This is a genomic window from Streptomyces sp. NPDC057002, from assembly GCF_042673825.1.
In the GTDB taxonomy this organism is placed as follows: domain Bacteria; phylum Actinomycetota; class Actinomycetes; order Streptomycetales; family Streptomycetaceae; genus Streptomyces.
In genome coordinates, this window is record NZ_JBHURZ010000004.1 from 224,021 (window position 1) to 279,961 (window position 55,941).

General features: G+C 70.9%; 53 protein-coding genes (2 of these 53 only partly in view). 15 read left to right on the plus strand and 38 right to left on the minus strand.

From position 1 onward, the window contains the following. A protein-coding gene (locus tag ACFT32_RS20985) for a hypothetical protein (protein WP_382491257.1) crosses the window boundary here: on the plus strand, window positions 1–434 show its 3' portion. The gene continues 133 nt to the left of window position 1, outside the view; only the last 434 of its 567 coding nucleotides appear in the window; the start codon falls outside the window, past its left edge; it ends in the stop codon at window positions 432–434. A 61-nt stretch (window positions 435–495) separates the two neighbouring features. Here the strand turns inward: ACFT32_RS20985 and ACFT32_RS20990 are convergent, their stop codons facing one another. Then, window positions 496–1,779, minus strand: coding sequence for an adenylosuccinate synthase (locus ACFT32_RS20990; protein WP_189725730.1), 1,284 nt, complete (start codon window positions 1,777–1,779; stop codon window positions 496–498). Between the two features lie 185 nt (window positions 1,780–1,964). Between ACFT32_RS20990 and ACFT32_RS20995 the strand changes: the two genes are divergently transcribed. Further along, entirely contained in the window at window positions 1,965–2,846 is an 882-nt protein-coding gene (locus tag ACFT32_RS20995; RefSeq protein WP_382491260.1) for a diacylglycerol kinase, read from the plus strand. Window position 2,847: 1 nt separating this feature from the next. Here the strand turns inward: ACFT32_RS20995 and ACFT32_RS21000 are convergent, their stop codons facing one another. Both ACFT32_RS21000 and ACFT32_RS21005 read right to left on the minus strand, forming a co-directional pair. Beyond that, entirely contained in the window at window positions 2,848–3,447 is a 600-nt protein-coding gene (locus ACFT32_RS21000; protein WP_382491263.1) for a Uma2 family endonuclease, read from the minus strand. Window positions 3,448–3,500: 53 nt separating this feature from the next. Then, complete coding sequence (locus ACFT32_RS21005; RefSeq protein ID WP_382491266.1) at window positions 3,501–3,998, minus strand: GbsR/MarR family transcriptional regulator; 498 nt, start codon at window positions 3,996–3,998, stop codon at window positions 3,501–3,503. A gap of 74 nt (window positions 3,999–4,072) precedes the next feature. On the opposite strand from ACFT32_RS21005, the gene ACFT32_RS21010 reads away from it, so the two are divergent. Genes ACFT32_RS21010 through ACFT32_RS21020 form a run of 3 tightly spaced genes read left to right on the plus strand, consistent with a single transcriptional unit; the run spans window position 4,073 to window position 6,844 of the window. After that, a complete protein-coding gene (locus tag ACFT32_RS21010) occupies window positions 4,073–4,978 on the plus strand; it encodes an ATP-binding cassette domain-containing protein (RefSeq protein ID WP_382491269.1) in 906 nt (301 codons plus the stop codon). Then, window positions 4,975–6,573, plus strand: a complete 1,599-nt coding sequence (locus tag ACFT32_RS21015) for an ABC transporter permease (protein WP_382491271.1) — start codon at window positions 4,975–4,977, stop codon at window positions 6,571–6,573. Before ACFT32_RS21010 ends, ACFT32_RS21015 begins: the two co-directional genes overlap by 4 nt. 46 nt (window positions 6,574–6,619) lie before the next feature. Beyond that, the gene (locus ACFT32_RS21020) at window positions 6,620–6,844 is read left to right on the plus strand and encodes a hypothetical protein (protein WP_382491273.1); all 225 of its coding nucleotides are present in this window, start codon (window positions 6,620–6,622) and stop codon (window positions 6,842–6,844) included. Here the strand turns inward: ACFT32_RS21020 and ACFT32_RS21025 are convergent. After that, window positions 6,828–8,030, minus strand: a complete 1,203-nt coding sequence (locus ACFT32_RS21025) for a cytochrome P450 (protein ID WP_382491275.1) — start codon at window positions 8,028–8,030, stop codon at window positions 6,828–6,830. The genes ACFT32_RS21020 and ACFT32_RS21025 overlap by 17 nt on opposite strands. A gap of 146 nt (window positions 8,031–8,176) precedes the next feature. Here ACFT32_RS21025 and ACFT32_RS21030 point away from each other — a divergent pair, with 146 nt between their 5' ends. Further along, window positions 8,177–8,554 carry an SH3 domain-containing protein gene (locus ACFT32_RS21030; protein WP_382491278.1) on the plus strand — a complete coding sequence of 126 codons (378 nt, stop codon included), beginning with the start codon at window positions 8,177–8,179 and terminating at the stop codon, window positions 8,552–8,554. 59 nt (window positions 8,555–8,613) lie between these two features. On the opposite strand, the gene ACFT32_RS21035 is transcribed toward ACFT32_RS21030, so the two are convergent. The 19 genes from ACFT32_RS21035 to ACFT32_RS21125 all read right to left on the minus strand — a co-directional run bounded on the left by ACFT32_RS21035 (window position 8,614) and on the right by ACFT32_RS21125 (window position 28,300). Further along, window positions 8,614–9,279: a response regulator gene (locus ACFT32_RS21035; protein ID WP_382491281.1), complete on the minus strand. Its 666-nt coding sequence runs from the start codon at window positions 9,277–9,279 to the stop codon at window positions 8,614–8,616. Next, window positions 9,276–10,616 carry a sensor histidine kinase gene (locus ACFT32_RS21040; protein WP_382491284.1) on the minus strand — a complete coding sequence of 447 codons (1,341 nt, stop codon included), beginning with the start codon at window positions 10,614–10,616 and terminating at the stop codon, window positions 9,276–9,278. Before ACFT32_RS21040 ends, ACFT32_RS21035 begins: the two co-directional genes overlap by 4 nt. A 99-nt stretch (window positions 10,617–10,715) precedes the next feature. Next, complete coding sequence (locus ACFT32_RS21045) at window positions 10,716–11,399, minus strand: response regulator (RefSeq protein WP_382491286.1); 684 nt, start codon at window positions 11,397–11,399, stop codon at window positions 10,716–10,718. Further along, window positions 11,396–12,793 (minus strand): sensor histidine kinase, encoded by a 1,398-nt coding sequence (locus ACFT32_RS21050; protein WP_382491289.1) that lies wholly within the window; start codon window positions 12,791–12,793, stop codon window positions 11,396–11,398. Before ACFT32_RS21050 ends, ACFT32_RS21045 begins: the two co-directional genes overlap by 4 nt. Continuing rightward, on the minus strand, window positions 12,786–14,027 hold the full coding sequence (locus tag ACFT32_RS21055; protein ID WP_382492706.1) for an acyltransferase: 1,242 nt from the start codon (window positions 14,025–14,027) through the stop codon (window positions 12,786–12,788). Before ACFT32_RS21055 ends, ACFT32_RS21050 begins: the two co-directional genes overlap by 8 nt. Window positions 14,028–14,040: 13 nt before the next feature. After that, a complete protein-coding gene (locus tag ACFT32_RS21060; protein ID WP_382491292.1) occupies window positions 14,041–15,090 on the minus strand; it encodes an alpha/beta hydrolase in 1,050 nt (349 codons plus the stop codon). A gap of 164 nt (window positions 15,091–15,254) precedes the next feature. Further along, the gene (locus ACFT32_RS21065) at window positions 15,255–16,121 is read right to left on the minus strand and encodes an alpha/beta hydrolase (protein WP_382491294.1); all 867 of its coding nucleotides are present in this window, start codon (window positions 16,119–16,121) and stop codon (window positions 15,255–15,257) included. 247 nt (window positions 16,122–16,368) lie between these two features. Continuing rightward, entirely contained in the window at window positions 16,369–17,559 is a 1,191-nt protein-coding gene (kynU, locus tag ACFT32_RS21070) for a kynureninase (RefSeq protein ID WP_382491296.1), read from the minus strand. Next, window positions 17,552–18,382: a tryptophan 2,3-dioxygenase family protein gene (locus ACFT32_RS21075; RefSeq protein WP_382491298.1), complete on the minus strand. Its 831-nt coding sequence runs from the start codon at window positions 18,380–18,382 to the stop codon at window positions 17,552–17,554. Before ACFT32_RS21075 ends, kynU begins: the two co-directional genes overlap by 8 nt. Window positions 18,383–18,536: 154 nt before the next feature. Then, window positions 18,537–18,950: a DUF3151 domain-containing protein gene (locus ACFT32_RS21080; protein ID WP_382491301.1), complete on the minus strand. Its 414-nt coding sequence runs from the start codon at window positions 18,948–18,950 to the stop codon at window positions 18,537–18,539. 123 nt (window positions 18,951–19,073) lie between these two features. After that, window positions 19,074–20,540, minus strand: coding sequence for an MFS transporter (locus tag ACFT32_RS21085; protein ID WP_382491304.1), 1,467 nt, complete (start codon window positions 20,538–20,540; stop codon window positions 19,074–19,076). 65 nt (window positions 20,541–20,605) lie between these two features. Next, a complete protein-coding gene (gene fbaA, locus ACFT32_RS21090; protein ID WP_215119995.1) occupies window positions 20,606–21,637 on the minus strand; it encodes a class II fructose-bisphosphate aldolase in 1,032 nt (343 codons plus the stop codon). A 143-nt stretch (window positions 21,638–21,780) separates the two neighbouring features. Then, a complete protein-coding gene (gene pyrE / locus ACFT32_RS21095; RefSeq protein WP_030245666.1) occupies window positions 21,781–22,329 on the minus strand; it encodes an orotate phosphoribosyltransferase in 549 nt (182 codons plus the stop codon). Between the two features lie 10 nt (window positions 22,330–22,339). Further along, window positions 22,340–23,137, minus strand: a complete 798-nt coding sequence (locus tag ACFT32_RS21100) for an aldose 1-epimerase (protein ID WP_382491307.1) — start codon at window positions 23,135–23,137, stop codon at window positions 22,340–22,342. A gap of 51 nt (window positions 23,138–23,188) precedes the next feature. Then, window positions 23,189–24,244: an SRPBCC domain-containing protein gene (locus ACFT32_RS21105; protein WP_382491310.1), complete on the minus strand. Its 1,056-nt coding sequence runs from the start codon at window positions 24,242–24,244 to the stop codon at window positions 23,189–23,191. A gap of 102 nt (window positions 24,245–24,346) precedes the next feature. Beyond that, complete coding sequence (locus tag ACFT32_RS21110) at window positions 24,347–26,002, minus strand: polyamine aminopropyltransferase (protein WP_382491313.1); 1,656 nt, start codon at window positions 26,000–26,002, stop codon at window positions 24,347–24,349. A gap of 136 nt (window positions 26,003–26,138) precedes the next feature. Further along, window positions 26,139–26,666 carry a DUF2617 family protein gene (locus tag ACFT32_RS21115; protein ID WP_382491316.1) on the minus strand — a complete coding sequence of 176 codons (528 nt, stop codon included), beginning with the start codon at window positions 26,664–26,666 and terminating at the stop codon, window positions 26,139–26,141. Window positions 26,667–27,301: 635 nt separating this feature from the next. Next, window positions 27,302–27,574, minus strand: a complete 273-nt coding sequence (locus ACFT32_RS21120) for a hypothetical protein (protein ID WP_382491319.1) — start codon at window positions 27,572–27,574, stop codon at window positions 27,302–27,304. A gap of 159 nt (window positions 27,575–27,733) precedes the next feature. Continuing rightward, window positions 27,734–28,300, minus strand: coding sequence for a hypothetical protein (locus ACFT32_RS21125; RefSeq protein WP_382491322.1), 567 nt, complete (start codon window positions 28,298–28,300; stop codon window positions 27,734–27,736). Window positions 28,301–28,485: 185 nt separating this feature from the next. On the opposite strand from ACFT32_RS21125, the gene ACFT32_RS21130 reads away from it, so the two are divergent. Then, window positions 28,486–29,679, plus strand: coding sequence for a pyridoxal phosphate-dependent aminotransferase (locus ACFT32_RS21130; protein ID WP_382491324.1), 1,194 nt, complete (start codon window positions 28,486–28,488; stop codon window positions 29,677–29,679). Between the two features lie 29 nt (window positions 29,680–29,708). On the opposite strand, the gene ACFT32_RS21135 is transcribed toward ACFT32_RS21130, so the two are convergent. From ACFT32_RS21135 to clpB, 5 genes are all read right to left on the minus strand, one after another. Further along, entirely contained in the window at window positions 29,709–31,007 is a 1,299-nt protein-coding gene (locus ACFT32_RS21135) for an NlpC/P60 family protein (RefSeq protein ID WP_382491326.1), read from the minus strand. Window positions 31,008–31,281: 274 nt separating this feature from the next. Beyond that, the gene (locus tag ACFT32_RS21140; protein WP_031142427.1) at window positions 31,282–31,809 is read right to left on the minus strand and encodes a YbjN domain-containing protein; all 528 of its coding nucleotides are present in this window, start codon (window positions 31,807–31,809) and stop codon (window positions 31,282–31,284) included. 148 nt (window positions 31,810–31,957) lie between these two features. Continuing rightward, window positions 31,958–32,614 carry a peptidase inhibitor family I36 protein gene (locus tag ACFT32_RS21145; protein WP_382491329.1) on the minus strand — a complete coding sequence of 219 codons (657 nt, stop codon included), beginning with the start codon at window positions 32,612–32,614 and terminating at the stop codon, window positions 31,958–31,960. Between the two features lie 77 nt (window positions 32,615–32,691). Beyond that, entirely contained in the window at window positions 32,692–33,219 is a 528-nt protein-coding gene (locus ACFT32_RS21150) for a hypothetical protein (protein ID WP_382491332.1), read from the minus strand. A gap of 535 nt (window positions 33,220–33,754) precedes the next feature. Next, window positions 33,755–36,352: an ATP-dependent chaperone ClpB gene (clpB, locus tag ACFT32_RS21155; RefSeq protein WP_382491335.1), complete on the minus strand. Its 2,598-nt coding sequence runs from the start codon at window positions 36,350–36,352 to the stop codon at window positions 33,755–33,757. A gap of 124 nt (window positions 36,353–36,476) precedes the next feature. On the opposite strand from clpB, the gene ACFT32_RS21160 reads away from it, so the two are divergent. Further along, on the plus strand, window positions 36,477–36,893 hold the full coding sequence (locus ACFT32_RS21160; protein ID WP_382491338.1) for a pyridoxamine 5'-phosphate oxidase family protein: 417 nt from the start codon (window positions 36,477–36,479) through the stop codon (window positions 36,891–36,893). Between the two features lie 177 nt (window positions 36,894–37,070). On the opposite strand, the gene ACFT32_RS21165 is transcribed toward ACFT32_RS21160, so the two are convergent. Continuing rightward, window positions 37,071–37,406, minus strand: a complete 336-nt coding sequence (locus ACFT32_RS21165; protein ID WP_184594372.1) for a hypothetical protein — start codon at window positions 37,404–37,406, stop codon at window positions 37,071–37,073. 367 nt (window positions 37,407–37,773) lie between these two features. Here ACFT32_RS21165 and ACFT32_RS21170 point away from each other — a divergent pair, with 367 nt between their 5' ends. Next, the gene (locus tag ACFT32_RS21170) at window positions 37,774–38,718 is read left to right on the plus strand and encodes a helix-turn-helix transcriptional regulator (RefSeq protein WP_382491340.1); all 945 of its coding nucleotides are present in this window, start codon (window positions 37,774–37,776) and stop codon (window positions 38,716–38,718) included. Window positions 38,719–38,730: 12 nt separating this feature from the next. Here the strand turns inward: ACFT32_RS21170 and ACFT32_RS21175 are convergent, their stop codons facing one another. From ACFT32_RS21175 to ACFT32_RS21205, 7 genes are all read right to left on the minus strand, one after another. After that, window positions 38,731–39,768: a LuxR C-terminal-related transcriptional regulator gene (locus ACFT32_RS21175; RefSeq protein ID WP_382491342.1), complete on the minus strand. Its 1,038-nt coding sequence runs from the start codon at window positions 39,766–39,768 to the stop codon at window positions 38,731–38,733. 236 nt (window positions 39,769–40,004) lie between these two features. Further along, window positions 40,005–41,114: a substrate-binding domain-containing protein gene (locus ACFT32_RS21180; RefSeq protein ID WP_382491344.1), complete on the minus strand. Its 1,110-nt coding sequence runs from the start codon at window positions 41,112–41,114 to the stop codon at window positions 40,005–40,007. Window positions 41,115–41,391: 277 nt separating this feature from the next. Beyond that, entirely contained in the window at window positions 41,392–41,844 is a 453-nt protein-coding gene (locus ACFT32_RS21185) for a heat shock protein transcriptional repressor HspR (RefSeq protein WP_382492708.1), read from the minus strand. A 5-nt stretch (window positions 41,845–41,849) separates the two neighbouring features. Then, entirely contained in the window at window positions 41,850–43,034 is a 1,185-nt protein-coding gene (dnaJ, locus tag ACFT32_RS21190) for a molecular chaperone DnaJ (RefSeq protein WP_382491347.1), read from the minus strand. A gap of 36 nt (window positions 43,035–43,070) precedes the next feature. Further along, window positions 43,071–43,718 (minus strand): nucleotide exchange factor GrpE, encoded by a 648-nt coding sequence (grpE, locus tag ACFT32_RS21195; protein WP_382491349.1) that lies wholly within the window; start codon window positions 43,716–43,718, stop codon window positions 43,071–43,073. Next, the gene (dnaK, locus tag ACFT32_RS21200) at window positions 43,715–45,574 is read right to left on the minus strand and encodes a molecular chaperone DnaK (RefSeq protein WP_233878706.1); all 1,860 of its coding nucleotides are present in this window, start codon (window positions 45,572–45,574) and stop codon (window positions 43,715–43,717) included. The genes grpE and dnaK overlap by 4 nt, the downstream gene beginning before the upstream one ends. A gap of 94 nt (window positions 45,575–45,668) precedes the next feature. Further along, on the minus strand, window positions 45,669–46,706 hold the full coding sequence (locus tag ACFT32_RS21205) for an MraY family glycosyltransferase (RefSeq protein ID WP_382491352.1): 1,038 nt from the start codon (window positions 46,704–46,706) through the stop codon (window positions 45,669–45,671). A gap of 278 nt (window positions 46,707–46,984) precedes the next feature. Here ACFT32_RS21205 and ACFT32_RS21210 point away from each other — a divergent pair, with 278 nt between their 5' ends. Both ACFT32_RS21210 and ACFT32_RS21215 read left to right on the plus strand, forming a co-directional pair. Beyond that, window positions 46,985–49,321, plus strand: coding sequence for a (Fe-S)-binding protein (locus ACFT32_RS21210; protein ID WP_382491355.1), 2,337 nt, complete (start codon window positions 46,985–46,987; stop codon window positions 49,319–49,321). Between the two features lie 272 nt (window positions 49,322–49,593). Then, window positions 49,594–50,271 carry an HNH endonuclease family protein gene (locus ACFT32_RS21215; protein ID WP_382491356.1) on the plus strand — a complete coding sequence of 226 codons (678 nt, stop codon included), beginning with the start codon at window positions 49,594–49,596 and terminating at the stop codon, window positions 50,269–50,271. 68 nt (window positions 50,272–50,339) lie between these two features. On the opposite strand, the gene ACFT32_RS21220 is transcribed toward ACFT32_RS21215, so the two are convergent. Next, window positions 50,340–51,422 (minus strand): CPBP family intramembrane glutamic endopeptidase, encoded by a 1,083-nt coding sequence (locus ACFT32_RS21220; RefSeq protein WP_382491359.1) that lies wholly within the window; start codon window positions 51,420–51,422, stop codon window positions 50,340–50,342. Between the two features lie 126 nt (window positions 51,423–51,548). Next, window positions 51,549–52,106: a TetR/AcrR family transcriptional regulator gene (locus tag ACFT32_RS21225; RefSeq protein WP_382491362.1), complete on the minus strand. Its 558-nt coding sequence runs from the start codon at window positions 52,104–52,106 to the stop codon at window positions 51,549–51,551. Between the two features lie 97 nt (window positions 52,107–52,203). On the opposite strand from ACFT32_RS21225, the gene ACFT32_RS21230 reads away from it, so the two are divergent. From ACFT32_RS21230 to ACFT32_RS21245, 4 genes are all read left to right on the plus strand, one after another. Next, complete coding sequence (locus ACFT32_RS21230) at window positions 52,204–52,812, plus strand: DUF2867 domain-containing protein (RefSeq protein WP_382491365.1); 609 nt, start codon at window positions 52,204–52,206, stop codon at window positions 52,810–52,812. A gap of 656 nt (window positions 52,813–53,468) precedes the next feature. Next, window positions 53,469–54,734, plus strand: a complete 1,266-nt coding sequence (locus ACFT32_RS21235; RefSeq protein WP_382491368.1) for a nucleotide sugar dehydrogenase — start codon at window positions 53,469–53,471, stop codon at window positions 54,732–54,734. A 41-nt stretch (window positions 54,735–54,775) separates the two neighbouring features. Then, window positions 54,776–54,949 (plus strand): hypothetical protein, encoded by a 174-nt coding sequence (locus ACFT32_RS21240; protein WP_382491370.1) that lies wholly within the window; start codon window positions 54,776–54,778, stop codon window positions 54,947–54,949. A 41-nt stretch (window positions 54,950–54,990) separates the two neighbouring features. After that, window positions 54,991–55,941: the 5' portion of a glycosyltransferase gene (locus tag ACFT32_RS21245; protein ID WP_382491373.1), read on the plus strand. Its footprint extends 336 nt past the window's final position; the window shows 951 of its 1,287 coding nt (coding positions 1–951); it begins with the start codon at window positions 54,991–54,993; its stop codon lies off the right edge, out of view.

A 55,941-nucleotide genomic window follows, 5' to 3' on the forward strand; every position in this document is an offset into this window, starting at 1 on the left:
TCGGCTGGCTGCGAACCGTATCGGAAGCAGGTGACTGGCGCCGGTTCGAACGGCTGGCGGGCGTAGCGGTCCACCTGCACCCCGACGGCCTCGCCCCTGTGCTGGCTTCCGCACTAGCCTCGCACGCCGCCGGGCTGAACAGCGAGGACCTGGTCGACATGCTCGGTGAGCTGCGGGCCCCGGAGGGGGTGGAGCCGATCTCCGCACTCGTTCAGGAGAAGAGGGACGTGGACGGGCCCTTCTTCTCCTTCTGCGTCAAGGGCATCCAGGCGCTCGGGGAGATCGGTGGTGCCGACGCCGAGCGGTTCCTGAGGAGCATCGCCACGAACGAGCCGGGCTCATGGCCCGACGCCCTGCGCTGGCACGCGGCGGAAGAACTGGGCATCGAGGACGAACTGGGTTTCGACGAGGACGACATGCTCGGCGGTGCGTAGGACAGCGGCGGCCGGCTCTCACAGGAGAGCCGGCCGCCGCTGGATGTGAGTCGGGGCCGGGCTAGAGGAACGAGTTGATCTCGATCGTCTCGTCCCGGCCCGGGCCCACGCCGATCGCGGAGATCGGGGCGCCCGACATCTCCTCCAGCGCCTTGACGTACGCCTGGGCGTTCTTCGGCAGGTCGGAGAAGGACTTGGCCTTGCTGATGTCCTCGCTCCAGCCCGGCAGCATCTCGTAGACCGGCTTCGCGTGGTGGAAGTCGGTCTGGGAGTACGGGAGCTCCTCGACGCGCTTGCCGTCGATCTCGTAGGCCACGCAGACCGGGATCTGCTCCCAGCCGGTGAGGACGTCGAGCTTGGTGAGGAAGAAGTCCGTCAGGCCGTTGACGCGGGTGGCGTACCGGGCGATGACGGCGTCGAACCAGCCGCAGCGCCGGTCACGGCCCGTCGTCACACCGCGCTCGCCGCCGATGCGGCGCAGCGCCTCGCCGTCCTCGTCGAAGAGCTCCGTCGGGAACGGGCCCGCGCCGACACGGGTCGTGTAGGCCTTGAGGATGCCGATGACCCGGCTGATCTTCGTCGGGCCCACACCGGCGCCGGTGCAGGCGCCGCCCGCGGTCGGGTTCGAGGAGGTGACGAAGGGGTACGTGCCGTGGTCGATGTCGAGGAGCGTGCCCTGGCCGCCCTCGAAGAGGACCACCTTGTCCTCCTCCAGGGCCTGGTTCAGGACCAGGACCGTGTCGGCGACGTACGGGCGGAGCTTCTCGGCGTAGGCCAGCAGCTCCTCGACCACCTGGTCCACGGCGATCGCGCGCCGGTTGTAGAGCTTGGTGAGGACCTGGTTCTTGATGTCGAGGGCCGCCTCGACCTTCTGCGTGAGGATCGACTCGTCGTAGAGGTCCTGCACACGGATACCGACACGGTTGATCTTGTCCGCGTAGGTCGGGCCGATGCCGCGCCCGGTCGTGCCGATCTTGCGCTTTCCGAGGAAGCGCTCCGTCACCTTGTCGACGGTGACGTTGTACGGCGTGATGATGTGCGCGTTGCCGCTGAGGAGGAGCTTGGAGGTGTCGACACCACGCTCGTTCAGACCGCTCAGCTCGGAGAGCAGGACCGACGGGTCGACTACGACACCGTTACCGATGACCGGCGTGCAGCCGGGAGACAGGATTCCGGAAGGGAGGAGGTGCAGTGCATACTTCTGGTCACCCACGACCACCGTGTGGCCGGCGTTGTTGCCGCCCTGGTAGCGCACTACATAGTCCACAGATCCACCGAGCAGGTCGGTGGCCTTTCCCTTGCCTTCGTCACCCCACTGAGCACCGAGCAGCACAAGTGCGGGCACGCGCGTACACCCCTTCCGGGCGGGGCATGTCCATGGTCGAGGGCGAACGCGGCGGTGTACCACCGTGTGCACCGCGACCACCGTTGGCCGCCAACCGTCGGACCGGATGCCCCGGAATAGACGAAGCCCCTGGCGCAATAGCGCAAGGGGCTCTTGCACAAAGATGCTACCCGAGGAAGCGAGGCATGGCCGAGGTGGCGACTTCCGCGACGTCCGAGCAGCTGCTGGTGGTCATCGACCATGTCGCCCGTCGGTCGGACGGCGAGTCCGTCCGGATCGCGAAAGACGTGCTCAGCGCGGGTGCCTCCATGAAGGTGTGCCTGCCGGAGGGGCCGGACGAGTTCGCCCGGGCGCTGGCCCGGCGGGGCTCCCGGCGCCCCGTGGTGGTGGGCGACGACCGGGCGCTGATCCGCGCGGTGTCGCTGCTGCACCGGCATCGGGAGCTGGCCGGATGTGCGCTGTCGGTGGTGCCGGTCGGTGGTGTGCTGTCCCTCGCGAGCTCACTGGGGGTGCCGACGGGGACGGTGGCGGCGGCGCGGGCGGTGCTCGACGGGGTCGAGCGGCGGATGGACCTGATGGTCGACGACAGCGACGGGGTGGTGCTCGGCGCGCTGCGCATACCGCCCCTCTCGCCCTTCCCGGCGGCCGAGGACGAGAGTTCTCAGACCGAGGATCCGGAGGCGGCGGGCCACGCCTGGCTGCGGACCTGCCAGTCCCTGGTACGGACCCTGGTGCCGGCCGGCCGCCCGTCCCGGCTCACGGCCTCGCCGGAGCCCGGCCCGTCCCGGCTGCGGGTCGAGGTGGACGGGGAGACCCTCGTCGACCTGAACCAGCCGGTGGAGGCGGTGTCGGTGGCACCCGGCCCTGCGGGGATCGCGTCGGTGGAGGTCCGGCCGGTGTCGGTCGGCGCCGAGGCCTCTCCCCTGCTCGCGGAGGGCCGCACGGTGACCGTCTCGGGCGCCCACTTCCGCTACCGCGCGGACACGGTGGTGTCGGGGCCGGTGCGGACCCGGACGTGGAGGGTGCGGGAAGGAGCCTGGGGGCTGACGGTGCCGGCGGTGTCGTGAGTCAGCTCTCGGGAGTCTGGAATCCGGCGGTGTCGAGGGTGCAGCCGAACGGGTCCGGGATGTCGAGCTTCTCACCGAAGGGCTTGGAGAGCCGGAGCTCGTATCCCTTCACCGACGGGGACCCGTAGACGATGGCCTGCTGCTCCTGCATGTCGAGGACCAGGTAGACGGGGACCCCGGCCCTGCCGTAGACCTCGGCCTTGTCGGTGAGGTCGTCGGTCCGGGTGGAGGGGGAGGTCAGCTCGGCTACGAAGGACAGGCTCTCGCCGTCCAACTGGTTGCTCTCCGTCTCGAAGACGCGTTCATGGGCCGCATGGATGTCCGGCCCGAAGGCCCGCTCGTGCCCTGGAAAGACATACAGAAACGGCGAACGCTCGATCACGTGCCGCTCGGGCAGATGCGGCTCCAGTTGGCTGCACACCAGACGCATGACGCGCCAGTAGTACCCCTTCGACCACGGCGACACGACGATGCTCCCCCTGACGATCTCGGCCTTGAAGCCGTCGGGCACGTTCAGCTCGTCGAGGAGGTGCAAGAGCTCCTCGAAGCCGCTGTGGGGCCTGGTGCCGCTCATCACCGGTCGCTCTGCCATGAGTGTCATGATGCGCCCTCCCCTTTGATGCGGACCACCCGCCACTCAGTGCAGCCAGCCGGTCACCCCGGCCCGAACGTCTTCTCCCGGTGCTCCCGCCAGCGCTCCATCATCGCCGCGACCTCTCCCTCGACGAACTCGAAGAACGCGAGGGTCTCGGAGAGGCGTCGGCCGGCCGGGGTGGTGGGGCCGAGGCTGGTGACGCCCTCGCGCAGGGCGCCTTCCCAGCGCTTGAGGACGGCCTCGCGGTTGGTCAGGGCCTCGTACCACTGGTCGCCATGGACGCGGTAGCGCTCGCGGCGTGAGCCGGGCTCCCGTTCGCGGGAGACCATGTGCGTCTGGGCCAGATAGCGCACCGCCCCGGACACCGCAGCGGGGCTGATGCGCAGCTGGTCTCCCAGTTCGGCGGAGGTCAGCGAGCCCTCGTCGGAGGCGAGCAGCGCGGCGAAGACCCGGGCGGGCATCCGCGGCATCCCGGCCTCGGTGAGCTGCGCCGCGAAGGACTCCACGAACCTCGACACGGCCTCCGCGTCCCGCGTGTTCCCGGCTGATTCCGTCATGCGGTTCATCCTATCCATGATTCATACGGTTCCTTAACTTCACAAATTTCTGAAAGAAGCGTACGTTCTGAAGCATGACGAAGGCCATCACCGTCTCCGGACTGCACAAGTCCTTCGGACGGACGCACGCGCTCGACGGGCTCGATCTGGAGGTCGCCTCCGGCGAGGTCCACGGCTTCCTCGGCCCCAACGGCGCCGGGAAGTCCACCACCATCCGCGTCCTGCTCGGCCTGCTGCGCGCCGACTCGGGCGCCGCGCAGGTGCTCGGCCGCGACCCGTGGACGGACGCGGTCGAGGCGCACCGCCGTATCGCCTACGTTCCGGGGGACGTGACGCTGTGGCGCAACCTCTCCGGCGGCGAGGTCATCGACCTCTACGGCCGGCTGCGCGGAGGGCTGGATTCCCGGCGCCGGGCGGAACTGATCGAGCGCTTCGAACTCGACCCCACCAAGAAGGGCCGTACGTACTCCAAGGGCAACCGGCAGAAGGTCGCCCTGGTCGCCGCGTTCGCCTCGGACGTCGACCTGCTGATCCTGGACGAGCCGACCTCGGGCCTGGACCCGCTGATGGAGGAGGTCTTCCAGCGGTGCGTCGCCGAGGAGCGCGACCGGGGCCGCACGGTCCTGCTCTCCTCCCACATCCTCAGCGAGGTCGAGGAGCTGTGCGACCGGGTGAGCATCATCCGCAAGGGCCGTACGGTCGAGAGCGGTTCGCTCGCCGACCTGCGGCATCTGACCCGCACCAGCGTCCTCGCCGAACTCGCGGGCCCGCCCAACGGACTGGCGGGCCTGCCCGGCGTCCACGACCTCGACGTGCGGGGGCGCCGGGTGCGGCTCCAGGTCGACACCGACCGGCTGGACGGCGTACTGCGGTCGCTGAGCGAGTCGGGTGTGCGGTCGCTGACGTCGACGCCGCCGACGCTGGAGGAGCTCTTCCTGCGGCACTACCAGAACGAGGCGGACGAGGCGGCGGCCCGATGACGACCTTCGCGGTGCGGCCCGGCACCTCACGCCAACTGGCCGGCACGGGCACGCTGCTGCGGTTCGCGCTGCGCCGCGACCGGCTGATGATCCCGGTGTGGATCGGGGTCAACGCCCTGATGGTCCTCTCCATGCCGAACACGCTGGAGGGCCTGTACGGCACCCCGGCCGAGCGCGCCGACCTGATCCGGCAGATGACCGCCAACTCCTCGCTGCGCGCGATGATCGGCCCCGTCTTCGACGACTCGATCGGCGCCCTGACGGCCTGGCGGGTCGGCGTCTACGCGGGCGCCCTGGCCGCCGTGATGAGCCTGCTGGTCGTCGTACGGCACACCCGGGACGAGGAGGAGAGCGGCCGTCAGGAGCTGGTGGCGTCCGGGATGGTGGGGCGCCGGGCCTCCCTCACGTCGGCCCTGCTGGCGGCGGCGGTCGCGAACGCGGTCCTGGCGCTGCTGGTGACGGCCGGACTGGCCGGGCAGGGTACGGCCGGGGCGCTGGCCCTGGGCCTCGGGATCGCCGGAGTCGGGATGGTCTTCGCCACGATGGCGGCGATCGTCGCCCAGCTGACGGAGAGCGCCAGGCTGGCCCGTGGGCTGACGGCGGGGGTGCTGGGTGCCGCGTTCGTGCTGCGCGCGGCGGGCGACTCGGCGAGCGACGACGGTTCGTCGGTACTGACGTGGCTGTCACCGCTCGGGTGGCTGGAGAACCTGCGGCCGTACGCGGACGAACGCTGGTGGGTGCTGGCGCTGCTCGCCGGTGCGGTCCTGCTCCAGGGCGCGGTGGCCTACGGGCTCGCCGGCCGCCGGGACATCGGCATGAGCTTCCTGCCCACCCGCCCGGGGCCTGCGACCGGCCGCCTGGGCAGCGCGGGCGCACTGGCCTGGCGGTTGCAGCGGGGCGGTGTGCTGGGCTGGAGCATCGGCTTCCTCCTCGCCGGGGCCGTCTACGGCGGTATGACCGAGGGCGCGGCCGGCCTGGTCGGCGACAACGAGAACGCCCGGCGGATCTTCGAGCGGATGGGCGGCCAGTCCGGCCTGACGGACGCGTTCCTGGCGTCGATGGTCGGCATGCTCGGCCTGGTCGCGGCCCTGTACATCGTGGCGTCGGTGCTGCGGCTGCACGGCGAGGAGACCTCGGGCCGGGCGGAACCGGTCCTGGCGAACGCGGTCGGCCGCCTGCGCTGGGCCGCCGGGCATCTGGCGATCGCCTTCGGCGGTTCCGCGCTCCTCATGCTCCTGGCCGGCCTGGGCTTCGCCGTCGGCTACGGCAGGGAGACCGGCCCGATCCTGGGGGCATGCCTCGTGCAGCTCCCGGCGATCTGGGTGATCGGCGGCCTCGCGGTCCTGCTGACCGGCGTACTGCCCCGGGCGGCAGCGGCGGCCTGGGGCGTCGCCGGGGCGGTGCTGCTGATCGGCTGGGTCGGACCCGCGCTGGACGTGCCGCAGGCGGTGCTGGACGTGTCTCCCTTCGGCCATCTGCCCAAGCTGCCGGGCGGGGAGATGGAGTGGGGGCCGGTACTGGTCCTGCTGGGGCTGGCCGTGGTGCTGGTGGCCGCCGGCCTCGCGGGGTTGCGGCGCCGGGACATGACGACCTGAGCGGCGGCGGGAACTGCGAAGCGGCCCGCGTACGTCCATGCCGGGCATGGGACAACGTACGCAGGCCGCGGCCGGGTGTCTGACCGCGGCGGTCGGCGCGGGCGCGGGACTCGCGGTGTGGGCCGTCGACGTCCGGGAGCGGCTCTGGCGGTTCGAGGCCGCCCCGGACTGGAGCGTGCTCTACGCCGAACTGCCGCTGGCGCTCCTCGGCGGGGTCGCCGCCGCCCTGACGGCCTGGGCCCTGCTCCGGCGTCTCAGACCTCGACGCTGAGCCCCTCGAGACCCCGGATCACGAAGTTCGGCTTGCGCCGCGGCTCCTCGGCGAGACGGAGTGCCGGGGCCTTCTCCAGCAGGGCCGCCATCGAGGCCGCCAGTTCGATCCGGGCCAGCGGCGCGCCGATGCAGTAGTGGATGCCCGCGCTGAAGGAGATGTGCGGGTTGTCCGTGCGGGTCAGGTCGAGGCGGGCCGGGTCGGTGAAGACCGCCGGGTCGTGGTTGGCGGAGCCGAAGAGCAGGGCGATCTCCGCGCCGCGCGGGATCGTCGTGCCGGCGATCTCGATGTCGTCCAGGACCCAGCGTTCGAAGAGCTGGAGCGGGGTGTCGTAGCGCATCAGCTCTTCGACGGCGGAGGGGATGAGGGTGTGGTCGGCGCGCAGGGCCGCCAGTCGGGGCTCGTTGCGGAACAGGGCGTACCAGCCGTTGACCGTGGAGTTCACCGTGGCCTCGTGGCCGGCGTTGAGCAGGAGGACCGCCGTCGAGATCATCTCCTGCTCCGTGAGGCGGTCGCCCTCGTCGTGTGCCTCGATGAGGCCCGAGATGAGGTCGTCGCCCGGTTCCTTGCGGCGGGCCGCGATCAGTTCGCGCAGGTAGTCGGAGAACTCGACCGACGCCCTGACCGCCTTCGCCGCCGTCTCCTCGGACGGGTTCAGCTCGTACATCCCGCAGATGTCCGCCGACCAGGGGCGCAGCGGGGCCCGGTCGGACTCCGGGATGCCGAGCATCTCGGCGATCACCGCGACGGGGAGGGGTTCCGCCACGTCCTTGAGCAGATCTCCTCCGCCGGCCTCCGCCAGCGCCGCCGCCAGATCGTCGGCCAGGCCCCGCACATACGGCTTCAGCCGCTCCACCGTGCGCGGCGTGAACGCCTTCGACACCAGGCGCCTGATCCGGGTGTGGTCCGGCGGCTCCAGGTCGAGCATCCCGTGGTCGTTGAGCGTGTGGAACGGCTCCTGCCCGGTTGGCGGCGCGGTCCGGCCGAACTCCTCGTGGGTGAAGCGGTGCTGATACGTCCGGCCGAGGCGCCGGTCGCGCAGCAGGGCCGAGACGTCCGCGTGGTGCGGGACTAGCCACTGGTTCGTGGGCTCGTAGTAGTGCACGCGGCCCCGGGCACGCAGCTCGGCGTAGGCGGGGTACGGGTCGGCGAGGAACGCCGGGTCCCACGGGTCGAAGGCAGCCATGGCGGGACGCTAGCCCCACATCCCCTTCACTGACCAGGGGTGTTCCTTCACGAGGTCGAGCCGGTGCCGGGCCGGTTCGGCGAACCAAGATCGTTAAGCTGGATGTGCCGCCTGAGCGGCAACTGCCTGCGCACAGAGAGAAGTTCATGACACAGCAGCGAGCCAAGCTCCGCACCCGCGTCCCCGCCCGTCTGGCCGCCTCGGCCATGCTCGCCCTGTCGCTGACCGCCGGCGCGGTGGCGACCAGCGCCCCGGCCGCCACCGCCGCCGAGATGCCGTGCAAGCCGAACGTGTACTACTACGTCTACAAGGGCAGCGGGATCAACTTCCGCACGGGCGCCGGCACCGGCTACGCCTCCAAGGGCATCCTCCACAAGAACGACTGGGGCAAGAAGCTCGCCACCAAGGGCTCCTGGATCCAGCTGAAGCTCGGCCAGAAGTCCAAGAGCGGCATCGCCAAGGGCACCACCGGCTGGGTCTCCAAGTCGTACGTGAGCGACTGCACGCCGATGCAGCTGGACTGATCAGGTCCGTCGCCCCGGGACCCGAGGCCACCGGGGCGACGTCCCCCTGCTCACCCCGGCTATCCGGGCGTCACCAGACGCGCCTCGTACGCGAACACCGCCGCCTGGGTGCGGTCCCTGAGGCCCAGCTTCACCAGGATCCGGCTGACATGCGTCTTGATCGTCGACTCGGCGACCACCAGCCGCTCGGCGATCTCCGCGTTCGACAGCCCTTGCGCGATCAGGACCAGCACCTCCGTCTCCCGCTCGGTGAGGTCCCCGTACGCCGCCTGCGCGGAGGGCATGAGACGCGGGGTCTCGGAGAGCTTGGAGAACTCGGTGATCAGACGCCTGGTCACCGAAGGGGCGAGGAGAGCCTCCCCGGCGGCCACGATCCGCACCCCGTCGGCGAGCTGACGGGCCGAGGCGTCCTTGAGGAGGAAGCCGGAGGCTCCCGCGCGCAGCGCCTGGTACACATACTCGTCGAGGTCGAACGTGGTGAGCACCAGCACCTTCGCCTCGCCGTCGCCGGCGACGATCTCGCGGGTCGCCTCGATGCCGTTCAGCTCGGGCATGCGGATGTCCATCAGCACGACGTCCGGGGCGAGCTCGCGGACCTTGGCGACGGCCTCCCGGCCGTTCACCGCCTCGCCGACGACCTCGATCTCCGGCATCGCGTTCAGCAGGACCGAGAAGCCCTCGCGCACCATCATCTGGTCGTCCGCGATCAGCACGCGAATGGTCATGCGTCACCCTCGTCCGGCAGGGCGACCGGCAGGAACACCGCCACCTCATAGCCTCCGTCGTCCGTCGGGCCCGCCGTCATCTCGCCGTTGAGCATCGACACCCGCTCCCGCATGCCGGTGATGCCGTGCCCGGCGCCGGGCGAGGGTTTGATCAGGCTCGGGTTCGGCGGCGGGCCGTTGACTATGCGCAGCCCCAGCCCGCCGAGCACGTAGCCGATCTCGACGCGGGCGGTCGCGCCAGGCGCGTGCCGCAGGGTGTTGCTCAGCGCCTCCTGCACGATGCGGTACGCCGACAGCTCCACACCCTGGGGCAGTTCGCGCACCGCCCCGGTCACCGCCTTGTCCACGGTGAGCCCGGCGTCCCGCACATTGGCCAGCAGCCCGTCCAGCTCGGCGAGCGTGGGCTGCGGGGCGTCCGGGGCCTCGTAGTCCTCGGCGCGGACGACGCCCAGGACGCGGCGCAGTTCGGTCAGGGCCGCCACCGCGTTCTCCCGGATCGTGGCGAAGGCCTTCTCCAGCTCCGGCGGCGGGTTCTCCACCCGGTAGGGCGCGGCCTCCGCCTGGATGGCGACCACCGACATGTGGTGGGCGACGACGTCGTGCAGCTCGCGCGCGATCGTCGTGCGCTCCTCCAGCAGGGTGCGGCGGGAGCGCTCGTGCGCGGTGACCGTCTGCTGGGCGGTGACCTCCTGCACGGCGTCCCGGCGGATGTGCCGGACGGTGACGCAGAGCAGGATCAGCGCCGAGAGGATCAGCATGGCGCCGGAGTTGCTGCCGTACATGTAGGTCGGGCCGATGCCGCTGTCCGCGACGATGGCGTACAGCGCCGTCAGCACCCACATCCACCCGGCCGTGCGCGGCCTGGTGCGCATCGCCACCACCGTCATCACGGTCAGATGGCTGACGAAGCTGCCGGCCGCCCACGGCCACTCGAACCAGCGGCTGCCGACCACGGCCACGACCGGGGTGGAGACCATGGACGCCCAGAACGCCCCCACCGGCCGCACCATGGTCAGCAGCACCGGAACCGCGCAGAACAGGCCCATCAGCGCGGCGGGTCCGCCGGAGTCGACGGTGGCGAAGGCCACGGAGATCAGGGCCGCCGCGACGATCAGGGCGTGCGGCATCCAGGCCGCGTACTCCCGCAGGCGGCCGGGCAGCCGCCGGGCGAACCGCCCGTCGGTGCGCCGGGCCGGCAGCGGCCGGTAGGCGAAGGCGTCATGGATCAGGTCCTGCCGCAGCCCGCGCAGGGAGTCCACCGCCACCCGGTACTCCGGGCTGTGCGGCTTGGCCCCGTCCCCCGGCGGCATGGTCTGGATGTGAGTCGTCTCGGTCACGTACAGAAAGGTATGCGCACCCCCGGGTCCCGGTCGTCCCCAGTGAGAGGGGTTCCTCGGTCTCCCTCTCAGGTACTACGGGGACCCTGGAGTGGGGACTCAGTACCCCGACGGCCGTACCAGCCCCGACTCGTACGCGAACACCGCCGCCTGCGTCCGGTCCCTGAGGCCCAGCTTCACCAGGATCCGGCCCACGTGGGTCTTCACCGTCTGCTCGGCGACGAAGAGGTGCCGGGCGATCTCCCCGTTCGACAGGCCCTGTGCGATCAGGGCGAGCACCTCCGTCTCCCGCTCGGTCAGATCGCCGATGCGTTCCTTGAGCGGGGCGCGGGGCCGGTCGTCCAGCCGGGAGAACTCGGCGATCAGCTTGCGTGTGATGACCGGGGCGAGCAGCGCCTCCCCTGCCGCCACCACCCGGACCGCCTCGGCGAGCTGCTCCGACGACGCGTCCTTCAGCAGGAACCCGGAGGCCCCGGCGCGCAGCGCGTCGTACACGTACTCGTCGAGATCGAACGTGGTCAGCACCAGCACTCTGATGTCCGGGTGGGCGGCCGTGATCAGCTCGGTGGCCTCGATACCGCCGACCCCGGGCATGCGGATGTCCATCAGGACGACGTCCGGGGCGAGCTCGGCGGCCTTCGCGACGCCTTCCGCGCCCTCCTTCGCCTCGCCGACGACCTCTATGTCGGGCTGGGTGCCGAGCAGCACGGTGAAGCCCTGCCGGACCATCGCCTGGTCGTCGACGATGAGGACCCGGATGGGTTTGCCGCTGCCGCTCGTCATGGGGTTCCTGCCTCGGGGTCGGGGAAGTGGTAGGTGATCCGGTCGGTGCCCGGTGCCGGGTCGGCGGGCGGGGTGTCCGGGAGGAACGCGGTGACCTTGAAGCCGTCCCAGTGCCACGGGTGCGCGGTCATGGTGCCGCCGAGCATGGCGACCCGCTCCCGCATGCCGAGCAGTCCGTGCCCCGCTCCCGTCGAGGGCGACGCGGGCCCGGTCGGCCGGGAGTTGACTATCTCCACCTCCAGCCCGTCCGACTGATATGTGAGACGGACCTTGGCGCTGGCGCCGGGCGCGTGCCGCAGGACGTTGCTCAGGGCCTCCTGCACGATCCGGTACGCCGACAGCTCCACTCCGGGCGGCAGCGGACGCCGCTCGCCGTTGATCTCCGTGGTGACCTCGCGGCCGGCGGCCCGGGTGTTCTCCACCAGCGCGTCGAGCCGGTCGAGGGTGGGCTGCGGGGCGTGCTCGGCGGTGCCGGTGCCGCCCGGGCCGACGGGCGCCTCCCCCGGCCCGGGGTGCTCCGAGCGCAGCACGCCCAGCACCCGGCGCAGCTCGGTCAGCGCCTCCAGGGCGTTCTGCCGGATGCCCGCGAGGTTCTCCTTGAGCTCGTCGGGCGGGTTCTCGACGAGATGCGGGGCGACCTGTGCCTGGATGGAGATGACCGACATGTGGTGCGCCACCACGTCGTGCAGCTCCCGCGCGATACGGCTGCGCTCCTCCAGCAGGGTGCGCCGGGTGCGCTCCTCGGCGGTGAGCGTGGTCTGTTCGACGAGTTCCGCCCGGGCCTCGCGGCGCCCGCGCAGGGCGGTGCCGACGACCACGACGACGGCGGACAGCGGGATCGCGATCGCGCCGGTGGCGTCGTAGTTCACACCGGCCGACCACCAGCCCTGGAGGACGGAGGTGAGCACCACCGTCACGGCCAGCGCCTCCACCGCCGCGCGGGTGCGCACGCGCAGCGCGAGCAGCAGCAGCACGAACAGATGGGAGATGATCCCGGCCGCCGTCCAGGGCCAGGTGTAGGTCTCGGCATCGGCGCCCAGCCGGCTGTGCAGCAGGGCGGCGCCCAGCACCCAGCTCACCGTGGACAGCCACCACCCCGGGACCGGCCGCCACATCCCGAGGATCATGGCACCGGCCTGCCCGCCCGCGATCAGGAACGCCGCCCCGGAGTTCAGGTGGCCGTTGTCCACCATGTCGCCCATGGCCCCGACCAGGACGCCGAACGCGGCCAGGCACACCAGGCCGTGCGGCAGCCAGCGCAGCCAGGTGGAGGGCGGCAGCGGTTCGGCCCGGACCGTCCACAGGTCCTCGCGCAGCGCCCGCAGCCAGCCCCCTCCGCGCGTTCGCAGCGCGCGGCCCGCCCCCGTGTCCGTCACGCGGCCCAGCCTAGACATGGCGGGCCTCCGCCGCTGTCTCCCGGACGGACGGACGGTGCGCCCGGACGACCCGCGACCGCCGGCCGCGCAGGCCGCTTCGCACGCCCTGCCCGGCGCCCTGCTCGCCGCCCTGTTCGCAGAACCGGAAGGCCGCCCAGCAGACCGCCAGGGCCAGGGCGAACACGGGAAGCCAGAGGAGCCGGGCCCCCACCCAGTCGAGCCCGTCGGGCCGCGTGTGCAGCCCAGGGAGCCGGCCCGCGAGGAGGCCGGTGGCCGTCGTGGCCATCAGGGCCGTCTGATGCCACAGAAAGATGGTCATCGCGGAGAGGTTGACGAGCGCCACCGCCGCCCAGGCCACGGGCCGGCGCATCGCGTGCCGCAGCCGCTCGCGCAGCAGCAGGGCGAGACCGCACTGGGCCAGGCCGAAGGTGACGACGGCCAGCGTCGGCGGATCCAGGTTGGACATGCCCTCGCCCGGGACGCCGACCATCGACGCCGGGTAGCCGGCGAAGACGACGAGCACGGCCGTCGCCGCCGCGCCGCAGCCGAGCAGGACCCAGCCCGCGCGGCGGCCCTCCAGCTCGCCTCGGGTCCAGGCCGCGCCCAGGGTGTAGGGCACCATCCAGCCCGCCGCCACGTTCACCCAGCCCAGCCAGGAGGGGCCGCCCAGGCCGAACCGCACAAGGTCCACATGCAGTACGACGGCCAGCGGCCACAGCGGGTTCAGCCGGGTCAGCAACGGGGTCGCCGCCGTCAGCGCGGCGAACACCACCAGGAACCACAGCGGCGACAGCGCCAGTTTCACCAGCGTGCGGACCGTCCCGAACTCGGCGCCCGACAGCAGCAGGGCGAGCGCGGCGATCGTCCACAGGCCGAGGACGGCCGCGACCGGTTTGAACAACCGGGTCAGACGGCCGCTCAGCCAGAGGCGGTACGGGACGCCCCGGGCGCGGGCCGAGGTGTAGCCGCGCGTGGCGACATGGCCGCCGACCAGGAAGAACACGGCGAGTGTCTGGAACAGCCAGGAGACGGGCGTCAGCCAGGGCATGTCCTTGAGCGGGCTCGCCGTGCGCAGGGCGCTGCCGTCGGAGACCAGGGCGGTGACCAGCCAGTGGCCGAGGACGACGCCGAGCACCGCGACGGCGCGCAGGGCGTCCACGGCCCGGTCCCGGCCGGCCGGGGTGGCCGTACCGATGCGCTCGGCGCCGCGGAGCACCGCGTGCCGGACATTTCGTACGCCGATGCCGGTCATCCGTACACCGCTGTCAGCCATGGGTCACCGCCTTGGTCTCGCCCAGGACGATCCGGGTCAGGTTGGTCAGGGAGGCCGAGCCGGGCCTGAAGTAGTCGCTGTGGCCGCCGTCGCCGGCCGTGAAGACCCGGGCGCCGAAGGCCGGGGAGACGGGGTCGGTGCCGAAGCCGACGGTGGTGCCGAACAGGTTCGTGCTGACATGCGGGACGTTCGCCACCCAGTCGTCGCCCCCGAGGGCCGCCCAGACGCGGGCGCGGGTGCGCAGGCCGGCGGCGGAGGCCGCGCCGGTTCCGGGGCTGCCGACGAGCACGAGGTCGTCGACGGCGAGCCCCGCGGCGGCCCGCCCGCAGACGACCGAGCCGTACGAATGGCACAGCAGCGAGACGCGCGGTCCGTCGCCCGCAATGGCGCGGAGGTCGGAGACCAGGGCGCGCAGTTGCGGGGCCGCCTGTTCCGCCCTGCCGGTCGTGGTGACCGTCGTGCTGACCGTGCCCGGCGTCTCGTAGCCCAGCCAGGCCACCACCGCGGTGCGCGTGCCCGCCGGGGCCTGCCGGACGAGTTGCCCGTACAGCGCGGCGGCGGCCGCGTGGAAGCGGCCGTAGGTGTCGAGGCTCGTGTCGGAGCCGGGGACCAGGACGGCTATCCGGTCGGCCCGGCCGAGGTCGCCCAGGACCTCCGTCACCCGGCCCGAGCCGCGGCCGTCGAAGGCGAGAAGACGCCGGGCCGGGGCGGCCAGCGAACGGTCCGTCGCGGCCCGGGCACGGTCATGATGGCCCGCGGCCATCCGGGCCGCTTCGGCGGCGTTGGCACGGTTGGCCGCGTACGCCTCGTCCAGCGTCGACGCGCTGAGCGGAGCGAGAGTGGCGGGTGCGGGCGCGGGGATCTCCGGCCGCACCGCACCGGAAAGAGGGAGAACCACCGCACCCGTGACGAGAGCGGCGAGCGCGGCACGACGCCATCGGCCGACGCGGCGCCGCACACCACCGCCGTCGCGGCCTCCGTCGCGGTCGCCGTCGCCGTCGCCCCGGCCGTCACTACGGCGGTACCTCGATGCGGACCCCATGGTCGTCCCCCTCCAGCGCACCCGGCCATCGGGTCTGCACGGAAGGGAAGTTACGGAGCGGGACTCGTCGTCCGCGTCCCACCGAGGAACTCACCTGCGGAGTAGCTCTCAGGTACTACGGGTATGGCCAGGGACCCCTCTAGGGGTCCGGCCGGGAAGGCCTCTCACCAGGCCAACTGCTCGATCTCCTCCGCCACCACGGCACACGCGTCCGCCGCCGGATCGATGAGCGGGAAGTGCCCGACGCCCTCCAGCAGCGTCACCCCCACCATCTCCCCGGCCTTCGCAGCCGCCTCCGCGTACGACTCGGCGACCATCTGCGGCACATCGAGGTCCGCGCGGCCCTGGACGAGGGTGGTGGCGATGCCGGTGGGCAGCAGCAGCGCGGGGTCCGCGTACGGCTGCCGCTCGGCGAAGTGCTCGTCCCCGCCCAGGAGTTGGCGCACGGCACCCCCGCACACATCCAGCTTGTCGGCGACCGCGAAGTCCGCGATCGGAGCGAGGGCGACCACGCCCCGCAGGGCCACCGGGCCACCGGTGCGCCAGGGCGAGCCGGCCGGCAGGACGTGCCGGGCCGCACCCCACAGCGCGAGGTGCCCGCCCGCCGAGTGGCCGGTGAGGACCGTACGGCGCGGGTCGGCCTGCGGCAGCAGTTCCCGTACCAGCGCCGGAAGGGCGTCCAGCGCGGCGGCCACGTCGTCGAAGGTGTCGGGCCAGCGGCCCGCGAGGGAGTCGTCACCGCCACCGCACCGGTACTCGGCACTGGCCACGGCGAAGCCGCGACGGGCGAGGAAGTCCGCGAAGGGGCTGATGTGACGCCGGTCGTACGGCGCCCGCCAGGCACCGCCGTGCAGCACGAGCACGACCGGGGCGAGTCCGCCCGGGCCGGCCTGCCCGCGCGGGGCGTAGAAGTCGATCACCTGGTCGGGGTGGTCGCCGTAGGCGGCGGTGGCGTCGGGACCGACGGGCTCGTGGGAGAACGCCGACTTCTCCTCGGCAGCGGCCCGTGCTGCTGCGACGTCGTCCGTCATGCTCCAACCTTCCAGCGAAACGAGCGAGAACGTACGGGCGGACCAGGTCAGAAGTCGGCCGTTGGCCGGGACGGTACCAGGCACGTGACATGCGCGGACACCGTGGATGTCACGCTGGGTGAAGATCGGACGGTTCAGCCGTTTCCTTGCGTCTGCGGCGAGTTGGTGACGAACGGCGAGTCGGGAACGAACGGCCCCCGCGGCGGCAGGGGCCGTCCGTCACACGCGGCCGTCAGTCACGGACGGCTCACGCGAGGGACAGCGTCTCCGCCAGCACCCGCGCCGCCCGCTCCACGTCGGCGAAGCCCACATACAGCGGCGTGAACCCGAAGCGCAGCACGTCCGGCGCCCTGAAGTCGCCGACCACACCCCGCTCGATCAGCCGTTTCATCACCTCGCCGGCGTCGTCGCAGCGCAGGGCGATCTGGCTGCCCCGCTCCGCGTGCGCCACCGGCGTCAGGCACTCGACCCTGCCCTCGGGCACGTACTCAGCCAGGCACTCCAGGAAGAAGTCCGTCAGCGCGAGGGACTTGGCCCGCACCGTCTCGACCGGCACCCCGTCCCACACCTCCAGGGCCGCCTCCAGGGCGAGCATGGAGAGGATGTCCGGCGTACCGACCCGGCCGCGCGGCGCACCGGAGGCCGGTTCATAGGCAGGACGCATCCCGAACGGCTCGGCGTGGGAGTTCCAGCCGGGCAGCGGGGAGTCGAAGCGGTCCTGGAACTCCCGGCGCACATAGAGATACGCCGGTGAACCCGGCCCGCCGTTCAGGTACTTGTAGGTGCAGCCGACCGCCAGATCCACCCCGTGCTCGTCGAGCCCGACCGGCAGGGCGCCCGCGCTGTGGCACAGGTCCCACACGGCGAGCGCGCCCGCCTCGTGCACGGCGGCCGTCAGCGCCGGCAGGTCGTGCAGCCGGCCGGTGCGGTAGTCGACGTGGTTGAGGAGGACGGCGGCGGTACGGCCGGACAGCGCGCCCGGCACCTCCGCCGGTGTCACCGGCCGCAGCGTGCGGCCGGTCATCCGCGCCGCCGACTCCGCGATGTACCCGTCGGTGGGGAAGGTCGTGGCGTCGACGAGGATCTCGTCGCGGTCGTCCCCGGCGAGGCGCACCGCCCCCACAAGTGCCTTGAAAACATTGACACTTGTCGAGTCGCCGACCACGATCTGGCCCGCGGCCGCCCCGACCAGCGGGGCGATCCGGTCACCGATCCGCTCGGGCGCCGTCCACCAGCCGCTCTCCTCCCAGGACCGGATGCGCAGCTCGCCCCACTGGCGCCGTACGACGTCCTCGACCCGTCCGGGCACGACGGCCGGCAGCGCGCCGAGCGAGTTGCCGTCGAGGTAGACCACCTCGTCGAGGACGAACCCGTCTCGCTTGCCGCGCAGTTCGTCGGCGGCGTCCAGCTTCTCGGCCCTCATCGCCGGTTCAGACATAGGACCGCGCCGTCCACAGCTCGGGGAACACGTTCTTCTGCGCGCGCTTCTCCAGCCAGGCCACCCCGGCGGAGCCGCCCGTGCCGGTCTTGGAGCCCATCGCGCGGCGGGTGGCGACCAGATGGTCGTTGCGCCAGCGCCACACCAGCTCGGCGACATCGCTCAGCGCCTCGCCCAGCCGGGCGACTCCGTCGCTCTCGTCACCCGAGTAGACGGCCGTCCAGGCCGCCTCCACCTCCGGCGACGGCTCGTAGCGCTTCGCCACGTCACGCCGCAGCACGGCCTCCGGGACGTCGTACCCGCGCCGCGCGAGCAGCCGTACGACCTCGTCGTACAGGCTCGGCTCGTGCAGTGCCTTCTCCAGCTCGGCGTGCACGCGCGGCGCGCCCCGGTGCGGGACGAGCATGGACGCGGACTTCTCGCCGAGCAGGAACTCCATGCGCCGGTACATCGCCGACTGGAAGCCGGAGCCCTCGCCGAGGGCGCTGCGGTACGAGTTGAACTGGGCGGGCGTGAGCTGGGCGAGCGGCCTCCAGGAGGCGTTGAGCGCCTCCAGCTCGCGCACGGACCGCTTCAGCGCGGCGGTCGCGGTGGGGATGTCGTCGCCGCGCAGTGCCCGCGCGGCCGTCTCCCACTCGTGGACGATGACGGTGAACCACAGCTCCATCACCTGGGTCGTCACCAGGAAGACCATCTCTCCCGGGTCGTCCGAGAGGGTGTGCTGGAGGTGGGTGAGCACGTCCGCCTTGACGTAGTCCTCGTACGGCGTGGTGCCCTGGAAGTCGAGATGCGGGGTCTCGGGCTCGTGAGCCTCAAGGGACATCGCTGTCTCCTGCGTATAACTCCGGGTAGCGGTCCGCCCCTGCCGAATCCGACACGGGGGCCCCGGTCCCCACGGGCATCTTCCGCAATCGTCCCCCGGAACCGCAAGGCCCGCCCGCTGACCGGACGGGCCTCGCGTACACGGACCGCTGTCGTCAGCCCAGGACCTGCGCCGCCGTCGGCGAGGAGTCCTTGAGGAACTGGGAGCAGCGCTCGTACTCCTCCTGCTCGCCGATCGTCTGCGCGGCACGGGCGAGGGCGTGCAGGGCGCGCAGGAAGCCGCGGTTCGGCTCGTGCTCCCACGGCACCGGGCCGTGGCCCTTCCAGCCGCTGCGGCGCAGCGCGTCCAGACCGCGGTGGTAGCCCGTACGGGCGTACGCGTACGACTCCACGGCCGCGCCCCGCTCGAACGCCTCGTCGGCGAGCTGCGCCCAGGCGAGCGAGGAGGTCGGATGCGCGGCGGCGACGTCGACCGGCGAGGTACCCGACGCGAGCAGTTCCCGCGGCCCGGGGTCGTCGGGGAGATGGGTCGGGGGCGGACCCCCGAGAAGGTTCTCGTGAATGGACATGCCCCAAGTCTGCGCCATCCCGCTCAGCTGCGGGCAATCGTGCCTCCCCCAGCCTGGGAGGTGCCCCCAGGGCGGCACGGGTGGGCGCAACGGCACCAACGCCCAGCACCTACGACAACGCCTCTACCCCAACCGCTTCCGCACCGGCTCCCCCTCCAACGGCGGCGACACCACACCGCCGTGCCGCAGACACTCCGGCCGCTTGCATCCAGGGGGCGGCCTCCGCACCGTCGCCCCCGCGATCAACGCCCCCACCACCAGAGCCCCCGCACACCACCCCATCGCCCGCCCGAACGCCGCGTCGAAGGCGGCCGGCTCCCGGTACGCCTCCTCCCCCATCCCTGCCAGCAACGGCAGCGCCGCCACCGCCACAAGACCCGCCGCCCGGGCCGCCGCGTTGTTGATCCCGCTGGCCAGCCCCGCCCGCGCCACATCCACGGAACCCAGCACCGTCGCCGTCAGCGGCGCCACCAGCATGACCATGCCCAGCCCGAGCACCAGCAGCGCCGGCAGCACATCGGCCCAGTAGGACGCGCCCGGCCCCACCCGCAGCATCAGCAGCATCCCGACGGCACACAGCAGCGGCCCCACCGTGAGCGGCAGACGCGGCCCGATCCGGTCGGCCAGCTCCCCGGACCGCGCCGACAGCAGCAGCATCAGCACGGTCGTCGGCAGCAGCGCCGTACCGGCCCCGAGGGCGGAGTAGCCGACGACGACCTGGAGCTGAAGAGCCGCGAGGAAGAAGAAACCGCCGAGGGCCGCGTACACACACAGCGTGACGATGTTGATCACCGTGAACTGGCGGGAGGAGAAGATGTCCGGCGGCATCATCGGCTCGGGCCTGCGCCGCTCGACGACCACGAACGCGACGGCCGCGGCCACGCCGGCCACCGCCGTGACCGCCACCATCAGACCGCCGTCACCGGCCTCGATCAGCGCGTACGTCAACAGCGCAAGCGCCACCGCACCCAGCACCGCACCGAGCACGTCGAACCGCCCGTGCGCCTCACCGTCCCCCGACTCGGGCACATGCCGCAGTGCCACCGGCACGCACACCAGGGCCAGCGGCACATTCAGCAGGAACACCCACCGCCAGCCCGGCCCGTCCACCAGCCAGCCGCCGACGAACGGCCCGACCGCCGCGCCGACCCCGCCGAAGCCGGACCACAGTCCGACGGCCCGGCCCCGGTCGTCGGGGTGGAAGGACGCCTGGATCAGCGCCAGCGACCCGGGGGTGAGCAGCGCGCCGCCCACTCCCTGCAACGCCCGCGCGGCGATCAGCGTCCCCGCGTCCGGCGCGATCCCGCACAGCAGCGACGCCACCGCGAACCACACCACGCCGACGACGAACACCTTCCGGCGCCCGAAGCGGTCCCCCAGCGCCCCGCCCAGCAGGATCAGCCCGGCCAGCGTGACCATGTACGCGTTGACCGTCCACTGGAGGGCGGACAGATTCGCGTCGAGGTCACGGCCGATGCGCGGCAGCGCGACATTGACGACGGTCGAGTCCAGCATGGCCATGCTGGAACCGAGGACGGTGGTGAACAGGATCCATCGGCCCTGCGGGGAGGCCAGCCGGACATCGGGCATGCAGGGAGCATACGGAAGAGCCCGGCACCACAGGCGGTGCCGGGCTCAAGCCGTGCAAACGTGACTTACTTGATCTTGGTGCCGGTGGAGCGCAGGTTGCCGCAGGCCTCGAGGACACGCTTGGCCATGGACGCCTCGGCCAGCTTGCCCCAGGTGCGCGGGTCGTAGGTCTTCTTGGAGCCGACCTCGCCGTCGACCTTCAGGACACCGTCGTAGTTGCGGAGCATGTGGTCCGCGACGGGGCGGGTGAAGGCGTACTGGGTGTCCGTGTCGAGGTTCATCTTCACGACGCCGTTGTCCAGCGCGGTGGCGATCTCCTCGGCGGTGGAGCCGGAGCCGCCGTGGAAGACGAAGTCGAAGGGCCCCGGAGAACCAGCCTTGCCGAACTTGGCGGCGACGCCCTCGTTCAGCTCCTTCAGCAGCTCGGGACGGAGCACGACGTTGCCCGGCTTGTACACGCCGTGCACGTTGCCGAAGGACGCGGCCAGCAGGTAGCGGCCCTTCTCGCCCAGGCCGAGGGCCTCGACCGTGCGGATCGCGTCGTCGACCGTGGTGTACAGGGAGTCGTTGATCTCGTGCGAGACACCGTCCTCCTCGCCACCGGTCGGGGTGATCTCCACCTCGAGGATGATCTTGGCGGCGCGGGCGATCTCCAGCAGCTCCTGCGCGATGGAGAGGTTGTCGGCCAGGGTCTCGGCGGAGCCGTCCCACATGTGGGACTGGAACAGCGGGTTCAGACCGGCCTCGACGCGCTTCTGGGAGAGCGCCAGCAGCGGACGTACGTACCCGTCGAGCTTGTCCTTCGGGCAGTGGTCCGTGTGCAGGGCGATGTTCACCGGGTACTTCTCGGCGACGATGTGCGCGAACTCGGCCAGGGCGACCGAACCGGTCACCATGTCCTTGTTGAACTGACCGCCCAGGAACTCGGCACCACCCGTGGAGATCTGGACGATGCCGTCGCTCTCCGCCTCAGCGAAACCGCGCAGGGCCGCGTGCAGGGTCTGGGTGGAGGTCACGTTGATGGCCGGGTAGGCGAACTTTCCTGCCTTCGCCCGGTCCAGCATCTCGTTGTAGACCTCGGGAGTTGCGATGGGCATGCGTCCGCTCCTTGTATCTGCGGGTTGGGGTACTGCGTTCTGCGTTCTTTACGGCCCTGACCTAGACCTTGGGATGCGACGTCATCGTCGGCCCCATCTTTCCAGACTTGGCCGGAAGGTCCAGGCCACCGTCCACGCCCTGGTCAGTCCAGCCCGAGCTCGTCCTTCGAGAAGGCGAAGAGATACGGCACCCCGGCCCCCTCCTGGATCTTCTCCGCGGCGCCGGTCGCCCGGTCGACGATCGTCGCGACGGCGACGACCTCGGCTCCGGCCTCGCGTACGGCCTCGACGGCGGTGAGCGGGGAGCCGCCGGTGGTGGAGGTGTCCTCGACGACCAGCACACGGCGGCCCGCGATGTCCGGGCCCTCGACGCGCCGCTGCAGGCCGTGGGCCTTCGCGGCCTTGCGGACGACGAAGGCGTCCAGGCGCTTCCCGCGCGCGGCGGCGGCGTGCAGCATGGCGGCGGCGACGGGGTCGGCGCCCATGGTGAGCCCGCCGACGGCGTCGAAGTCCAGCTCGGCGGTCAGGTCCAGCAGCACCTGGCCGACCAGCGGGGCGGCCTCGCCGTCGAGCGTGACGCGGCGCAGGTCGACGTAGTAGTCGGCCTCCAGACCCGATGACAGGGTCACCTTGCCGTGCACCACGGCCTTGTCCTTGATCTGCTGCAGCAGCGCGCCGCGTGTGTCCGTCATGCGGCCCAGCTTAGAGGCGGCGCCAGCTCCAGGTCGTGGTGGCCTCCAGCGGCTCCAGGGGCGTGACCAGGCGCGGCAGGGTGTTGAGCCCGTTGGGCGGCCCGGTCTGCGGCTCCACGCACACGGCGGCCTCCTGCTCGTCGTAGACGACGACCCACTCCTCGCGGCTCGCCACCTTCAGCTCCAGCTGCCCGGGCCAGGTCAGGGTGACGTCGACGCCGCCGGGCATCCCGAAGCAGTCGTCCCAGGGGCCGGGCTTCGGGTCGAGGCGGTTGCCGGTGGGCAGGTGGTCGTCGCCGCGCTCCTCCTGCCAGGCGGGTTCGAAGTCGAGCCGGACGTCCTGGGCGCCCTCGCCGCCCAGGTTCCGGTTGAACCACGGGTGCCAGCCGATCTGCGCCGGGAAGGACGAGTCGTACGTCTCGACGGACGTGGTGAGCGTCAGCGCGTCCTCGGCGAGGGCGATGATCTGGGTGACGCGGCCGGGGTGGGGCCAGGGGTCGACGAGCTCGTACGTGATGACGGCCTCGTCCGTGCTCGTGCGGGCGGTGTGCCAGGCGTGGTCGCGGACGGTGCCGTGGATGGCGTGGGGCGGGGCGTTGAGCGGCAGCTGCCGCACCACGGCGCCGTCCAGGAAGCGTCCGTCGCGGACCCTTCCGCACCACGGCACCATCGGGAAGCAGCCGAAGCGCTCGCCCTGCCGGAGCATCTCCACGCCGCCGATCCGCAGCCCTCCGACCCGGCCGCCGTTGCCCGGCTGCACGGTCACCTCCGCGTCGCCCGCGGTCAGCGTGATGTCTTCGTCACTCACGGGTCGACCCTACTCGGGTGATCAAGAGGGCCTCATGCGGAACGGGGCGTTTCAGCGCCGTCGGCGCAGGGCCCGTACCGCGACGATGGCCGACGCCACCGCGAGCGCGGCCGCGGGCGCCGCCCAGCGCAGCGGGGCCGAGGGTGTCACGGTCTGCGGCGCGGGCACCGGCGCGTACCGCCCGCGCGGCGGGGCGTGATCGACCTCCTCGGCACTACGCCCGATCATCGTCCGCCGCGCATGCGCCGCCTCGGCGATGGACTCGGCGTCCTCGTCCCCCTCGGCGGAGCGCCCGCCAGGGGCCGGCGGAACCCCGGGGGGTTCGGGGGCGGAGGGCTCGTCGTCGGGGGCGGGGGCAGAACCCTCGCCGGCCGAACCGGAGCCGGCGCTCTCGCCACCGGGGCCGGTGGCCGGGCCCTCACCACCCGGACCAGCAGCCGGACCCTCACCACCCGAACCGGCAGCCGGGCCCTCGTCGCCCGGGCCGGTGGCGGCAGGCTTCCCCGCGGTCCCCGAGGTCCCCGCGGTCCCCGAGGGCGCGGCGCTCTCGTCGTCGCCGGCCGCCGCCGTACCTCCGTCGGCCTTCGCCGGAGGCGGGGACTCGTCGTCCGCGTCCGGGGTCGTTTCGTAGTCGGTCGTCGCCCTGGGTTCGAAGTCCTGCGTGGCGAAGGACGTGGTCGTCTCCGGCGCCGCCTCGGCCAGGCCTTCCGCGAAGCGGTTCAGCAGCCGGACGACGGCTCCCTCCACCGCGTCGGCCGGCAGGTCCTTGATCCGCCCGTCCGCCGAGGCCGTGCCGTCGAACAGGACCGTGCAGCCGTCCTCCGCCTCCCGCAGGCCGATCCGCAGCGCGAGCTTGACCGAGCCGCTGCCGCGCGACTCCTCCGCCTCACCCTCCACGGCGTACGCATCGTCGTCCCGCCGGGAGACCCGTACGGCACCCCGGTAGGTGACGGAGTGACTGCCGACGCGGATCTTCAGCCGCCCCGTGACGGGCTCGGCGCCGGCGTCCTGCTGGAGCCCGGGTACCACCCGGGCGACCCGCGCGGGGTCGTCCAGCACCTCCCTGAGCCGCTCGGCCGGAACCGGAACGAACACCTCGTGCTCCATGTCGACGGACTCTACCCAGCACAGGCGGAAACGCACCCCCACCTCCGGGATTCGCTCCGGATCCGGGTCCGCCCGGCGTATCCTCCGCGACCCCGCCCCGGCTCAGTACCGCGGATGCACCAGCGTCGAAGCGGGCAGCCCGGCGATCCGCGTGCCCCGCGCCGCCCGCGCCCCCGCCGCCAGGGACGCGTCCGTGAGGGTCCGGGGGCGCGGACCGTCCGGGTCGAGGCGTGGCCGCGGGTCCGTGCGGGCGGCCAGGACGAAACCCCAGTCCCGGGGCGCCCGGGAGCGGTCGGCGGGTGTGCGGTCGGGGCCGACGGCGAACCCGGCGCGCCGGCCGCCCGTACCGTACGGGGCGGTACGCAGGCCGGCCGCGCGCACTGTCGCGTCCACCGTCCAGTACACCCGGGGGCTGGACGCGACCGGCCCGGCGTGCACCACGAGCCGGCCGCCGGGGGCCAGCACACGCCGCGCGAGGCCGTAGAACTCCTGCGAGTACAGCTTCGTACTCGCCGTGATCCCCGGGTCGGGCAGATCCGAGACGACCACGTCGTACGCCGCCGGGGGCGCTCCGCGCAGCCAGCCGAAGGCGTCCTGGATCGTCACATGCGCGCGCGGGTCGCCGTAGGCGTGCCGGTTCAGCGCGGACAGGCCGGGGTCGGTGCGGGCCAGCCGGACCACCTCGGCGTCGAGTTCGACGACGTCGACCCGGTCCACTCCGGGGTGGCGCAGCACCTCGCGGGCCGCCAGGCCGTCACCGCCGCCGAGGATCAGCACGCGCGCGTGCCGCCCGGTCATCGCGGGGTGGACGAGGGCCTCGTGGTAGCGGAGTTCGTCGCGTCCGCTGACCCGGAGCCGGCCGTCGAGGAACAGGTCGAGGGGCCGGCCGTGCGTGCCGCCGGTGAGGACGACCTCGTGCACACCGGTCTGGAGCGCGACGCGGACGTCCCTGCCGTACATCGCCTGCCGGGCGGCCCGCTCGAAGTCGTCGACGAGGACGGCGGCGGAGGCGAGGATCGCGAGCACGAGGCCGTTGGCGAGCAGCAGCAGCCAGCGGGCGCGCCGCGTCAGATCCCGGCGGAACAGCCCCAGCACCAGCGCCCCGCCGACGACGGCGTTGACGGCGCCGGTGAGCAGCGCGCCGGTGAGCTGGCCGAGGAACGGCAGCAGGAGGAAGGGGAAGGCGAGGCCGCCGACGAGGGCACCGACGTAGTCCGCGGCGAACAGGTCGGCCACCGCGCCGCCGGCGTCCTGGCGCCGGATGCGCTGGATCAGCTCCATCAGCAGCGGGACCTCGGCGCCGATGAGCACTCCGGTCGCGAGGGAGAAGGCGACCAGGAGGCAGCGGGGGCCGCTCGCCCACATGCCGCCCCAGTGGCCGGTCCAGGCGAACACGGCGTACAGGGCCATCGCGCTGCATCCGCCGACGAGCGCGAGCGTGGCCTCGACGGCGCCGAAACCGGCCGCGGCGAGCCCGCGCAGGCGCTTCGCGGCGAGGGAGCCGATGCCCATCGCGAAGACCATGACGGACAGCACCACGGACGCCTGCGTGACCGAGTCGCCCATCAGGTAGGAGGCGAGGGCGACGAGTTCGAGTTCGTACACGAGTCCGCAGGCCGCACAGACGAACACGCCCGCGAGGACCAGGAACCGTCCGGTGCCCGGCCGGACGGGCAGCCGCGCCGGGCCGCCGGGGCCGCTCGGGGCGCTCCAGGGCGGCGGGGAACCGGGTGGGGCGGGCGCGTGCGGCTCGATCACTCTGCGACGTTACGTCACGCCTCGACTGCGGTTCGTCACCCACACGTGTGGTGCTGGTTTACAGAGGCCGGATATCGGTACGAGATTCGGTTCGCCGGTTCGTCGGTTCGTCATCGGTACGGAGGGAAGGGGACGTTCAGTGGGCGGCGGCCGTCGCCGGCATCCGTACGCCGACTCTCGTACGGGTCGCGACCAACTGGCCGTCCTGCGGGTACGCGTGCCAGGTCCGCCAGTGCACCTGCCCCTCGTGGTGCTGGGCCAGCAGTGCCGTGAAGGCGTGCGGGCTGCCGGGGAAGACGCCTACGAGGCCGTGCGGGTGGTCGGAGACGAGGGCCAGCAACTCCTGGGCGCGGCCCTCGAAGGAGCCGGGCGAGAGGACCTCGACCCGGGCGGCGAACTCGTACTCCCAGTCGCCCACCCGCTTGGCGACGCCGAGCGGAAGCGGAGTGCTGCTGCCCGGAATGCACGCCACCGTCTCCGAGCAGATGCCCCGCTCCTCCTCCAGCAGGACCTGGTGGGACGCGCCGAGGAGTCGCAACTGCATTTTGGCGCCCGTCAGTTCGAGGTCCATCGCGGCCAGTGCGGGAAGCGGCTCGCGGCCCAGCGCCCAGGCGAGATCGGCCGCGCGCGTGTCGGTGTAGGAGGTGTTCAGGGTCGTGAGCATGGATCGGCTCCGCAAGCACACAAGGAGAGGGAGGTGGGTCCGCCGCGCCCCGGTAGCACCGGGGGGTTCGGCCCGGATCAACCCGGTCGGCCGGTTTCTGGAAAGTGTCCGCAGGGCGTCCGAAGGGCTGCGTTGGTGTGTTAGAGGGAATCATGAACTGTGGCGCCGCCACAGCGTTTTTACCCAAGTTCGTAGGGTTTCCATCCCTCAGAGGGCTCTACAGCTCAATTGTTCAACTACGGCGTGCGCCGGTGCCGGGGAGGCGTGCGCCGGTGCGCCGTGGCTCGCGCCCGGAGTCGCGACGGCCGGGCGTCCGGGCTCCCGGCACGCTCCCGAAGTGGCCGTTTGACGGGCGCAGTTGCCGGAGTCACGCCCGGGTACGCCGTCCCATGGACGCGGTTGTCCTACAGGCATGCGAAGTTGTCTGAGACCTCGCTCAGTTGCCCGACAGGCGTTCGACGGATCCGCCGGACGGGAACTCCGGGATCCCCGGACCACGGCCCGGCACGCAAACACGGGGCCCGCCCAGATGCGGACCCCGCGTTCGGTGGTGCGGCTTCCCCCGTGAACTCCCCCGTGAGGTCCCCCGTGAGGTCCCCCGTGCTCTCCCCGTGGGGAAGACCTGCCGACTGCCGTCAGCTGCCTCCGCCGCCGCAGCCACCGCCGCCACCACCGCCCCCGCCGCAGGACGACCCGCCTCCGCAGGACGAGCCGCTGCTGCAGGACGAACCGGACGAGCCGGAGTCTCCCCCGCCGGCCCACCAGCTGCCGCTGCCGCTGCTCGCCGAACCGGAGGACGTCCACCCCCCGCGACGCGCCGACCGCCCGGAACCGCCCCTGCGGACCCCGGACACCAGCGCCGCGATCAGGATGACAGCGAACACCGCCAGGATGATGCCGATAACCATGGCGTCACCCTCCTTTCGTTTCCCCCGAAGCGGCCCCCCGTGGGCGCCTCGCTCTTGCGTGAACAGGGGATGCCCGGCCCCCGCACGGCCCAAAGCAGAGTTGAGGAAGTTCAGAGCCTTCTCTCAGGGTGACGGCCCTGGCCTGCACGGAACGATCGCTCAGGCTCCGAGGTGTGCCCCGTCGCCCGCGCCGAGGAGGGGGATCATGAGCCGGCGTTCGACGGCGGTGGGCAGGGACCACAGCTCGGCACGCCGCCTTTCGTCCTCCGAGCCCTGGCGGGCCGCGCGGCGGATACCGGGCACGGCCCGGGACAGGGCGGCCAGGGACACGGCGAGCCCGGCCCCCAGGAGTGCACCGTCGAGCACGGCGCCGTCCGCCAGGGCGAACGGAAGCGCGACTCCGAGGCAGAGCGTGCCGAGGCCGCCGAGGACGGAAACCATCCACCACAGTGGCGTGAGCGGGTGCTCGTTGCGCAGGTGGCTGACCAACTGCCGGTCGCTGGGACGCCGCCGGGGGTGCTGTGCGGCGGCGACGAAGAGCTCGGCCCGCCCGCGCAGCACCCACACGGCGTGCACTCCCACCCATGCGACGGGCAGCACGAACAGCGTCACCAGCACCAGAGCCGCCTGGATCGCCCGCGGCACCGACACCCACCCGGAGGCATCGGCGACCACGGAGGCCACGGTGGCTCCCACGAGTACGGCACCCGCAATGCTCGTGGCCACGAGCCATCGCCGGGCCCCGCGCACCCGAGCACTGAGAGGGAACTCGACCGCGTCCAACGTCTTCTCCGTTCGCAGACCGCGGGTACTCTACGCAGCCCTGCTCCCGCTCGGAGGCGGCGCCGCGGATACCGGCGCAGGTTCTCGTCCGGGCCGGTGGTTGAGGAACTCCGGAGCTTCGGCGGAGGATGGCCGGCATGACCTCCAGCGCGCGCCCCCTCCTCAATCGCCGGCTCGCCGAGTTCGGGACGACGATCTTCGCCGAGATGTCCGCCCTGGCCCTGAGCACCGGTGCCATCAACCTCGGGCAGGGCTTCCCCGACACCGACGGCCCCGAGGAGGTCAGGGAGGCCGCCGTACGGGCGCTGCGGGACGGCCGCGGCAATCAGTACCCGCCGGGCCCCGGTGTCCCCGAGCTGCGTACCGCGGTCGCCGCCCACCAGCTGCGGCGCTACGGCCTGTCCCACGACCCCGACACGGAGGTCCTGGTCACCGCCGGGGCCACGGAGGCCATCGCGGCCTCACTGCTGGCCCTGGTGGAGCCCGGCGACGAGGTGATCGCCTTCGAGCCGTACTACGACTCGTACGCGGCGTGCATCGCGATGGCGGGCGGGCGCCGGGTGCCGGTCACCCTCCGCGCGCACGAGGACGAGGGCCGCTTCCGCCTCGACCTGGACGAGCTCCGCGACGCCGTCACCGACCGCACCCGGCTGCTGCTGATCAACACCCCGCACAACCCGACCGGCACGGTCCTCACCCGTGAGGAGCTGGCCGCGATCGCCGAGCTGGCGGTGGAGCGCGATCTGCTGGTGGTGACGGACGAGGTGTACGAGCACCTGGTCTTCGACGAGGCCGAGCATGTGCCGCTGGCGACGTTCCCGGGGATGCGCGAGCGCACGGTGACGATCGGTTCGGCAGGCAAGACCTACTCGTTCACCGGCTGGAAGGTCGGCTGGGTGACGGCGGCCCCCGAGCTGGTCACGGCGGTGCGCTCGGCGAAGCAGTACCTGACGTACGTCTCGGCGGGCCCGTTCCAGTTCGCGGTCGCCGAGGCCCTGACACTGCCCGAGTCGTACTTCACGGCCTTCCGGGACGACATGCTGCTCAAGCGGAACCTGCTGGCGGCGGGCCTGGAGGAGGCCGGGTTCCGGGTGTTCCGCCCGTCGGGGACCTACTTCATCACCACCGACATCCGCCCCCTCGGCCAGTCGGACGGCTTCGACTTCTGCCGCGCCCTGCCGGAACGGGCCGGTGTCGTCGCCATCCCGAACGCGGTCTTCTACGACCACCGCGAGGAGGGCGCCCCGTTCGTGCGGTTCGCGTTCTGCAAGCGGACGGGGGTGCTGGAGGAGGCGGCGAAGCGGCTCGGGGCGGCGTTCTAGACGCATGGGGAACCGGCCGGAGAGTGGCGTCAGGCCGGGCGGACCGCGCCCTTGATCGCCGACTGGCCGGCGAAGAACACCGACTCCTCACGGATGAGCGCTCCGGGGCCTGGGGCGTGGATCATCATGCCGTCGCCGCTCCAGATGCCGACGTGACCGAGGTCGTCGTGGAAGAAGACCAGGTCTCCGGCCTGGGCGTCAGCGAGCGAGACCTGCGTTCCCGCTTCCCACTGGGCCTGCGTGGTCCGGGGAAGCATGACGCCGGCGGCCTTCCAGGCGGCCTGGGTGAGACCGGGGGCGTCGTACGATCCCGGCCCGACCGCGCCCCAGACGCAGGGTCTGCCGGTCTGCGCCCGGGCGAAGGCGATCACTTGCTCGGCCCGGCCGCGGTGGCCGCTGTCCGGCGGCAGCCACGATCCGCCGTAGGCGCCGGGTGTGAACGTAGCGAAGCGGGCGGGGGCGGGGGCGGCCGCCGGCTCGGTGGGCAGTACCGGAGCAGGAGCCGTCAGGGCAGCTGCCGGGACGTCCGGCAGACCGGCGTCATAGGGCGGGGCGGTCAGGCCGGCCGGTGCAGCGGAGGTGTAGTGAGCGGCGGGATCGGCCGGCAGAGCCGTGGGATACGTCGCGGTCGCGCCGGTCGCCGGACCGGCACCGTAGGCCTCCGTCCCGCCGGCCGGAAGATCCGCCCGGAGAGTGCCCGCGGTGGGGCCCGGGACGGTGGGCAGCGTCACGGTGGACTGCGGGCCGGGCAGTGGGCCGGGCTCCGGGGCGGGCGCCGGTACGGGCTCGTACAGCGGCCACGCCGCCGCGTCGCCGCCGAGGACCGGTAGCGCGTCACCGGGCCAAACGCTCTCGTCCCGCCGCGACTCGCCCGGCAGAGCCGGTGCGACACGCTGGGCGGGGATCTCCGGGAGGGATCCGGTGGTCGGTGACTGAGCTGTTCCGCCGGTCAGCTCCCGCGCGACACCGGTGGGCTTCTTGGGCGCTTCGAGGGCGAGGGGTTCCGCGGGGCGTTCCGCCGGGCGCACGGGTCGCACGGACTCCGGTGCGCGGCCGGGACGGACCGGCGACTTCCTGTCCGTCAGCGTCGCCGGCAGGGTCGGGCCCAATGTGGCACGGGCGGAGTCGAACCACTTCCGGGCGAAGGTTCCGACCGCGGGCTCCGTGCCCTCCCGGGACTGGCCACCGGTGGCCGCTCCCCGCCGGCGCGGGATCGAGGCGGCGCGGGTCGCGTTGTACCTGCCCGTGTCGCTCTCGGCCCGGTCGTAGAGCCTGTTGACCAACTGCCGGACCTCGTCGGGGCTCGGGCCCTCGCCGTCACTCGCCAACGGAGTTGGCCTTGTTCGCGAAGTCGGTCACTTCGGGGCGCGAGGTGCGTTCCGACGCCATGGAAAGGGCGCTCCTTCCGTCCGCAAGCGCACGAGACCACCTGCCTGTCGGTCGAAGTCGTGCACGCAGCGGTCAACTTAGCAAACTTGTGAACCTTCCGTGAAGATCGAGCCCCAGGGGGCCGGCTGGGCCGAAAAGACATACGGCGCGTACAGCACGTACCGGTCCTGCTCGTACGCGCCGACGCGCCGCTGGGGCGGGGCCTCGCTGGGCCTACTCTTCGTCCTCGGGCTTCTCCGCCTCGTTGATCTCTTCCTCGAGACCGAGCTGCTCGATGAGCCACTTGTCGAACTCGATCGCGGCACGCACCCAGCTGACCGTCGAGGAGACGAAGTGCTCCAGGCTGACACCCATGCCGATCAGCATCTGGGCCTCGCCGATCAGGCGGACCGTGCCGTCGTCGTGGGTGTGGCTGTAGACCTTGGGCCACAGGGTGCGGCGGTTCCAGTCGTCGATGGACTCCAGGATCTGCGGCTTCGCCTCGATCTCATGGGGCCGGTCGTAGAACGTCCGCACGGAGAAGACCTGCTGGTCTCCCTCACCCCGGAACATGAAGTAGGTGCGGAACTGCTCCCACGGCGCCGCGAGGTCTCCCTCGTCGTCGACGACGTACTTGAGCTCCATCTGGTCGAGGAGCTGCTTCACGAGGTCCTGATCCGGGACGACGGGGCCGGCCGGGCCGCCGGGCTGCGGCTCGGGCTGGCCCCCGAAGTTCGGAATCGAGGACGGGTCGATGGTCACCGTGAATTTCCCTTCGTACGGATTCCGCCATCCTCCCCCATGCGGGGAGGGGGGTGGCAAGCCCGGACGGGCCCCGTCAGCCCTCGGCTGACAGGATCCGGCCGGTCAGGGGAAGTACCGGGTACCCACCGGAGTCCTCACACCGCTGTCAGGCGCGACGGACCTCGAAGATGTCGACCTTGTTGTTCCAGTGCCCGCCGCCCGGGTAGTCGAGGTTGGTGAAGTTCGACCAGCCGCCCGGCGGGTCGAGCCGCCGGACCCGGTCCTCGACGGGCCAGGAGCGCAGGTCGGTGATCTTCGCGTCGCCGTAGTTCACCGAGTAGCGGCCGACCCAGTAGTAGACGGCGCTCAGCTTGTCCCGGCAGCCCCACTCGTTGAGGTCCTTCTTCCCGTCGGAGTACAGCCGCAGGAGCTTGCCCTTGTAGCCGACCTTCATATAGAGGCACCAGTAGTCGGCGACGCACCGGGCGGGCGGCGCGGCGGCCGCGCTGGGCCCGGCGGAAGCGGATGCGGTGGCCTTCAGCGTCTCCGCGCGGATCTCGGCGGGCAGCTCGGGGTCGGCCAGCGCCTCGGCGTCCGAGTCGTAGCAGTGCACCTCGCCGCTGGGCAGCTCGGTACAGCTGTCGGCGCCCTCCCACGAATCGGCGAGGTTGATCTTCTTCCCGTTGTACTCGGCGATCACGGGGTTCGCCGGCGCTTCGTCCGCCGGTGTGGCGGTGACCGACGGCTCGGCGGTGGGCTCCTCGGCCGCGTGCGCCACCGTGCCGCTGGTGAGCACGAGCACGGTGGCCGAGGCGGTTGCCACGAGGGCAGCCGTCAACGATCTGCGTATCACGTCTGTCTCTCCGGGATGTGTCGTGGTGGGCTGACGGGTTCGGCTGGTCAGCCGTGGATCAGCCTGGTGCCGACGAGCTCCTGGGTGATGGCGCCCTTGCCGTCGCCCTCGATGTCGTAGACGACCGTGGCGTCCGACGACCACCACAGCTCACCGTCGTAGGTGGTGGACGGAGCGACGCAGGTGTTCTCAGGGGAGTCGTAGGACCACGCGTAGTGGTTGTTGACGACCTCGGTCATGTCGCAGGTCTTCTTGGTTCTGATCTCGTCGGTCCCGGACGTGCCGAGGCGCGACTCGAGTCGCGTCGTGATCTTGAAGCTGGTGAACCGGGTCGAGCCGTCGATCACCTGGTCGACGCCGAGCTGCCAGTAGACGACCGACTTCCCGGTCATGTTGCCGTTGGACGTCGTGTTCGCACCGGTGTTTTCCACGTAGTAGGTCGTCTGCGGCTTCTGGCCGGGGAAGACGACGTCGAACTGGGACGAGGCCGTCCAGGCGGCCGCCGGGCCGGCGAACAGCACGCCGATCGCGAGGGCGGACGAGGCGAGACCGGCTGCGGTCAGGATCTTGCGCATGGGCATTCCTTCTGGGCTGGAGTCGGTACGCGTGAGAGCAGTACGGAGCGGGGCAGAACAGGGGAGCCGTCGAAGGGCTGGTCACCTGTGCCGGCGTCGGCGCGGGCCGTGCCGCGATGAGATCCCCGTCAGCGGACGGGTGGCGGCGTGAAGGCGCGCGGAATGACGTGCATGGCTGAATTCCCCCGTGAATCCCCCGTGAATGGTCAACGCGCCAGGCAGGACTGGTCAGGTCCACTTCACTGGCAGCCCAGTCACTCTAGACACAGCGGCAACACGCCGACAGAGGCCCGAGGGAACGTGGCCGATACCGCTTCACGAGCGGAATCGACGGGCAGATGCGAAAAGACGTTCGACCTCTGGGGGGAAACTGTGAAGCCGCCGTGAAGCGGAAGCAACGCACCGTGCGGATGCGGCCAGAGTTGGCCGAATACCGCCGAACACCTCGTACGCCCGGCCGGTTCGCCTCATCACGGCATGCGACGGCCCGCCCCACATGTGCGGGGCGGGCCGTCGTCGGGGCATGAGCGTTCGGTCAGAGGGTCTTGCCCGTCGCCGGGCCCACGATCAGGCCCTCCTCGAAGCGGTCCACCCGGACCGTGTCACCGTCCTTGATCTCGCCGGAGAGGATCTCCTTGGCGAGGCGGTCGCCGATCGCGGACTGCACGAGGCGGCGCAGCGGGCGGGCGCCGTACGCCGGGTCCATGCCCTCCTCGGCGAGCCAGGCCAGGGCCCCGGGCGTGATGTCGAGCGTGAGGCGCCGCTCGGCGAGGCGCTTGGCCAGACGGTCGAGCTGGAGCTTCGCGATCCGCTCCAGCTCCGGCTTGGTCAGCGCGGCGAAGACGACCAGGTCGTCCAGGCGGTTCAGGAACTCCGGCTTGAAGGAGGTCCGCACCACCTCCAGGACCTGCTCCTTCTTCTCCTCCTCGCTGGTCACCGGGTCGACCAGATACTGGCTGCCCAGGTTCGACGTCAGCACGAGGATCGTGTTGCGGAAGTCGACCGTGCGGCCCTGGCCGTCCGTGAGCCGGCCGTCGTCCAGGACCTGGAGCAGGATGTCGAAGACCTCGGGGTGGGCCTTCTCCACCTCGTCCAGCAGGACGACGGAGTACGGGCGGCGGCGCACCGCCTCGGTGAGCTGGCCGCCCTCCTCGTAGCCGATGTATCCGGGCGGGGCGCCGACGAGGCGGGCCACGCTGTGCTTCTCGCTGTACTCCGACATGTCGATGCGGACCATCGCCCGCTCGTCGTCGAAGAGGAAGTCGGCGAGGGCCTTGGCCAGTTCGGTCTTGCCGACGCCCGTCGGGCCGAGGAAGAGGAAGGAGCCGGTGGGCCTGTCGGGGTCGGCGATGCCTGCGCGGGAGCGTCGTACGGCGTCGGACACCGCGCGCACCGCCTCGGTCTGCCCGATGAGGCGCTTGCCGAGCTCGTCCTCCATGCGCAGCAGCTTCTGCGTCTCGCCCTCCAGCAGGCGCCCGGCCGGGATGCCGGTCCAGGAGGCGACGACATCGGCGATGTCGTCGGAGCCGACCTCCTCCTTGACCATGGTGTCCTTCGCGACCTCTTCCTCGGCCTCGGAGGCGGCCTCCAGCTCCTTCTCCAGGCCCGGGATCTCGCCGTAGAGCAGCTTGGAGGCGGTGTCGAAGTCGCCGTCGCGCTGGGCGCGTTCGGCCTGGCCGCGCACCTCGTCGAGGCGTTCCTTCAGCTCGCCGACGCGGTTGAGGGACTGCTTCTCCTTCTCCCAGCGGGCGGTGAGGCCGCGCAGCTCCTCCTCCTTGTCGGCGAGGTCGCGGCGCAGCTTGTCCAGGCGCTCGCGGGAGGCCGCGTCGGTCTCCTTGCCGATCGCCAGCTCCTCCATCTTCAGCCGGTCGACGGCGCGCTGGAGTTCGTCGATCTCGACGGGGGACGAGTCGATCTCCATGCGCAGCCGCGAGGCCGCCTCGTCGACGAGGTCGATGGCCTTGTCGGGCAGGAAGCGGGAGGTGATGTACCGGTCGGAGAGCGACGCGGCGGCGACCAGCGCGCTGTCCGCGATCTGCACCTTGTGGTGGGCCTCGTAGCGCCCCTTGAGTCCGCGCAGGATCGCGATGGAGTCCTCGACGGTCGGCTCGGCGACCAGCACCTGCTGGAAGCGGCGCTCCAGGGCGGGGTCCTTCTCGATGCGCTCGCGGTACTCGTCGAGGGTCGTGGCACCCACCATGCGCAGCTCACCGCGCGCGAGCATGGGCTTCAGCATGTTCCCGGCGTCCATGGCGGAGTCGCCGCCCGCACCGGCCCCGACGACGGTGTGCAGCTCGTCGATGAAGGTGATGATCTGCCCGTCGGAGTCCTTGATCTCGGCCAGGACGGTCTTCAGCCGCTCCTCGAACTCGCCCCGGTACTTCGCGCCGGCGACCATCGCGCCCAGGTCGAGCGCGACGAGCCGCTTGTCCTTCAGCGACTCGGGCACATCGCCCTTCACGATCCGCTGGGCGAGCCCCTCGACGACGGCGGTCTTGCCGACACCGGGCTCACCGATCAGCACGGGGTTGTTCTTGGTCCGCCGGGACAGCACCTGCACGACCCGCCGGATCTCCTGGTCCCGCCCGATGACCGGGTCGAGCTTGCCTTCGCGGGCGGCGGCGGTGAAGTCGGTGCCGAACTTCTCCAGGGCCTTGTACTGGCCCTCGGGGTCGGCCGTGGTCACCCGCCGCTGCCCCCGCGCCTTCTGGAAGGCGGCCTGGAGCTTCTTGGCGTCGGCGCCCTGCTGGGAGAGCACCTCGCCGGCCGCGCCGCCCTTCGCGGCGATGCCGAGGAGGAGGTGCTCCGTGGAGAGGTACTCGTCCCCGAGCTCCTTGGCGCGGGCTTGCGCGTCGGCGACGACGGCGAGCATCTCGCGGTTGGGCTGGGGCGGCGCCACGGTGGAGCCGGTCACGCTGGGCAGCCCGGCGAGCACGCGCTCGGCTCCGGCGCGTACGGCCGCCTGATCGGCGTCGACGGCCGCGAGCAGATCGGTGATGTTCTCGTTGTCCTGGCCCTGGAGCAACGAGAGCAGCAGATGGGCGGGGGTGAGGTCGGGGTGCCCCTCGGTCACGGCCCGGTTGCTGGCCGCGTTGATCGCGTCCCGGCTCCGGTTGGTCAGCTCGGCGTCCACGTTCGCGTTCTCCTCCTCCTTGCACTGACCAGATCAGCGCACTGACTCAATCAGCGTACATAAAGTTGAGTCTATTCCACTCAAGGCCGGATCCGGGAGTGCGCGAGGGGTTAAGTTCCGGGTCATGGCCACCAAGTACTCCGTCGATCCGAGTGCCCCCGACCAGCCGTATCTCGCCTTCTGGCGGGAACGGCACGTCTGCACCCTGACGACTCCCCGCCCGGACGGCACTCCGCACGTGGTACCCGTCGGAGTCACATACGATCCCGAGGCCCGTCTGGCTCGGGTGATCGCGAACAAGGCGAGCGCCAAGGTGCGCCATGTACTGGCCGCCGGGGAGCGGGGGGCGGCCGTCGCCGTCTGCCAGATGGAAGGGAAGCGGTGGGCGACGCTGGAGGGCCGGGCCTTCGTCCACGGCGAGCCCGAGCGGGTCGCGGAGGCGGAACGCCGCTACGCGGAGCGCTACGGCCGGACCCCGTCGCCCAACCCGGCGCGCGTGGTCATCGAGATCGAGCTGACGCGAGCGATGGGGCGAGGGTGAGCGAGGTTGAGCGGAGTGAAAATCCACACCGGTGATCGACTGCTTCCGGCCACCGCGTGACCAGGCCGATTCCAGGAAATGTCCCCCAAAACTGCAGCGGCGTCACCGTGTTCAGGTCACGGTGACGCCGCTGCGGGGGGAAGCACCTGAGCGATCTGTTACGACGGGGGAATCGCGTCAGGCACTGCGGGGGGTGGCAGAGATGGTCCTCGGGGCAGGGGATTCGGCGTCCACCTGCTCGTGGTCCCTTTGGTCCAGGTTTACAAAGATCATTCCGTACCGTACGGCACATCGCACGGGCTGCGGCGCCCCCCGAGGCCGCCGCAGACACCGGTAAGCCCGCACGTCCTCGTCCTCGTCCCGGGTGACGACCACCGGCTCGCCGAAAACAGTCACCATCAACGAGTCACCACTGTGGGGGATGGCGGTGACCAGGTCGATGAAGTGCCAGCCGGAGCGGTAGGCGGTGGCCATTTCACGACGGAAGGAGCGGTCGTCGGGTGGAGTGGTCACGGTCAGCTCCCGGATTCCGCTGCCCCGGAACTCGGCCAACTGCTGTTACTCGCGCCGTTGGTGTTCACGGCAACAGACGGCCAGCTGCTGTTCGCCCGAACATCATCCTTCGCATCGGAGAAGCCACTCAGAGTGCCGAGAGCCACAACGACGGAGAAGGCGGCGACAAGCACCGAGCGAAGCATTCTGTTACGCATAGTCGGCTTCGTCCTCACTTGAAGGTCCCCTTTTCCCCCGTCAGGTACGACGATGGCTCATTCGGGCACGTCATGGCCACACAATCGATGCATCATGTTCCTGCATGTTCAGGACCCTGGGGGGTGGAGATTTGGCAGCGAATCGGACTAAGGCGACACATCCCCATGCGATGACCGAGTGGTGCGAGGAGGGCGGCCGTCTGTATGCCGCCGCACTGCGCGCCGGACGCATCGCTCGCGAGGATGCGGAGCCCGCCCCCTGCCTGGTGGAGTTCGCCCTGCTTCATCCGGATCCGGACGACCCGAACTGGCTGCGGCCGGTGCCCCCGGCGGTCGCCCTGTCCCGGCAGCTCAACCCGCTGGAGCAGGAGATAGCCGACCGCCGTCGTCTGGCAACCGGCCTCGCGGAGACCTTTCAGCCGTTCATGGCCCTGGGTACCCAGCTGGCCGCCACCAGTGACGCCATCACTGTGCTCGAAGGCGGCGAACGTATCAACGCCGCGCTCAACATGGCCACCGTCCAGTGCCAGGCGGAGATGCTCACCGTCCAGCCGAGCGACCGGATGTCCGAACGCAGCCTGCTGCGCGGGCTGGAGCGTGACAGGCCGCTGATCGAACGCGGCGTGCGCATCCGCACCCTGTACCAGCACACCGCCCACTACAACCCCGAGCAGCTCGCCTACGCCGCCCAGCTCTCCAACGGCAAGGCGGAGTACCGCACCATCGACGAACTCGTCGAGCGCCTGATCATCTGCGACGAGTCGGTCGCCTTCATCCCCGCCCGCGACGACCAGCAGGTCGCCCTGGAGCTGCGCCACCCCGGCCTGGTGCGCTACCTCATCAAGCTCTTCGAGTACCTGTGGGACCGCTCGGTGCCGCTGAGCACGGGCACCCCGTACGAGACCGCCCGCGACGGCATCACGGAGATCCAGTACTCGATCGCCAAGCTCCTGGTCGAGGGCCACGTCGACGAGGCCATCGCACGCCGGCTGGGCATGAACGTACGCACCTGCCGTGCGCACATAGCCAAGCTGGCCTCGGCCCTGGGCAGCGGCAGCCGGGCCCAACTCGGATATCTGATAGCGCAGTCGGGGATCCTTCAGCAGGAGCACTGAAATGGGAGGACGTCATCGGACGGTCGGGGATTCCTGACCGGGAACCCTGACGGACGCGGCGGAGCGCGGTGGGCCGTCCAGACCTGCCTGGGCGATGCGGACGCCCAGTTGCGTGCGGCTGGCCGCCCCCAGCGTCTCCGAGAGCCGCGCGATGTGCGCCCGGCACGTCCGGACGCTTATCCCCAGCCGTTCCGCGATCACCGCGTCCTGGTGGCCCTCCGCCAGCAGGGCCGCGATGGACTGCTCCCGGTGGGAGATGCCCTCGATGCCGGTCTCGGGGAGCGCGGCGGTCAGCGGGGTGGCCAGGCGCCACAGCCGCTCGAACACCGTGACCAGATACTCGATGAGCGCCGGGTGCCGTAGCTCGAGGGCCATCGTGCGGTCGGTGTTGGCGGGGACGAAGGCCACCGTCCGGTCGAAGAGGATCAGCCGGTCGATCACCTCGTCCAGCGTGCGGGCCTCCACCGCGTCGCCCATCAGCTCCAGATACGTGAGCAGCCCCTGCCCGTGCCGGGCGACATGCGTGTACAGGTCCCGCATCCGCACCCCGCGGCCGCGCAGCGCCATCGCCCGGTGCAGGCCCTCGGAGAGTTCCGCCTCGCGCCGGATGCCGCCGGGCTGGACCGTGAGCACCTCGGTCGTGCAGGCCTGGGTCGCCTCGTCCATCGCGGCCTGGATCCGGGCGAGCCCGTCCAGCACCCGGATCGCCGAGCCCTCGCCCGCCGGCGGGGCCGGCCGTACCCGGCGGCCGAGACCTGCGTACCACTCGACGGCGGCCACGGCCGAACCCACCCGCCGCTGACTGGCGCTCACCTCGTCGTACATCCCGCGCAGCAGCCGGGTCATGACCTCCTGCGGGGAGGTCGGCACCAGCCAGTCCATGTCGTCGGGGTCCGGGTGCAGCAGGGCGAGTTCCAGCAGACAGGGCACCGGTTCGGCATCCCCGCGCGGCACACGGCCCCGCCGTACGGCCCGGGAATACACGCGATCCCCGGCCTCGCACAGTCGGTCGGCACCGTGTGGATGCTCATCCGCGCCGTGCCTGGCCATCGCCCATCCCACCCCCGGTTCGCCGACTACCGCAGCGCAACTATGCGCGGACCGGACCTGCTCCGCAACACGGCTTCCCGCGCCGCGACCACCGGTAAACACCGCTACACACCGGTTTCGCCGAGCCTCAGCGCGTCACGTTGCAACAAATGGCCAGGGGGTGACCGAATCCTGCCGGGGGGTGGCCGGACAGGACCGAATGAAGCGGGCCGCATCGGAAGCGGCCCGTCACAGGGTCACTTCAGGCCGATCGCCCGGCAGGCCGCCTCGTACTTGCTCGTGCAGATGTCCGACAGCTTGTAGATGTCGTCCGCGACCACCGTGTCCTTGATGTTGCCCTTCGTCAGCGCGACCACGGGCACCAGCTGGGCCGGGATGGCCTTGTGGGTGGGGCTGTCGACCTTGTCGCGGGTGAGGGCGGCGAACTGGATGTCCCGGCCCTGGACCTTGGCCACGGCCATCTCCGCGGCGTTCTCGGCCTCCTGCGGGTACGACTTGTAGACGCTCATGTACTGCTCGCCCGCGATGATCCGCTGCACCGCCTGGAGCTCCGCGTCCTGCCCGGTGATCGGCGGCAGGTCACTCACGCCCGCGGCCTCCAGCGCCTTGACGATGCCGCCGGCCATGCCGTCGTTGGCGGAGTAGACGGCGGCGATGTCGTCCTTGCCGATCGCCTGGATGGCCTCGGCCATGTTGGCCTGCGCGTTCTCCGGCTTCCAGTCCTTCGTGTCGTAGGACTGCGCGATCGTCACCTTGCCGTTCAGCTCGGACATCGCACCCGCCTTGAACTGCTTGGCGTTCGGGTCGGTCGACGAGCCGTTCATCATGACGATCTTGTCGGAGAGGCTCGCGTCCTCGCCGATGGCCTCCAGCAGGGTGCGTCCCTGGACCTCGCCGACCAGCTCGTTGTCGAAGGAGATGTACGCCTCGATCGGGCCCTCGGCCAGCCGGTCGTAGGCGATGACGGGGATGCCCGCCTCCTTGGCCTTCTTGACGCCGCTCGCGATGGCCTGCGAGTCGACCGCGTCCAGCAGGATCACATCGACCCGGTCGTCGATCATCTTCTGCATCTGGCCCGCCTGCGTGTCGGCGTCCGCCTCGGCGTTGGCGTACTCGACGCGGCCCTTGTTGTTGGTGAGGGACTCGACCTTCGTCTTGATGATCGGGTAGTCGAAGTTCTCGTACCGGGTGTTCGCCTTCTCCGGGAGCAGCAGGCCCACGGTGATGTCGTTGCCCTTGGCCGGGCTCGCGTCGTCACTGCTCCCCGTCGCGTTGAGCGCGCCGCAGCCGGCGAGCGTGACGGACATCGCGGCCGCGGCCACGGATATGGAGATACGACGACGCATGTCGGGAGCCCACTTCGCGTGTGATTCGGACGTGGGCACAGCTTTGTGGCCCATGTGACTGAAAAGCCAACGCGGACGCGGCCCCCAGCGTCAAGCGGAACCACTTAACGAGATGACAACACCACGCTCCGCAAGCGTTGTGAAGACTCTGCGGAATCACCTCCAGGTTCCCTGCACGGGCCACCCATCGACGGGAGACCCAGCGAAATCGCCCCAAGGCACGCGAAAGGGGCCGGGAGTTGCCTCCCGGCCCCTTCCACAGACTGTGGACAGGCGGTCAGTCCGACTGCTGCTGCCGCTTCGGCCGCCACACCACCAGCGCGCTGCTCTGCTGGACCTCCTGGTACGGCACCAGGTCTCGGCGGTACGACGCGTGCACCGCCGCCTCGCGCTGGCGCATCGCCGCCGCCGCGCCGTCGAGCGCGTTCTGCAGCTCGGCCGCCCGGGCCTGGAGCGCGGCGACCTGGTTCTCCAGTTCGATGATGCGCTTGATGCCGGCGAGGTTGATGCCCTCGTCCTGCGACAACTGCTGCACCTGACGGAGCAGCTGGATGTCACGGGCCGAGTAGCGCCGGCCCCGGCCGGCGGTGCGGTCGGGGGAGACCAGGCCCAGGCGGTCGTACTGGCGCAGGGTCTGCGGGTGCAGGCCGGACAGCTGGGCCGCCACCGAGATGACGTAGACCGGGGTTTCCTCGGTCAGTTCATACGGATTGCGCCGACGACCGTCCATCTGACTCATGCTCCCTTCGCGGCCTGGAACAGATCCGCCCGCGGATCCTCACCCGCGGTCGCCTCGCGATACGCCTCGAGTGCGTCACGAGCCTTCCCCGTCAGGTCCGTCGGAACACTCACTTCGACGGTGACCAGAAGGTCCCCGCGGGTGCCGTCCTTGCGGACCGCGCCCTTGCCCCGGGCGCGCATGGTGCGGCCGTTGGGCGTGCCCGGCGGCAGCTTCAGCGTGACGGGCGGGCCGCCCAGCGTCGGCACCCGGACCTCACCGCCGAGGGCGGCCTCGGCGAAGGTCACCGGGACGGTGACGGTGAGGTTGTCGTCCTTGCGGCCGAACACCGGGTGGGAGTCGACGTGCACGACCACGTACAGGTCGCCCGCCGGGCCGCCCCGCTCACCGGGGGCGCCCTTGCCGCGCAGCCGGATCCGCTGGCCGTCGGAGACGCCGGCGGGGATGCGCACCTGCATGGTCCGCGAGGACTTGGCCCGGCCGCTGCCCTTGCAGACCTCGCAGGCGTGCTCCGCGATCAGGCCGCGGCCCTTGCAGTCCGGGCAGGGGTCGGTGAGGGAGAAGCCCCCGCCACTGCCCCGGGCGACCTGCCCGGTGCCGACGCAGGTCGGGCACACGCGCGGCGTGCCGTTCTTGTCGCCGGTGCCCGAACAGGCCTTGCAGGGTGACTGCGAGGACATCCGCAGCGGGACCGTCGCGCCCTCGATCGCCTCGGTGAAGCTGAGCGTGACCTCGGACTCGATGTCCTGGCCGCGCCGCGGGTGCGTGCGCGTCCCCGCGCCCGTACCGCCGCGGTTGAACAGGCCCCCGAAGACGTCACCGATCCCGCCGCCGAAGCCGCCGGCTCCCTGCCCCTGGCCCTGGGCGCCGCCTCCGAAGAGGTCGCCCAGGTCGAAGTTGAAGGAACCGCCGCTCCCGCCGGGCCCCGGACGGAAGCCGCCGTTGCCGAAGAGGGCGCGTGCCTCGTCGTACTCCTTGCGCTTCTTGGGGTCGCCGAGAATGTCGTTGGCCTCGGAGATCTCCTTGAAGCGCTCCTCCGCCTTGACGTTTCCCTTGTTGGCGTCCGGGTGGTTCTCGCGGGCGAGCTTCCGGTACGCCTTCTTGATCTCGGCCTCGGTGGCGTCCTTGGGGACGCCGAGGACCTTGTAGTAGTCCTTCTCGATGAAGTCCTTGGTGCTCATCCTCGACGCCCCTCCTTCCTGTCGTCCGATATGACGTCAGCCCTCGTCCGGGCCACCGCTCTCCTTGTCGTCGGCGTCGGCGGACTCGTCCGCCTTGACCGTCTGTGCCCCCGGCTGGGGTTCGGCCACCGCCACCCGCGCGGGGCGGATGGTGCGCTCGCCGATCCGGTACCCGGGCTGCAGAATCGCCACGCACGTCGTCTCGGTGACGTCGGGTGCGTAGCTGTGCATCAGGGCTTCGTGGATCGTCGGGTCGAAGGGCTCGCCCTCCTTGCCGAACTGCTGCAGGCCCATCTTCGCCGCGGTGCTCTCCAGCGACTCGGCGACGGACTTGAAGCCGCCGACCAGTTCGCCGTGTTCGCGGGCGCGGCCGATGTCGTCGAGCACGGGCAGGAGCTCGGTCAGGAGGTTCGCGATGGCGATCTCCTTGACCGCGATCCGGTCGCGCTCGACCCGGCGGCGGTAGTTCTGGAACTCGGCCTGGAGGCGCTGGAGGTCGCCCGTGCGCTCGCCCAGCGCCGTGCGGGCCTGGTCCAGCTGGGCCACCAGGGCCACGTCCTGGCCCGTGTCCCCGGCCGGGGCCGCCCCCTCCTCGGAGGCGGCCTTCGGCTCGGCGTCATCGGAGGTGGCGCCGGAAGGGACGTCGGGCTGCTGCTCGTCGAAGCCCGGGGTCTCCTCCGTCACGCGGCACCATCCTTCCGGTCCTCGTCGACGATCTCGGCGTCGACGACGTCGTCGTCGGCCTTGGCGTCACCGGCACCGGCACCCGCGCCGGCTCCGGCGGAGGCGCCGTCGGCCTGCGCGGCGTTCGCGTCGGCGTACATGGCCTGGCCGAGCTTCTGCGAGACGGCCGCGACCTTCTCGGTGGCGGTGCGGATCTCGGCCGAGTCCTCGCCCTTGAGCTTTTCCTTCAGCTCGCCCACGGCCTCTTCGACCTCGGTCTTGATCTCGCCCGGGACCTTGTCCTCGTTGTCCTTGAGGAACTTCTCGGTCTGGTAGACGAGCTGCTCGCCCTGGTTGCGGGACTCGGCGGCCTCGCGGCGCTTGTGGTCCTCCTCCGCGTACTGCTCGGCCTCCTGGCGCATGCGGTCGACCTCGTCCTTCGGCAGCGAGGAGCCGCCGGTGACGGTCATCTTCTGCTCCTTGCCGGTGCCGAGGTCCTTCGCCGTGACGTGCATGATGCCGTTGGCGTCGATGTCGAAGGACACCTCGATCTGCGGGACGCCGCGGGGCGCCGGGGGCAGACCGGTCAGCTCGAACATCCCGAGCTTCTTGTTGTACGCCGCGATCTCGCGCTCGCCCTGGTAGACCTGGATCTGCACGGAGGGCTGGTTGTCCTCGGCGGTGGTGAAGATCTCGGACCGCTTGGTCGGGATCGTCGTGTTCCGCTCGATGAGCTTGGTCATGATGCCGCCCTTGGTCTCGATACCGAGGGACAGCGGGGTGACGTCGAGGAGCAGGACGTCCTTGACCTCGCCCTTGAGGACACCGGCCTGCAGGGCGGCGCCGATGGCGACGACCTCGTCCGGGTTGACGCCCTTGTTGGCGTCCTTGCCGCCGGTCAGGTCCTTGACCAGCTCGGCGACGGCGGGCATACGCGTGGAGCCACCGACGAGAACGACGTGGTCGATCTCGGAGAGGTTGATCCCGGCGTCCTTGATGACGTTGTGGAACGGCGTCTTGCAGCGCTCCAGCAGGTCCGCGGTCAGCTGCTGGAACTGGGCGCGGGTGAGCTTCTCGTCGAGGTGCAGGGGGCCCTCGGCGGAGGCGGTGATGTAGGGCAGGTTGATCGAGGTCTCGGTGGACGAGGACAGCTCGATCTTCGCCTTCTCGGCGGCCTCGCGCAGACGCTGCAGGGCCATCTTGTCCTTGCCCAGGTCCACGCCGTGGCCGGACTGGAACTGCTGGACCAGGTAGTCGACGATGCGCTGGTCCCAGTCGTCACCACCGAGGTGGTTGTCACCGTTGGTGGCCTTCACCTCGACGACGCCGTCGCCGATCTCCAGCAGCGAGACGTCGAACGTACCGCCACCGAGGTCGAAGACCAGGATGGTCTGGTCGTCCTTGTCGAGGCCGTACGCCAGGGCGGCCGCGGTGGGCTCGTTGACGATGCGCAGCACGTTCAGGCCGGCGATCTCGCCGGCCTCCTTCGTGGCCTGGCGCTCGGAGTCGTTGAAGTACGCCGGGACGGTGATGACCGCGTCGGTCACCTTCTCGCCCAGGTAGGACTCGGCGTCCCGCTTCAGCTTCTGGAGCACGAAGGCGCTGATCTGCTGCGGGTTGAAGGGCTTCCCGTCGAGCTCGATCTTCCAGTCCGTGCCCATGTGGCGCTTGACGGAGCGGATGGTCCGGTCCACGTTCGTGACCGCCTGGCGCTTGGCCACCTCTCCGACGAGCACTTCACCGTTCTTGGCGAAGGCGACGACGGACGGCGTGGTCCTGGCGCCCTCGGCGTTGGTGATGACGGTGGGCTCGCCGCCCTCCAGAACGCTGACGACGGAGTTAGTCGTGCCCAGGTCGATGCCGACCGCACGTGCCATGGTTGATTCCTCCAGCTGACTTGAGTGGAACGGACTCAAGTGTGCACGACCGCCCCCGACCGGTCAACAGAGCTGAGTCGACCGGACTCAAGTCTTATCCGTTCCTTACACGCAACGGCGCCCTGACCTGCGGCGACACCTCGCGCCGAGGAGCCCGGGGGCCTCGGGAGGCGTTCACCGAGACGCATGACACAGCGAGGACGACGACGAGCGCCACGCCCGCCACCCACCACAGCGCGTCCTTGCCGACCCAGCCGGCGTGCGCGAGTACCCCGACCGCCACCCCGGACAACGCCCCGGCGCCCAGCAGCAGACTCGCCCCCGGCGCGGTCAGCCCGAGCCGCCGCAGCCGGTGCGCGAGATGGTCCGGGCCGCCGCGGAGAACGGGCCGCCCGGCCATCCGCCGCGACAGCAGCACCAGCCCGGCGTCGGCGCACACCAGGGCGGTCAGCGCGAACAGCACGCCCGCGCTCTCCCCGATCCCGGACCCGGCCCGCGCGTACACGGCCCCCAGGGCGATCACGAACCCCGCGGGCATGGCCCCGCACGCCCCGAGCCCGACCCGGGCCGGATGCCAGTTGTGCATGAGGAACCCGGTCAGCGCGGCGGCCAGCACGCTCATCAGCACGGCGATCCCGTCCATCACCTCGACCGCCGCGCAGACCCCCACCCCGAAGGCGGTCACGACCCCCACGGTCCCGGCGAGCCCGTCGGCGTGATCGACCCCCCGGAACCCGAGGGCCATCCCCGCGACCCACACCACGGCCAGCAGCCCGGTCCCCACACCCGTCTCCCCGTACGGCACGACGCACGCGGCCGCCGCGGCCGTACCGGCGAAGAGCACCCGCCGCCGCAGCCGCCACACATCGTCGACGAGCCCGAGCAGGGCCACCACTCCCCCGGCGACGAGCAGTTCGCGCACCTCGCCCCCGGTCGGCACGCCCTCGACCCAGCCGTAGGCACACACCACCGCACCGGTGACCGCCACGACGGCCACACCACCGGACAGCGGCACCTCCCGCTGCCGCCGCCGGTCCACCAGACGCGACCACCGGGCGGGCGTCCGGAGGAGGGCGGCGAGCAGGGCGGTGAGCAGAAGGGCGATGGCCGCGGCACTGATCCCGTAGAGCACGGATCCAAAATAGGGGTTATTGGGGTGATTAGACCGGAATAACACGATCATCCTGGCGCCTCAACCGGGACGCCGTCTTCTGCTCGACCCGCCGCTCCGAGGTGCCGTCCCACTCAGGCAACCCTCAGCGACGCAGATCACCGCCGGGCTGGCTACAGTGCGACAGAGGATAGGGGTAGTCTCAAACGGACTGCATAAGTTACCGCTTAGTAATTTCGGGAAACCTCAAGATCGACAGGTCTTCCCGACGAAACCCCTCGCAGGCCCGAGGAGCCCCCATGCAACTCGCCGCGATCATCGTGTCGCTGGTTCTGACCGTGGTCGGCGTCGCGCTGCTCGCACGCGCGATCGGCCAGTTCGTCCGGTACTTCAAGCTGGGCCAGCCGGTCCCCGCGGGTACCAGGACCGACAACCCCTACCAGCGCAGCGTGACCCTGGTGACGGAGTTCCTCGGGCACACGCGCATGAACCGGTGGGGCATCGTCGGTGTCGCCCACTGGTTCGTGGCGATCGGCTTCCTGACGCTGCCGCCGACGATCATCACCGCGTACGGCCAGCTGTTCCAGGCCGACTGGACGCTGCCGGTCATCGGCGGCTTCCTCCCCTATGAGCTCTACATCGAGTTCATCGCCGCGATGACGACCGTCGGTATCGCCACGCTGATGGTGATCCGTCTGCTGAACCTGCCGTCGCGCCCGGGCCGCAAGTCCCGCTTCGCCGGTTCGAAGATGGGCCAGGCGTACTTCGTCGAGTACGTCATCCTCACCATCGGCCTGGCCATCTACGTGCTGCGAGGCCTGGAGGGCGCGCTGCACCACGTGGAGGGCTACGAGGCCGCGTACTTCGCGTCGTACCCGCTGGTCCTGGCCTTCAAGGGGCTGAGCCTCGCCGCGCTGCAGAACCTCGTCTACTTCTTCGCGATGATCAAGCTGGGCACGACCATGATCTGGATGATCACGGTCAGCCTGAACACCAACATGGGTGTGGCCTGGCACCGCTTCCTGGCGTTCCCGAACATCTGGTTCAAGCGCGAGGCGACCGGCGGCACGGCCCTCGGTGCCCTGCAGCCGATGACGTCCGGCGGCAAGCCGATCGACTTCACCGACCCGGGTGACGACGACGTCTTCGGCGTCTCCCAGGTCGAGCAGTACTCGTGGAAGGGCCTGCTGGACTTCTCCACCTGCACCGAGTGCGGCCGCTGCCAGTCGCAGTGCCCCGCCTGGAACACGGGCAAGCCCCTCTCCCCCAAGCTGCTGATCATGTCCCTGCGGGACCACGCGCACGCCAAGGCGCCGTACCTGCTGGCCGGCGGCGGCAAGACGATGGAGGGCGAGGAGAAGGCGTCCGAGGAGCAGCTGGCCGATGTGCCGGCGGCCGCTCTGGCGGAGGCCGAGCGCCCGCTGATCGGCACCGCCGAGGAGAACGGCGTCATCGACCCGGACGTCCTGTGGTCCTGCACCACCTGCGGTGCCTGTGTCGAGCAGTGCCCGGTGGACATCGAGCACGTCGACCACATCGTCGACATGCGCCGCTACCAGGTGATGATCGAGTCGTCCTTCCCGTCCGAGGCGGGCACGATGCTCAAGAACCTGGAGAAGAAGGGCAACCCCTGGGGCCTGGCGAAGAAGCAGCGCCTGGAGTGGCTGAAGGAGCTCGACTTCGAGGTCCCGGTCGTCGGCAAGGACATCGAGGACCTGTCCGAGGTCGAGTACCTGTACTGGGTCGGCTGCGCGGGCGCCCTCGAGGACCGCGCGAAGAAGACGACGAAGGCCTTCGCGGAGCTGCTGAACATGGCGGGCGTCAAGTTCGCCATCATGGGCGGCGACGAGAAGTGCACGGGTGACTCCGCCCGCCGCCTGGGCAACGAGCCGCTGTTCCAGGAACTCGGCATGGAGAACGTCATGGCGCTGAACATGGCGTTCGGCGAGGAGATGGACGACGAGGGCAAGGTGACGCCCGAGTCGGCGAAGCCGAAGTCCGCGAAGAAGATCGTCGCGACCTGCCCGCACTGCCTCAACACGCTCGGCAACGAGTACCCGCAGCTCGGCGGCGACTACGAGGTCATCCACCACACCCAGCTGCTCCAGCACCTGGTGGACGAGGGCAAGCTGGTCCCGGTCACGCCGGTCGAGGGCATCATCACGTACCACGACCCGTGCTACCTGGGCCGCCACAACAAGATCTACACGCCCCCGCGCGAGATCATCGCCAGCGTCCCGGGCATCCGCAACGAGGAGATGCACCGCCACAAGGAGCGCGGCTTCTGCTGCGGTGCGGGTGGCGCCCGGATGTGGATGGAAGAGCGCATCGGCAAGCGCATCAACAACGAACGCGTCGACGAGGCCCTGTCGGTCAACCCCGACATCGTCTCCACGGCCTGCCCGTTCTGCCTCGTCATGCTCACGGACTCCGTGAACGGCAAGAAGAACGACGGCAAGGCCAAGGAGTCGATCACCGTGGTGGACGTGGCCCAGCTCCTGCTGGACTCCGTCAAGACACCGGTCTCCGCGGAGGGCTCCGACGGTGACGACGACGACGACAACGACGGCGGCGGCGAGCCGCCGGCGGGCACGTCGGACTCTACGAGCGCACCGGAGCCGGAGCCGGTGAAGTAACCGTCGTTCGCGGTTGTCTCTGACGCCCTCTGTCCTGAACGGGCAGGGGGCGTCGGTGTTTTTACGGCCTAGTCAACCGGGGGCCTTTGCCATGCGGTCGAAGGCACTGTCCGGGGGTCCGGGCTTCTGGGCGGGAGCTGCCGTGGGGCGGTGCAGACACCCCCTATCAGGTGATTCGTAGAACACCTGCCCAGTGAACCCGCGCATCCATATGGCGCATTCGTTCGAGTCGAGCCCCTCGAACGAGGTACACGCAATCGATTCTGCGATGCGTGATCAAAAACCTCAGTCGGGCCGCGCTCGCGGCCGTACTCGTTGTCCTTGTTCTTCTGGTACCCGGTCAGGCCCAGGCGCACGGCCGGGCCGCCGAGCCGCGCACGCTGTCGATGGCGACCGCGGTCGGTGTCCTGCCCCTCGCGGACGAGATGCGGGAGGGGTACCAGCGCACGAGCTTCCGGCACTGGAACGCGGGCCAGAACCCCACCGACGGCTGCAACACGCGCGCGGAGGTGCTCATCTCCGAGGCGGTCGACCCGCCCGAGGTCCTCGCCGGGTGCAGGCTCTCCGGAGGGCGGTGGTGGTCGTACTACGACGCCCGGTGGGTGACGGAGGCCGGCTCCCTGGACGTCGACCACATGGTGCCGCTCGCCGAGGCGTGGGATTCCGGGGCCTCGCAGTGGACCGCCCAGCGGCGTGAGGCGTACGCCAACGACCTCGACGCCCTGACCTCCCTCATCGCCGTCACCGCGGCCTCCAACCGCAGCAAGGCCGACAAGGATCCGGCCGAGTGGCTGCCGCCCGCCGCCGGCGTCACGTGCCGGTACATCTCGGAGTGGGTCGGGACCAAGCTCCGCTGGGGCCTCAGTGCCGACGCCGTCGAGTTCGAGGCGCTCACCCGGCTCGCGCAGTCCTGCCCCGACACCAGCGTGACGTACGATCCCGCGCCGTAGAACAGAGCCGTGGTCCCGCCTCGGCGACGGGGCGGGATCGGGTTGCCTGGTGGCTACGGCCCTGGAGGCTACGGCCCTGGAGCCGGCGGTACGTCTCCGTAGGGTGCGGTATCAGTGCCCTGCGGGGTGACGCCGCCTGGGACGCCGTGGGGGTGGCCGGGCATGGCCCCGTACGGCGAGTACGGGGCGTACGGCGGGTACGACGCGTACGGCGGGTGCGGAGCGGGCTCGGGCGCCGGCTGGGCCAGGCGTTGCGGGTGATGGCGTCGGGCGAGCCACAGCACGAGCGCCGCGTACATCAGGGTCGTCGCCACGTCCGCGAGGGCGAGTGGCCAGGGCGAGTCGGCCGCGGTCTCGTCGGAGTTCAGCCCGTCGACGACTGCGGCGAGGGTGCCGAAGGCCACCAGGTTGTTCAGGACGTGCAGCGCGACGGCCGCCTCCAGGCCGCCGGTACGGATGGTCAGCCAGCCCGCCACCACACCGAAGACCAGCAGGCCGATGAAGCCCCACGTGGTGCCCCAGCCGTGGGCGGCGGCGAACAGCACGGCCTGCGGGAGCACCGCGAACCACGGAGTACGGACGAAGGCGCCGACCGCCTGCGTCAGCCAGCCCCGGAAGACGTACTCCTCGGCCGCCGCCTGCACCGGGACGAAGACGGCCAGCACGCCCAGGGACGTGAGGTACGACCCCCAGCCCACCCACACCTCGGGCTCCCCCGAGCCGCTCTCGCCCTCGGGCAGGAGGAAAGCGGTCCCCGTCAGCACGGCCACGGGGACCACCGCGGCCAGCAGACACCACCCGAGCCAGCGCCACCGCAGCCGTCCGGCGACCGACGACACGGTGCCGACCGGCCGCCGCCCCGGCCACAACACGGCCAGCAGCACCAGCGGCAGGGCGACCGCGATGGACGTCAGCTGCACCGCCGTGTTGCCGAGCGGCCCCAAGTCCGGTCCGCCATCGGGGAGATCGGGGGTGCCGGCCAACGCGCCGAAGACGTAGGAGACGGCGACCAGCAGGAGGACGAGTATGAGATAGGCGCCGAAGAACAGCAGAGTGCCGACCAAGGGCCGCCACCAGTGGTGACGGCCCGTGACGTGGCCCAGGCGGTGATAGGGGAGGCCGTCGGGGCCCGGCGGTATGGCGGTGGTCATGATCGACAGCTTCCCAAACGGGGTGCGCCCCGGGCGTCCGCCCGCAGCAGGAGCGGTCGCTCGGTCTCAGGGTGGATGCTCCGGAGCCACACACACTGTGACCCGGTACTTCTCGACCGAGTCCGCTCAGCCCAACAGCCGGTTCCTGACCGCGGCGAGGACCTCCGTGCGGCTGCGCGGGCCGTTGTCGGCTGCGATGAGGTGGTCGCCGATGCGCAGTGAGAAGGTGATCAGGCAGCGGGCCTCGACATCGCCCTCGTCGGGGCAGAAGGACCCGTAGAGCTCGCGCAGATAGTCCATGCGCCGGTTGTCGGCCCGGCGGAGGCAACGCGCGACGTCTTCGTCGCGCCGGGCCCAGTCGCGGATCGCGAGCTCGACCCCGGCGCCGGTCACGTGCGTCTCACTCGACCCCACGAAGTCGAAGAGACGCCCGAGCCGCTCGCGGGCGTCGCCCCCGTCGCGTTCGATCCGCTCGATGACGTCCTCGGTGACCCCGCGTTCCCAGGTGCCGAGCATCTCCTCCAGCAGGGCGGCGCGGTTACGGAAGTAGCCGTAGAAACCGCCCTTGCTGACGCCGAGGGCTTGGGCGAGGACCTCGACCCGGACAGCCTCGGGGCCGCCGGCGGCAAGCGCCCGCAGCCCCTCCTCGATCCACTTGTCCCGCGGCGTACGGATCGCGCCCATACCGTGTCTCCCCCTCACCTGTCCCGGCCCAGTATACGGAGCCGTATAGATGGGTCTATGCTCGATCTATACGCCACCGTATAGACAAGGATCCGCCATGAGCGATCTGCGCCTGCCCTCCACCGACCACACGTCCCGCCCCTGGCGGATCCACGAGATCGCCGGCGACTTCCGGCTCGAGGATCTGTGGGCGCTGCCGACGCCGGGCGGCCCGGACGACCTGCACCACCTGGTCCGGCAGATGGCGGACGGCCAGGACGGTCCGGACGGCGGCAACCCCTTGGGCCGTTTCCTTTTCGCCGTGCGCTGGAAGCTCGGCGCGCTGCTCGGCTGGGACAAGCCGGACTCGGGCGTCGGCGGCCGGGTGGCGACGCTGCGCGACCGGCTGCCGGACGACCTGCGCGAGGGGCCGCGGGGGCCCGACCTCAGCGCGGCGCCCTTCACATCGGTCTTCCAGACACACGACGAGTGGGCCGCCGAGTACGCCAACAGGACCATGCACGGGGTGATGCACATCGGCTGGGTCTCCGACGGGAACGGTGGCTACCGCGGCCAGATGGCCGTCCTGGTGAAGCCCAACGGCCGCCTCGGCGCCCTGTACATGCTCGGCATCAAGCCTTTCCGGTACCTGGGGGTGTACCCGGCCCTGATGCGATCGATCGGCCGGGAGTGGCGGGAGAACACGGCACGCCGAACGGCACGCTGACGCCGCCTCCCCTCCTCGCAACCCGGGCTCCGTCCAAGCCGCCGCTCCTCAAGCGGCGGGCTCGGGCGAAGGCACGCGTGCGGGCAGTTGTGCGGGACCGGTGGGCGGGTGAGCTGGACGCGCCTGCCGACGCCGGGCGCCCCCATCGCTTCTGCCTGGGCGAACCCCGGGTAACCGGCGATGGTCCGGAGATGTGAAGTGGGGGGCGCATTAGGGGGCGCGCAAGATTCGCGAGTGCATCCGCGCGGACGTCGTTCCCTGCACTCACACCGTCCGGGAAATGTGAAGATCCCCTCTCGATCTCCAGTAGCCCCGACCACCCGCCACACCCCCTTGCGCCAGCAACAACAGGTCCGGCGAAGGGGCACTTGACCATGCATCACCCCTCAACAACCGGCACCCCCAGCACACTTCACAGGTATCGAATCAGTAAAGGGGGTTCCGCCTAGCGAATTTTTGTTGAACTATGAAGGTCCACAAATGAGGGGGGTTTGTGAAGATCGCTGGTTGCGCTTCGCGCACGTGCGGGCAAGGGGGCCCGGACAAGCCGGCGATGCGGTGATGGTGCCGTTCCCACACCGCTTCTCACGCAGTACCACGCCACGGCCGCCTGCTTCAGGAACAGGCGGCCGTACTTCAGGGGTGAGGAAACCACCATGCACATATGTGTGCTGGGGCAGGGCTATGTCGGCCTGCCCCTGGCCGTGAGGGCCGCCGAGGCCGGTCACACCGTGACCGGCTACGAACCCGACCGGTCGCGTTGCGAGAGGCTGGCCGCCGGATCGTCGTACGTCGAGGACATCGAGTCCGGCCGCCTTCAGGCGGTACTGAGTTCGGGCGGCTACACCGCCACCTCGGACCCGCAGGATCTCAAGGGCTTCGATGTCGCGGTCATCACCGTGCCCACGCCACTGACCGAGCGGGCACCGGACCTCAGCTGCGTCCGGGACGCCGGCCGCGTGCTGGCCGCGTGGATCGAGCCGGGCGCCACCGTCGTACTCGAGTCGACCACGCATCCCGGCACCACCCGTGACGTGCTCGTCCCGCTGCTGGAGGAGGGCTCCGGCCTCGTCGCCGGGCGCGACTTCCACGTCGGCTTCAGCCCCGAGCGCATCGACCCGGGCAATCCCGACTGGCGGCTGGAGAACACGCCGAAGATCGTCGCCGGGCTGACGGACGACTGTCTGCGGCATGTGAAGGCCTTCTACGACTCGGTCACCGACGTCACCGTGCCGGCCTCCGGGCTGGAGGAGGCCGAGCTGGCCAAGGTGTTCGAGAACACCTACCGGCACGTCAACATCGCCCTGGTCAACGAGCTTTCCCGGATGGCCCACACCCTGGGCGTCGATGTCTGGCACACCCTGGAGCTGGCGGCGACCAAGCCCTTCGGCTTCACCAAGTTCCTGCCCGGGCCCGGCGTCGGCGGACACTGCCTGCCCATCGACCCGGTCTACCTCAGCCACCACGTCAAGGCCCGGCACGGCCAGACCTTCCGGCTCATCGAACTGGCCCAGGACATCAACGAGTCCCAGCCCGACTACGTCGTACGCCGACTCCAGGACTCCCTGAGCCGCCGCTTCCGCCGCAGCGTGCACGGGGCGCGCGTTCTCGCGCTGGGGGCGGCGTACAAGCCGGGCACCTCGGACGCCCGGCAGTCGCCGGCCGTCGAGGTCACCGAGCGGCTGCGGGCGATGGGCGCGGACGTCACGGTCGTAGACCCCTATCTGCCGGTGGCGGACGGGGGTTGCCAGGAGATTCCCTTCACCGCGGCGGACGGCGGGGCGCGTCTCGCCGACTTCGACGCCGTCGTCCTGCTCACCCCGCACGGCGAGTTCGACCTCGTACGACTCGCCGCCGAGGCCGCCTACGTCCTCGACACCCGTGGCGTCATGGCCGCCGCACCCCACATCGAACGGCTCTGACGAGAGCCACCCGGAAGACCACAGAGGAAAGAGAGAACGACATGTACGGACAGAACGGTGTGGGCGCGGCGATCGGTACCGCCACCGGTGGGGCCGCCCTTGCGGCCACGGGCGGGACGGCTCTGGGGTGGATCGTGCTGGGCGCGATGCTCTTCGTGATCGGCGGTGTGGTGGTGTTCCGCACGGCCACCCGCGGCAGGCGAGTGACCGCTTGAGCACCTCGCACATCCGCGCGTCACGGGGGAGATTCACCGCGGTGACCGCCGTGGTGGTGGCGGCTCTGGCCGCCGCCACCGTGGTGGTGCACCTCCAGTCGAAGAGCCCGGTCCTGACGTTCTACTGGTGGCTGGGCATGCTGGTCATCGTGCTCTGCCTGGTCTCGTTCCTGAAGGGCCGGTCCTTCACCCACCTCCCGGTGGCTCCGGGCCGGACGGTGGCGATCGTCCCGGCCTTCGAGGAGCCGACGCGGAACCTGCACCGCACGGTGCGGTCGCTGCTGGCGCAGACGCATCCGGTCGACGAGATCCATGTGATCGACGACGGCTCGCGGCAGCACCCGGTGGAACCCTTCGACCACCCCCGGCTCTTCTGGCACCGGCAGGAGAACAAGGGCAAGCGCGGGGCCCAGGTCACCGTGCTCCGGCACCTTCAGGAGCAGGGCAAGCACTTCGACTACGTGCTCACCATCGACTCGGACGGCGAGCCCTTCCCGGACGCGCTCGAACAGCAGTTGCGGGCCATGAGCAACCCGAGGATCCAGGCCACCACCGGCATGATCTACGTCCGCAACTTCGAGGAGACCTGGGTCTCCCGGGCCGCGGACATCGACATCGGCACCTCGTGCGTGATGATGCGCTCCTCACGCTCCATGCTCGGAGCTCTGGAGACGACCTCGGGCGCCCTGGCTCTCTACCGGGCCGAGCTGCTCTACGACCACCTGGACGCCTACGAGGTGGAGTGCGGCACCGGCGACGACCGCTGGCTGGCGCTGCGGGCGCTCATGCGCGGTGAGGTCGTGGCCGTCAACGAGGCCGGTGTGGTCACCGACATGCCGACGACGTTGCGGAAGACCTACCGTCAGCGTCTGCGCTGGGCCCGGTCGTGGTGGTGGATGCTGCCGTTCGTGTTCGCGCGGCTGTCGCCGAAGCAGCTCATATCGCCGACCTTCGGGCTGCTCCAGCTCGTCATCACCCCGGTGATGCTGGCC

What these genes read in the sequence shown, in the direction of transcription:
- ACFT32_RS20995 (WP_382491260.1), top strand. Translation starts at nt 1,965, where the DNA reads ATGGCCGAGGTGGCGACTTCCGCGACGTCCGAGCAGCTGCTGGTGGTC.
- ACFT32_RS21000 (WP_382491263.1), bottom strand. Translation starts at nt 3,447, where the DNA reads ATGACACTCATGGCAGAGCGACCGGTGATGAGCGGCACCAGGCCCCAC.
- ACFT32_RS21005 (WP_382491266.1), bottom strand. Translation starts at nt 3,998, where the DNA reads ATGACGGAATCAGCCGGGAACACGCGGGACGCGGAGGCCGTGTCGAGG.
- ACFT32_RS21010 (WP_382491269.1), top strand. Translation starts at nt 4,073, where the DNA reads ATGACGAAGGCCATCACCGTCTCCGGACTGCACAAGTCCTTCGGACGG.
- ACFT32_RS21015 (WP_382491271.1), top strand. Translation starts at nt 4,975, where the DNA reads ATGACGACCTTCGCGGTGCGGCCCGGCACCTCACGCCAACTGGCCGGC.
- ACFT32_RS21020 (WP_382491273.1), top strand. Translation starts at nt 6,620, where the DNA reads ATGGGACAACGTACGCAGGCCGCGGCCGGGTGTCTGACCGCGGCGGTC.
- ACFT32_RS21025 (WP_382491275.1), bottom strand. Translation starts at nt 8,030, where the DNA reads ATGGCTGCCTTCGACCCGTGGGACCCGGCGTTCCTCGCCGACCCGTAC.
- ACFT32_RS21030 (WP_382491278.1), top strand. Translation starts at nt 8,177, where the DNA reads ATGACACAGCAGCGAGCCAAGCTCCGCACCCGCGTCCCCGCCCGTCTG.
- ACFT32_RS21035 (WP_382491281.1), bottom strand. Translation starts at nt 9,279, where the DNA reads ATGACCATTCGCGTGCTGATCGCGGACGACCAGATGATGGTGCGCGAG.
- ACFT32_RS21045 (WP_382491286.1), bottom strand. Translation starts at nt 11,399, where the DNA reads ATGACGAGCGGCAGCGGCAAACCCATCCGGGTCCTCATCGTCGACGAC.
- ACFT32_RS21050 (WP_382491289.1), bottom strand. Translation starts at nt 12,793, where the DNA reads ATGTCTAGGCTGGGCCGCGTGACGGACACGGGGGCGGGCCGCGCGCTG.
- ACFT32_RS21055 (WP_382492706.1), bottom strand. Translation starts at nt 14,027, where the DNA reads ATGACCGGCATCGGCGTACGAAATGTCCGGCACGCGGTGCTCCGCGGC.
- ACFT32_RS21060 (WP_382491292.1), bottom strand. Translation starts at nt 15,090, where the DNA reads ATGGGGTCCGCATCGAGGTACCGCCGTAGTGACGGCCGGGGCGACGGC.
- ACFT32_RS21065 (WP_382491294.1), bottom strand. Translation starts at nt 16,121, where the DNA reads ATGACGGACGACGTCGCAGCAGCACGGGCCGCTGCCGAGGAGAAGTCG.
- kynU (WP_382491296.1), bottom strand. Translation starts at nt 17,559, where the DNA reads ATGTCTGAACCGGCGATGAGGGCCGAGAAGCTGGACGCCGCCGACGAA.
- ACFT32_RS21075 (WP_382491298.1), bottom strand. Translation starts at nt 18,382, where the DNA reads ATGTCCCTTGAGGCTCACGAGCCCGAGACCCCGCATCTCGACTTCCAG.
- ACFT32_RS21080 (WP_382491301.1), bottom strand. Translation starts at nt 18,950, where the DNA reads ATGTCCATTCACGAGAACCTTCTCGGGGGTCCGCCCCCGACCCATCTC.
- ACFT32_RS21085 (WP_382491304.1), bottom strand. Translation starts at nt 20,540, where the DNA reads ATGCCCGATGTCCGGCTGGCCTCCCCGCAGGGCCGATGGATCCTGTTC.
- fbaA (WP_215119995.1), bottom strand. Translation starts at nt 21,637, where the DNA reads ATGCCCATCGCAACTCCCGAGGTCTACAACGAGATGCTGGACCGGGCG.
- pyrE (WP_030245666.1), bottom strand. Translation starts at nt 22,329, where the DNA reads ATGACGGACACACGCGGCGCGCTGCTGCAGCAGATCAAGGACAAGGCC.
- ACFT32_RS21105 (WP_382491310.1), bottom strand. Translation starts at nt 24,244, where the DNA reads ATGGAGCACGAGGTGTTCGTTCCGGTTCCGGCCGAGCGGCTCAGGGAG.
- ACFT32_RS21115 (WP_382491316.1), bottom strand. Translation starts at nt 26,666, where the DNA reads ATGCTCACGACCCTGAACACCTCCTACACCGACACGCGCGCGGCCGAT.
- ACFT32_RS21120 (WP_382491319.1), bottom strand. Translation starts at nt 27,574, where the DNA reads ATGGTTATCGGCATCATCCTGGCGGTGTTCGCTGTCATCCTGATCGCG.
- ACFT32_RS21130 (WP_382491324.1), top strand. Translation starts at nt 28,486, where the DNA reads ATGGCCGGCATGACCTCCAGCGCGCGCCCCCTCCTCAATCGCCGGCTC.
- ACFT32_RS21150 (WP_382491332.1), bottom strand. Translation starts at nt 33,219, where the DNA reads ATGCGCAAGATCCTGACCGCAGCCGGTCTCGCCTCGTCCGCCCTCGCG.
- ACFT32_RS21160 (WP_382491338.1), top strand. Translation starts at nt 36,477, where the DNA reads ATGGCCACCAAGTACTCCGTCGATCCGAGTGCCCCCGACCAGCCGTAT.
- ACFT32_RS21170 (WP_382491340.1), top strand. Translation starts at nt 37,774, where the DNA reads ATGACCGAGTGGTGCGAGGAGGGCGGCCGTCTGTATGCCGCCGCACTG.
- ACFT32_RS21175 (WP_382491342.1), bottom strand. Translation starts at nt 39,768, where the DNA reads ATGGCCAGGCACGGCGCGGATGAGCATCCACACGGTGCCGACCGACTG.
- ACFT32_RS21180 (WP_382491344.1), bottom strand. Translation starts at nt 41,114, where the DNA reads ATGCGTCGTCGTATCTCCATATCCGTGGCCGCGGCCGCGATGTCCGTC.
- ACFT32_RS21185 (WP_382492708.1), bottom strand. Translation starts at nt 41,844, where the DNA reads ATGGACGGTCGTCGGCGCAATCCGTATGAACTGACCGAGGAAACCCCG.
- dnaJ (WP_382491347.1), bottom strand. Translation starts at nt 43,034, where the DNA reads ATGAGCACCAAGGACTTCATCGAGAAGGACTACTACAAGGTCCTCGGC.
- dnaK (WP_233878706.1), bottom strand. Translation starts at nt 45,574, where the DNA reads ATGGCACGTGCGGTCGGCATCGACCTGGGCACGACTAACTCCGTCGTC.
- ACFT32_RS21210 (WP_382491355.1), top strand. Translation starts at nt 46,985, where the DNA reads ATGCAACTCGCCGCGATCATCGTGTCGCTGGTTCTGACCGTGGTCGGC.
- ACFT32_RS21220 (WP_382491359.1), bottom strand. Translation starts at nt 51,422, where the DNA reads ATGACCACCGCCATACCGCCGGGCCCCGACGGCCTCCCCTATCACCGC.
- ACFT32_RS21225 (WP_382491362.1), bottom strand. Translation starts at nt 52,106, where the DNA reads ATGGGCGCGATCCGTACGCCGCGGGACAAGTGGATCGAGGAGGGGCTG.
- ACFT32_RS21230 (WP_382491365.1), top strand. Translation starts at nt 52,204, where the DNA reads ATGAGCGATCTGCGCCTGCCCTCCACCGACCACACGTCCCGCCCCTGG.
- ACFT32_RS21235 (WP_382491368.1), top strand. Translation starts at nt 53,469, where the DNA reads ATGCACATATGTGTGCTGGGGCAGGGCTATGTCGGCCTGCCCCTGGCC.
- ACFT32_RS21240 (WP_382491370.1), top strand. Translation starts at nt 54,776, where the DNA reads ATGTACGGACAGAACGGTGTGGGCGCGGCGATCGGTACCGCCACCGGT.